A 57,671-nucleotide genomic window follows, 5' to 3' on the forward strand; every position below is an offset into this window, starting at 1 on the left:
AATAATTTCGAGGGGGTAAGAGCGCTATCTCAACAGCCAATGCGATACAAAACCAGTTGGCCACGACACTGCGATGTAGTATGAGGAGCTAGTGACAAGAACGATCTTTGAGGCGATTTATTGTAACTGGTGTGGATGCATCACAGTGGTGCAAAACTCAAAAATTATAGCTCGATTCGCGATTGAGTCATAGGTAGGCAATATGTCGGAGCATTCCTCGCTCTGCGAGAAGGTGGCCATTTTTAAACTTAAGGGTGAGAAGGTACGCTAGAGTGGGTCGTACCTTCCCAAGAAAGGTAATTCTAACTCCTTATGCAGATTGACTCATTTCAACCACCGCATTGGCATTCACCTTACGAATCACCCCAAATAACTCGACCACTTTGCCTTCATCAAAAAAGCCGTAGGCGCTTTCGCCGTGGTTGTCGGTAAACGGTGGCTCGAAGATTTGCGCCATGTCTAGCACGCCGTTGTGCACAAGGTAATCAATCACTTGATCAACAAAGTTGATTTGTTCGGCGTTGTAAGCGCCCTCATCAAGAAAGGCGCTAAAAGCCTCTTTGGCTGCGTTCAGGTCAAGGCCCACCAATTCTCGAATAAAGGTGCCTAATGGCTTGTCTTGCAAGATCTGCTCACGGTATGTCGCCACATCACTCATGCCACTGGCATCGAGCAACAACCCTTCTAGCACGTCCAAATCGGCTTGAGTGATGGGTTTGTTTCTTTTCAGTTTTTGAATGGTGAGTTGGTCTTGGTGATCTTGAATATACAACTCAATCTTTTTACGGTATTGGACCAAGTCGACTGCCGGGCTGGTATACACTGTCGTCACATCGTGTACCCCTTGAATCTCATCTTCAAAGTTGGTGTACACCCTCTCTTTTTGCTCTTTGTCTAAGGCGAACATCAAATTCCGTAAACGCTGGCGAATGTCTTCAAGTGTAACCAAATGAATGTGCTGCCAAAACTCAACGGTTTGCAGGTCTTGCAACAACAGCAACTGCGCTTGTATCGCCGGAATAACCGACTTCCCTTCCAATTGCTGGGCGATTTCCATCACGCGAATCCGACTTGGCTCAGGCACTATGCCCTTTTCCAGCAAAGCTAACTGCATTGTCAACAGTAAGTTATCAAAGCGGTTGGCCAAGTTATTCACTTGCTCCACAGGGTTGAAGGGCTCAGCCTCTGTAGGCAGAGCTGCAATATGGCTTTCTAGCTCAGTGTGCTTGGTGTCGTCGATGCAGTCCCAGTGCTCGCGAACTAGAAATGGTTCAACAGCTTGGCGTTTCGGACGGACAATAAAGTTATCTAAGTTCATCCCTGTGACTTGATGATGTAGCATGTCTAACTGGTAATGCTTTAATTCCCGTAACCGCTCCGCATCTTCAGGGTGTTGCTTGATATAGCCTTCATCAGCCAAGCGTTTACTGAGCAAGATGCTTAAATTAACCCTTTTTTCAAATACCTGTTGCATCAATGGTTTAGCAATGCCAACAGGTAAACCTTCTGGATTAGCATCGAAGTACTCAAAATTTTGGCAATAATCAAACACCTTAAAGGTTGTCTTATGCTGTCCAGGGCCAAATAAATCATCACACAGACGCGTGCCGCGACCGATCATTTGTGTAAATTTCACTTTAGATCTGATCACTTTAAAAAATACCAAGTTCACCACTTCAGGCACGTCGATACCGGTATCGAGCATGTCTACCGAGATCGCAATACGGCAGGTGGGGTTGTTCGGGTCGAAGTCTTTGCGCTCGTTTTCATCCCCCCCAAATTCATCAATCAGGCTTTGAGCGTAGGTTTCTTTAAAAGTGATCACTCGCGCTAACTTGCCTGCCCATTTAGGGTAGTTTTTGTTAAACATTTTTTCGAGGAATACAGCATGGTCGTTGTTAGCGGCAAAGATTATTGTTTTTCCAATCACATCACCGCCTTCTACATGAATTCCCCCCAGCTCAGTTTTACTCATTAATTGGGCAAACATCTTCTCGGCGGTGTCTTCATTGAATAAGAATTTATTCACCTCAGAAGGTAACACCTCCTCGCGATCGGTCAGCTCAGCCTTGTTTTCCCACTCTTGTTTTTCTTCATCAGACAACTCTTGATACTTGATTCCTTCACGAATGAACTTAGTAGCAACTGATATTTTTGTTGGCGGCACCAAATATTTTTCTGCATAGGCACTGGCGTCTTCATAAGCATAAGTAGGCATGCCTTTTTGCAAATCGAAAATGCTGTAGGTATCTTTTTCTACTTCGTCTTTTGGAGTGGCTGTGAGCCCCAGAAGGTAACCATCAAAATACTCAAAAATCTGCCGATACTTCGAATACACCGAGCGGTGTGCTTCATCTACCACGATTATATCGAAATGCCCCACCCCAAACGGGCGCTCGTCAGCCCCCCGGTCCAGCAAGTTTTTCATGGTCGGGTAAGTCGAAAAATACAAGCGGCTGTCGATACTGTCTTTGCTTTGTCCTGAGCTCAATAGTGAGCAACTCACCCGAGGCAATAACTTAACAAAATGCTTTTTTGCTTGAGTTAACAGGGCATTGCGGTCAGCCAAAAATAACACGTTTTTCACCCAGTTATTTTTGACCAGCAAATCGACCAAACTTATCACGGTTCGGGTTTTACCTGTGCCGGTGGCCATCACTAGCAGAGCTTTTCGCTGATGGTCTAACTCAAAATGCTGTAAAATATGGGTAATGGCGGCTTTTTGATAATGGCGATTAGTAATGTTTTCATCAATTTGAGCGGTGAGCTTGTTAGCTTCCCCAGAATCACAGTTAAAAAACGATATCCTGTCGTGGCGCCGACTTATCATTAGTGCCAGTTCATCTTTGGTATAAAAGCCTTGTACGGTACGAGGCGGGTAGAAGGCATCATCCCACAGGCGAGTTTCGTAACCGTTAGTGTAAAAAATAATGGGCCGCACACCGCATTGCTTTTCTAGACAATCGGCATAGAGTTTGGCTTGCTGTTGGCCATCTTCTGGGCGGCGACTGGTGCGTTTCGCTTCCACTACCGCCAGCGCTGTGCCGTCATCTCCCCACAGCACATAATCGACCAAGCCATTGCCCTGCGGGTTTGCCGGTGAAATCGGCATGTTGGTTACAGGGTATTCGCGATCCCGCTTATCCTTAAGTGGCCAACCCGCTTCATTGAGCAGCGCATCGATAAGGTAATTACGAGTTTCGGTTTCGTTATAGTCGTGGCTATCTTGCGAGCTATCGGACGCTTGCTTGGCTTTTGCAATTTGCTCAAGCAAGGCTTCGTTCTCTGCCTTTAGCGCCGCATTTTCATTGAGCTGTTGCTGATATGCTTCACGCTTGATGCCGTCGCTCTCGGCCAGCTGTTTTTCAAGCTCTTGTACCCGCTTGATGCTGCTGATAGCTTTGGTCACTAGACCAGCATCAATGGCGAGCTTTTGCGGAACTAACGCTTCATCAAAGGGCTCGACGCTAAAGTGGTTTTTATCAAGTTGCGGAGTATAAGTACGGATAAACCAATAGAGCACATGGTGCAACTCTTTCACCGCTTGCAGTGCATCGCGCTCTGGGAGCGCACTCTTGCCATGTACGGCCTCGTTACCAATCTTGATAACGAGTTTCAGCTTGGGAAACAGGTTACTGGCCAGATTCTCTTTAAAGCCTTTATCGTGGATCAGCGACATCAAGGTCACATCATGACGTGGCCGCGTCAGCCAGTTGTCGATGTCAAAGACGGTTTCAACCATCAGCTCCAAGGCATTGCGGGCATAAAACCCCGCAATCCTCGGGTCGCTTTTAATATTGGCCTCAGCGCTTTGGGCGCGAGCCAGTATCTCGGTGCAGCGCAAGCTAAACTGATTGTCCGCACCGCCTTGTCCAGCAAGTGTGGCGCGGATAAAGGTAAAGTTGCTGCTACTGAGCGCCACGCTTGATGTGCTAGCTGTTGCTAGCTTTGTGACCGTATCTGACATGTAACTTCCTTTTACATCTGATTGTTTTTTAACGTATTAAGGTCATGTTCGCCGTTAAAGGTTTTTTGCATGAGAGCATTAAACATCAGTTCAGTTTCAAATACTTGCTGTTCTTGCTCTTTTACTATTTTTTGTAACTTGCAATAAATGTCAGAAAACTCACACTGCTTTATATAGTTAGGAAATGGTAATCGAATCGCCTCAAGCTTACTTTTACTTATCATTCCTTTCATGGAGTTAGTTGAGGCTGCTTGAATAATTTTCTTCCCAACCTTCAAAAGAACATATAAAAATTCGGTGTTTAGAATATTTTTTTTGGGGACCAACGCATTGATTTGCTGATTAAATGCAACATTACGATCTGTAATCGCTATATTCCCTATACATTCAGGACTACCTGCAATGCAAGTCATCAAGACTGAACCTGCACCAACAGTTCTTCCAACAGCCTTCCCTTTTTCTGATAAGTACTCTTCTGCCATAGTAAGGTAATCTGAAGGCGTATTAATATTCCCAGATTTAATCCATTCTATATCAGAACCATAATATTCAGATTTAGCTCGTGATGGCGTATTACCAGTAATGACATTTGCCACATCAGAAATACATTTTAACTCCAACCCTTTTGGATTGGTAATAGGATCGCCAAACATCTCAATAAACACTGATTGGGCGAGACTGTTAAGATCTTGCTTCATTTGCAGGCAGTCTTTGCGAAGTTGGTCAGCTTTCTCTAATACCGCAGCTATTTTCTTTTGGGTTTCGAGTTGTGGTAGTGGTATTTGAATGGACTCTATAACCTTTTTATTTATCTGAGGAAAAGTAGAGCCTGTAGAGTTAAGATACAATTCATTTTCTATTGAACGAATGAAGTACCATAAATATTTAGCATCAAGTTTCTCATCATGAGCTCTCAATCCAGCAACACCTCGACCTAAACAATACGTTTTGTCAGCCCAATTCAAGTCCCCTATTGTGGCACGGACACATAATATAATATCGCCTTTTTCACATAACTTTGTGGGCTCTAAAGTTGATTTTTTAGGTTGTGGAAATACCTCACCATAATCCGCAGCCCCTGCAATTAATGGCACACCTTCACCAAGCTCAACATATGTTGAGCCTTTTGGTGCTGACCCCATATCAATGTTGCAAACGGTTGATAGCTTGACTACATTCCAACTCATTTCAGTAACCCTTCTAGCTCACTTACACCCTTTGTCATCTTCTCTTGCAGGGTTTTAATTCGCGCTAAAATTATTTTTGGCGAGTCGTACTGCACGTCTTCGTACACCACTTTTTTATATTTATTGAGACTTAAATCGTACTGACTGGCAATAATATCGGCAACAGGCACCATAAAGCTTTGGTCGGTCCGGCTGCGCTTGTATTCCGGGCTGCCGAGGTAAGGGGCCCCATCGGGGTGGGTCAAGCTGGTAAAGCGGGTAATGATATCGGCAATGTTACTTTGTTCATGAGTTGGTTGTTCACCCGCTTTTGCCAACCGGGTTCGCTTATCATCAAGGGAAAAACCATCGGCCTGCATGTCGTAATACCACACCTTGTCCGTGCCACCGGAGTTGGTTTTGGTAAAGATTAAAATCGCAGTGCTAACGCCAGCGTAAGGTTTAAAGACCCCGGATGGCAGAGAAATAACGGCCTCTAGCTTTTGCTCATTAACGATTTTTTCGCGAATACTTTTATGGGACTTGGTTGAGCCAAACAATACTCCGTCTGGCACGATCACAGCGGCGCGGCCACCGACTTTGAGCATGCGTAAAATCAACGCTAAAAACAGCAGTTCAGACTTTTCGGTAGGCCCTTTGGTTTTCACTTCAACCTGGATCTCATTACCATTTTCATCGATTTCGGTTTTATACTTTGGCGCAACTTTTTTGGCAGCAGGGTTTTTACCCAAGGCACGCAATAGATCGGGGGCTACGATGTCGAAGTCCACCGAGCCTTTAAACGGTGGGTTGGCCAAGATCAGGCTGTAGGCCTCGCGAATATTGGCATCGCCTTGGTCTTGTAAGCTATCACGATAGAAGACACTAGGGTTTTCAATACCATGTAACAACATGTTCATCGCGCCTATGCGCAGCATACTTTTGTCAAAGTCAAAACCGGTGAACATTGCATTATTAAAATGTTTGCGGTTTTCGGGCTTGTTGACTTCTTGCTTATAGTGCTTTTCAACGTATTCTAGCGCTGCCATCAAAAATCCGCATGTACCTGACGCTGGATCACAGATGGTATCCCCCAGTTTTGGTTCCATAAGCTCAACTATCATTTGAATAATGTGGCGTGGCGTTCGGAACTGGCCGTTGACACCCGACTGCTGCAATTTGCTAAGCAGATATTCGTACAAGTCACCCTTGGTATCTTTGTCGTCCATGTTGATGGCGTTGAGCAAATCGACCACTTGTGACAGCAACTTGGCGGAAGGGATAATGAAGATGGCGTCTTTCATGTGTTCTGCAAAGCTGCCTTCATGGTGCAAGGTTTTGATTTTGGGAAACACCTTGTCACGCACGATTTCCATCATCACGTCGGGGTCTTTATCTTTAAAATTACTCCAGCGCAGCGCTTGCTCATGAGCGCCAAAGGTTGGGTTAGCCACAGCAATGCCGGTGGCTTGTGCGCGACGCTCGGCAGTGCGTTGCAGCTCGTCTAAGCGGCGAATAAACAGCAGATAAGAGATTTGCTCAATGACCGAGATGGGATTGGTAACCCCGCCAGTCCAGAACATGGTCCACACTTGGTCGATTTGATTGCGTATTTTGCCTGTTAACATGAAAAAATCTCTTTGTACCAAAAGGATAGAGAGCAAACTCTCACAATGGAGCCACTTTACCATGGGGGATGTTACTGCTCAAACGGATGTGGCTCGTATAGAGCCCTATCTTCTTCAAATCAGTATCATGGTTACAACCCGTCACACTAAGGTGTTAACGGGTTTCTGATTAACTGTCTTTCTATCACCTTCTAAGTTGATACCGCTGTGATGCCCCCTGTTCTCACATTGCTATCATTGGCCTCTGGCAGCTCTACACCGGCCAGACCCTTTACAGCTTCATGTTGCTCATGGGTAATTTCTCATCAGGTGCTGCAAACAACCAAGGAACCATTCGCCCCCCTGGTTATTAATGGGCACCTGAGAATGGCGCCCTTTTACTTTGATATCAAATATTACATCGCGAATTTAATTAGCGATGTGATATAAATAACCTACAGCATCACTAACTTCATTTTCGAAACTTGTAGGCAAACACAGCACATCATCCAAGATAGGAGCTATAACATTTTTATTGATATCTTCACGAATACCACTTCTTGCATTTTCAGAGTATCCATTAATAAGAGCTAGCAAACTACACTCACCAGGATCGCTTACCCCTCTCCCCATAATGGAGATTAACATATGAACCCCATCTTCATACTTCTCATTATCATTCAAATACATTTTTGCAAGTTTATATGTTGCACCTAAATGAACACCATTACGAGAAGCCAACTCAAACGATTTAATTGCATCGTCCTTGTTCTTATCATGATGTAGTGCGATATAACCACGTCGATAGTTTATATCATCATCATAAAGACTTGGGAATTGACTAATGTAGGAATCCATAATTTCTTTACATTTATGTATATCTGCATTTACTCCATCACCAATGTGATAGATATATGCTAGACGACATAGGATTTCTGTATCTCCAGAACCAATACATTGGTTATACCAAAATTCAGCTTTTTCAAGATCCTGAGAAACTATGCTCCCTTTTGCATAGTGAGTCCCCAGTACAAATTGAGCCTTGCTATCACCTGATTTAGCAAGCGAAATAAGCTCATCTAGAGATATGTCATCTAAATAAGTGCAATAAGGAACTTCTGTGTACTTCAATAAATTATAGTCGCTAACCCAAGAATACAGCAGGCTAGATATCTCACAAAGTTCAATGTCTATTTTACCAGCCCGGTAGCAACTCCAATACAATTTTGCCAATTGCAGATTGGCATTTTTTATTCCATGTTTAGACGCATAATCAAGCTGACTTCTTATATCTTCAATATCATTGAAAAATCTATCTTTATACAATTCAAAATCTTCATGGTCATTCAGCAATGGCCAAAGATCACAAATCTCTTTCACAGACAGTAAATATTTAGCGGCAGGATAGTTTCCATATGCAGCAGACGCTAGCATCTCTAATCCATCGCTACAGCTCGCATCTTTATTTAACAGTATGATGCCGGCCTTATATTTAGCTTCCATGTTGTCTTTTTTTTCTGCTTCGAGATAATGCTCCCAACCGGGCCCTATTTCATATTCACGCCCACCAATCATAATCTTTTCACACTGAGTATTATCAAGGTCGTATCCTAGCCAACAGTACATGTCTCCAATTTTTACTTGCGCCTGGATATGTCCGGCATCTTTTGCTTTATTTAAAAACTCAAATGCCATATTGATGTCATGCTCAACATTATTTTTTTTGTAGCTTTTTAGATGCATTAACCCTAATTGATATAACGCATCAATATTCCCCTGTTCGGCTGAGAGTGTAAATAGCTGATTTGCATGTACATCAACCTCTGGCCCTTCATTTTTATTGACTAAATGAATGCCCGTTTTCAATTGGGCCAGTGGATGGCCATTTTTCACTGCCAACTCAAGCCATTCAATTGACTTTTTTTCATAGCTTTTCTTGGCCGTTTTTTCACTTATTTTCAAACACAGCTGAGATAAATTATACTGTGCATTGCTATTGCCATTTTCAGCTGATTTTGTATACCAGTATTCGGCTTTATCATCATCCTTAGATATTAAAATCCCTTCATCATAAATCCATCCTAGTGTAAAGCAGGACAGGGCACACCCACTCTCCCCTGCTTTCCTAAAATTCTTAATTGCTTTATTTATATTTTGAGTCACTCCACACCCATGAAAATAGCACATACCAAGTTTTAAATTTGATTGAGGATGGCCGCGTGACGCCGCGATCTCATATATTTCAATCGCTTTTAGAAAGTCAGCATCTACGCCGATCCCAAATTCGTAAGAAACTGCCTCTTGATATTTCTGCTTCATGAACTGTTCTTTATTTATCATATCATGTGCAGCATCATCGCCAGTGTATTCACTATATGTCATGACAACCTCCACGTATCCATTTAGTCAACTTGATCTCAATCTATCATCTTCAGAATTTTGTTTAATTACATTTAAGCATAAGTATGAGCTCTGTAACACTTATCGTAGATTTATACCAGATCATCCACGCAACACATGCTTAATGAACCTGGCAAGGCAGGGTTTCGCATCAAAGCCTTGCGCACATACTCATCACTATCAAAAAATAACTCGTTCATCTGTTCAGGTTTTAGTAGCGGATTACTCGCCGCTGACATACGGATTAAAGGACGGTCATCAGAAACAAATTGAATCAACATCCTTGATGGCAAGGCTCGATTACCGGCTGCCGCAACCAAAACTCTTATATCATCGTGGTTTGTCCGCTCAAGCAATTGTATCAATAACGCTTGAGAAACCTTCGGATTACCAGCAATACCGACACGGACATCTTCTGCTTCATCCAGAGATAACACGTTTAATAAGGATAAGGGGGTTGTGGGATTACGAGCCACATTTGCACGGACATGTCTATCCGCATCTGTAGATAATGAAATGAGCACTATTGTGGGGGTTAACGGATTTCTAGCTACGGCAGCTCTCTGTACAACATTAGTATGATTCGATAATTCGCTGAGAGTGCTAGGTTGAATGACAGCACTGCTGATAGCTAATTCACTCACATCCTCGTCATCATCGTGAGCTAGTCGAGTAATTGCTTCAATAGGAGTTGCAGGATTTCCAGCGACATAGTAACGAACACATGAATCATCGTCCATGGATAGCTTGTTTAACTGCTCCGGCGTAGTCAATGGATCTCGAGCTGCCCCTATCCGCTCTTCATCTGTTAGTGGTTCCATTTCTAATGAATCATTTTTGAGGTATACATTCATATCAACTATTCCATAGTTGTATTATTGTTTTCAGAAAAATCATCCTGATAGACCTCTACCAACTCATGTTTACTAATAGCAGGGACTTGCATATTACTAAATACGATTTCTCCTGAGTCAGCATCGCGTATGAATTTCCAATCGTTAAACCCTATTGTTGAGTCATCAATATAATATGGCCATTGTTCACCGATATTATCACCAAGCCAGATTAGTGCTGATACCCGATCAGCCATACTTTCTAATGAGAACCCCAACATACACATAGTTCTCTGAATTAACGAATGCAGTGAAATTCTTTCCATTGTTACTTCCATGCTACAGATAGGTCTTTGTTGTGGAGCTACGGCTATAAGACCTTATGAAATGGAAACGAATGAAGCTAGTACAGTTTTCGTCAGCCAGTGTTGAGGTTGTTCCTATGCAGGTGCGCACAGCCATGATAGTGCTCGACATGTGCCAGGTAGTCCGGGGATTACAACAAGTGGAATACCCCATTTGACAAGTTCCTGGTGGAATACTTGGCCAGATAACTAACTGGATGAGATGCACCACGCCAGTGGTGCAACATAGAAAATTGCTATCGAGCTATCCTGTCTACCAGGGAGAGCAAGCGCCGACAGCTCTATGGACAATCCTCGCTATGCGAGAATGATGTAGCCACATCGTTACCTGTTAGGTGAGAGGGGTGCGCTTTATCTATATATATAAAAACAATCCCTCTCAGCTGTGCACCTCAGCTCTAGTGCCACCAAAACACCTTCAACGAATGGTCCAATGGAAACCACGGGTAGATAACTGGATCACATGCACCACGACCAGTGGTGCAACCTAGAAAAAATGGCTACTGAGCTATCCTGCCTGGGGGGCGAGTCCGACAGATCTATGAACAATCCTCGCTACGCGAGAATGATAGCCATAGCTATTCACCTTTTCAGGTGAGAGGGATACGCTTTATCTATATATATAAAAACAATCCCTCTCAGCTACGCAACTCAGTTACCCTGCTGGACCTCAGAGTTTCTCTCGCTCCTGAGCGGTTGGCTGCTCACGTTCGGCCATGAAGTCGGTGCTCATACAAGGCTCATCAAACCACCTATCCCAGGACTCACCTACAGGTGTGATTATGCGAGTACGACCAACCACGACGATCTCAACATGCGTGACCTCATCTGGCAGGGCCACTGCCTCGGGCAGGTAAACCCCCTGGCCACGGCCACACTTAAAAACTGTTGATTCCATCACGCGTCCTATGAACCCAAATAACATGTGAACCGAACATAGCTAATGGGGCCGGTATGTCAACTGACACCGGATGCACACGTTATGCAATACGGCTATACTGTATATAAAAACAGTAGCCAGTGAGCCACCATGTTCGCCATCCCACATCCAACCCCGGACGCTCTAGAGCTGCCGCTTTTTCTGTCCCCTGTGATTTGCGGCTTTCCTAGCCCAGCACAGGACTATATTGAGCAAACCATAGATCTGAACCAGATCTGTATTGAGCATCCCGCTGCCACCTTCTATGTCAGGGCCAGTGGCCACAGCATGGTGGAAAAGGGCATCAATGACGGGGATCTTTTGATCGTAGATAGGGCGCTCAAGGCCCGCCACGGCGCTATCGTTCTAGCCTGCCTTGATGGAGAATTCACTGTCAAACAGCTGCAAGAACGCCCGTTCCCTGCCCTGCTACCCGCCAATCCGGATTTCCAAACCATCCATCTATTGGACGGGCAGGAACTAGAAATTTTTGGCGTCGTAACCTATGTGCTCCACAAGACCAAACTGGGGTAAACCATGCCCAACGCCATTGCCCTCGTCGATGTGAACAACTTCTATGCGTCCTGCGAGCGCCTGTTTAGGCCAGACCTCAAGGGGCGCCCGATCGTGGTGCTATCGAACAACGATGGCTGCGTTGTGGCTCGCTCGGCAGAAGCCAAGGCGCTTGGCATCAAGATGGGTGTTCCCTACTTCCAGATCCGTCAGTTCTTCGAGGCCGTAGGCGGTGTTTGGTTCTCGAGCAACTACGCCCTCTATGGTGATATGTCACAGCGCGTAATGACCACGCTGGAAGGCATGGTGCCGACTGTCGAGGTGTACAGTGTTGATGAGGCGTTTATTGAACTGAACGAATCATGGGCGGGAGACCTGACAGCATATGGTCGTCAGATCCGTGAACGAATACAGCAATGGACTGGACTCACAGTCGGCGTCGGGATCGGGCCAACCAAAACACTCGCCAAGCTGGCAAACTACGCCGCGAAGAAGTGGCCTGCTACTGGTGGAGTGGTTGATTTGCGTGATGAGGCACGTCGAGCGCGTTTGATGGCTATAACTCCGGTCGGGGAAATATGGGGAATAGGTAGAAAACTGACCGCCAGGCTCGAAGCGCAAGGGATCAATAGTGTGGCGGACCTAGTCTCTGTCGATGGTAAAAACCTACGGCATCGTTATGGGGTCGTTGTTGAGCGAACCGTGCTAGAGCTACGCGGCTACCCATGCGCCAGCCTGGAGCAGGACACACAAGCCAAACAGCAGATCATCTGCTCCCGATCATTCGGTGAACGGATCACACACATGAATTCCATGCATCAAGCACTCGCAGGATATATGGAACGTGCAGCTGAAAAACTCCGGGCAGAGGGAATGTGCTGTCGCCATGTCACCCTATTCATTCGTACCAGCCCCTTCAATGACAAAGAGCCCTACTACGGCAACCAAGTGAGCACCACGCTGGCTGTGCCTACAAACGATACCAAGGAGCTGCTGGGAGTGATCCACTCACTGCTCTCTCGTATCTGGCGGGATGGGCGCCGCTACCAAAAAGGGGGCGTGATGCTAGCCGACTTCACTCCTATCGGCAGCCAGCAGGGAGATTTGTTCGACCATCATCAACATAAGCCCCGCAGCCAGGACCTAATGCAGATGATCGACCGAATCAACCAGGGACGATTAGGAAAAATTCATTTTGGATCTTGTGGGAGAGACAACAGTGATTGGATGATGAAGCGTGAAAAACTCAGTCCCCGCTATACAACCGCATTGGATGAATTACCCATTGCAAAGTGACAACCCGGATTTGCACTCAGCAAGGCGCTCTTGCGCCAACATCAATTCGCAACCGGTGATTCGGTCAACGCCTTTCACATCACGCATTGGTGGTTTAATCTCATGTCCGTTGAGCATTCCAGTTAGCATCCACTGCCGCAGTTGGCCCAATGAGAGCCCCAATTGCCTGGCAGCATCCAGCATTCGCCATGACAGCTTAAATTGCAGATCGTCGGACACAGGGTCAAAGTTTCCAGCCTGCAATTTTAACAAAGCCCGGTGAGCAAGGGTCTCTGCCATTGCTCCAAACCGCGCTTCGCTATAGGTGACTTTCTGCCCTAAGTAGCTTGCCTGCCACAGGCCACGAGATGGTTGAACTGTAACGCTGCCGGAACCAAATGGTTTACTCATTACACACTCTATCCTCTATAAAGGCCCAGTATGAGGCGGGGATTACCTCAAAATACAACCCGAGTCGCTCAGTATATACATTCCAAATCCTGCATAATACACACGCTAGTGCATGAAAAATTCTGTGTACCCACTGAGCTTCCACTACTCAAACATTATTTCAAGGCTTCTAAACCTTCCTTACACGAGTGTGCTTTGCGCTAAATAATGTGTGAGTAAGCAATCATGATTTCCACAAGAAAAGTCCTGCAAATCCATCGTTTCGTCAGTCGTGCCATTGATCAAACACCCTCGATGACCACCCAGGGTATGGTTCAAATCTTGGACTGGACCATCATGCGCGTGCAGCAAAACCAAATCAGGGAGGAGGCCTATCCCTGTATCTTTGCCAGAGGGGCTGAACTGTTTTATCTGATTAGTTCAATCCGACCGTTTAGGCGATACAACCAGTTAACCGCTTTGTGTGTTGTCGACTGGTGTGTCCAACAACATGGCTTTGGCCTCAAAGATCTGCATCTGGATGAACAGCGGGTCATAACAGAGCGCATAAGACGCGATTACCGGGAACCGGTTTTGCAGGCAAGTGACCATTTTGCTCAGGAGTACCGCTACTGGTTTTTCATGCATAGCGAGCCCATCAGTAAACAAAGTGCCAGGTCTGCTAGTGCAATTACATCCATTAGTCGCAGCTTGTTTGATCTCAACTGGTAACTGCCGCTCCTCCTCATTCTTACCTCGATGAGGTGAGCAGAAACATAGCAATGAGGTGTGACCCCAACCCCCCAGGTTCAGAAACAAATCAATCGGGTGGGCCGGTCGTGCCATAACGAAAGGTGGTCGTATGCGACCAATATCTTCCAGAGCACGTAGACATCAGCGCCGTCATAGAGAAAAACGAGCACAAGCCGCGATAACGGGCCAGCCCTACCATCCCACAATCCTCTTCTTTACCGAGGCGGGCTTGTCAGCGGAAAGCGGTGTGCCCACGTTTAGAAGTGAGGGCATTTGGAGTAATCATGAGAACTGGTGCTATTCCCACGCTAATAGCATGAGTACGGATCTGGCTGGCTTCTTGGCCTTTCACAACAAACGGCGTCAAACCATGTTAGAAGCCGCCCCCTCACAGGCGCATTATCTGATAGCCCTGCTACAACAGAAATGTACTGTTAGGGTCATCACCCAAAATATTGATGACTTACATGAGAGAGCAGGTAGCCGTGAACTCCTTCATCTGCATGGTTCAATCCAGTTTTTGGTCCCCATAGGTTTTCGTAGCAAAAAATATCGGCAGCCTTGGCATGAGGATGTGGCGATCGGTGATCGCTGCCCATCCACTGGCTCACAATTGCGTCCAGATATCGTGCTGTTTGGCGAAAAAGTTTATGAGTATCAACAAGCTCGTCGCTGGCTCTGCGAGGCTGATATCGTAGTAGTTGTCGGCACCAGTTTGCTTGTTGAGCCTGCGAGCTCTCTGTTAAAAAACATCAACCCTGGCGCATGTGTCTACTACATCGATCCCGATCTTGGTTTGTCATCCAGACTACCGTTTCCCGGTGAGCTGATTGTGGATGGGGCCAATCGCGGGATTGCTCACGTATTGGAACTGAACCTGGAAAAAATGGTATGAAATTGTATCTGGACGATGAAAGAAAAACTCCGGTAGGGTGGATTCGTGTCTTTTGGCCGGACGAGGCGATTGCATGGCTAAAAACAGAGATGGTGACTGAAATTAGTCTTGATCATGACCTCGGTGATGATGATAGAGGAACCGGATACGACGTGATTCTCTGGATAGAAAATGAGGTAATGACAAATCACTTCATCCCTCCCAAAATTCATATTCATTCAGCAAATGTCTCCGCAAGAATAAAAATGGAACTGGGCATTATGGCCATAAATAACTTTTTAGCGAAGGCAACATGACAAGTCCAAGGCTGTGACTAAACTCCAGAGATAGTAAATCATGTCACTATGTATAAAGCCCTCTGGGGCTTGGGAAATAATTGATATCTGCAATGAACTTTCAACAGTTAAAAGTCACCCCCTGAAAATAAAAAGGCTTCTAAAATCGACAAGTACGAGTAATGAAGTTTTCCTTTTTAAAAATAAATGGTAAAAACGCTATCTTGTTGACTTTCATTTAATTCAGAATAACAATCTAACTTCTACTTTGACGATGTAATGGACAATGTATGAGTACGGATATCAATTTCTTGTGTAAAGAGAGTCTGTTTGCGTTCATCCAAAACAAATATGATAACTTAAAGAATGATATGGGGTGGGACCTGCTTTTCTGTAGGTATGAGAACATGCTATCCCCTCAGTATCCTGTCGCATTCTTTGGTATAAATCCAGGTGGTGGACCATGTGATACCAATGCAATTTCAGTAGAGTCAGAATGCGCATATTACAACGAACGATGGAAGGGCTGTAAGAAAGGAAACGCTCCACTACAACAGCAGATGAAACACTTATATACAATGATTGGTGATGAACTGGGTGTATCATACAAACAGCTCATGGATGGCTCTCTGATGACAAACTATATTCCCGCCCGCTCACGAAATTGGCATACATTAAAAGGAAAGGATGAGTGGCTTGAACATGCTCGTGAAATATGGAATGAGCGTATAAAGCAGGTTCACTGTAAACTCTATATCGCGATTTCGAAAATCGTATTTGATGAACTGGATAGCCATTTAACCAAGCAGGGTTTCCAGATGGTTGAAAAAATCAATGAACAGATTGGCTGGGGGAAAGTCAGATACCAAATTCAGCGTTACGAAAGGGGGGATCAAGTTTCCTTGCTTGTACGCCTCCCTCATTTGTCAACATACAAAATATTTAGTCGTCCAGCATGTCAACCTGCAATGGATATAATTAAGCGTGAGATCTCTAAAGCTCTTATATGACGACTTGCTTCATTAGAGAATCGAAGCCAAAAATGACACCGGTCAAACCGGTGTCATATCTATACTTCCTTTTTTCGTACATGGAAGTTTTTTAGCTCGTGTAAAATTTTTATATTTATCTTTAGCTTTATTTCGAGAGGCACTTTCTAACTCACTCTGTTTCATATCCATCCCTTCAGTGCAAAAGTAAAAAAGAACTCTCTCAGCACAATATAGGTCACATTTCTCATTTTCTGAGAAAGGTACTTTTTCATTGCTTCTTTTCAGGGCATATAATAGCAGATCAAGTATCTCAGATAGACATCCTTTCTTACGAAAACGATCCACTTTCTCATACTCTCTTTCATACTCATCCTTCTCTACGCTACATTCCTCAACCATAGGAATAGCATCAATAATCACACCAATAAACTCACCGACTTTCCGACCCGGTATAAAACCATAGCAATCACTATACTGCTCATCATCGCCTTTACTACGCTTAATCACAGGAGAACCACCAAGGAACCCACGCCTCATATTTTCCATATAAGCATGCTGGACAAGACGTTGCTGCTCCTGAACCCATAGCTTTGCATTTTTTGCGTCAGCCTCGGTTAACTCTTTTATAAGAGAAAAATCAGAGTTTACATCAACAGTGCCCAGGTGAACGTTTACAGCCTTATACCTACGCACAGATATACCAGAACTGAGCTCCAGTTCTTCCTGTACACTCACGGTTTTACTAAATGACACTGTTCTAAGATTTGCATTCAACCTCATATTAGCCATGCCACACCTCTCATTATTATTGTTATTTTATGTTTTTTTCTTTGGTTTGTTCGTGTGATATGGGGTCCCCATACCAATCAGCAATCCATTCATTGTTCGTCAAAATTTCATTCTTAAGCTTGTCTCTGTCTAAGAAAAACATGTTTGGCTTATCAATAGTATCTTTTTCTGAGTTAATATCTTGGATATATCCATCAGGAACCAATGCGTTTGATCCTGCATGAACGCTATCCAGCCCTTTCCTAAAAATTGTAGCCAAAACGGCTTTCAACAGTGCTAATGCATTTGATATAAAACTGTCTGTCGGTTCCTCGACTGATAGCAAAACAAAATCCAATCTTAGAAGCCGGAAAGAGAATGACGATGTGCCATATGTTTTTTTATCCACAAATGACGGCACTGAATTTTTAAATTTGGAATATTGTTTTTTAGTACAACGAATCAATGCAGTAAACGGTATCACTCTAAGATCGCTTAATTCATTTAATTCATTTGAAACACCCAAGTTAAGACTGTAATCATCTCGTCTAGGTGAATATTCAATACCTTGCTCGATCAGCTTAAACCAAGTAGCCCGTGACTTTTTAACTTTCGTCCCTGATATCCATCGCTGACCATCTATACTGTAACAAATCCCCTGTGGCTCACGATTATCAGCTCTCCACGGCTTGACCATTACATTATGCTCACGCAACCCAATTACAAATTCAGTCATGTTGTTCGGCTGGTTTTTAAAAACCTCGTCCATTGCATCCCTGATAATACAAGCGGAATCATGCATAGCATGAAAGCTCCCTCTACCACGGCCATTTTTAATATTGACTATGCTATACTCATGACCGAAATTCGCCTCAGGACTTTTACAGTTCGCCAATCCCAATTCAATTTCTATTTTTCGAGCAGCGTCAACTCCCCGAGCGTAGTCATTACTATCATCAACTAAGGTTCTGTCAAGTTTTACTCTACATGCCACAACATGTACATGTAGAGAGCTTGTATCGCGGTGTATAACAGATGTCCATCGAGTATCGCTACCATATCCCAATTCACTCATTAGCAGCCTAGCTGCAACTAGACATTGATATGGCGTTAATGATTCATCAGGGCTCAATGATAGTGAATAATGTGCACATAGTTGGTTTCCTGTGCCTGCATACAATGATGCCTGCATATTCAACTCCATGAGTAGTGGCCCGATGTCATAATCAGAGACCTCACCTCTTTCATTCAATGTAATATTTGGTCTATTAATTACACCACCACCGAGATGATAAACCTGTGATGGCATGGATTTTCGTTTCCTACCAATATGTATAGCTCGGTAAATATAAGACAGTCTGTACTGGAAGTTTGGGCCGAACCTGTGTTTTTCAAAATTCATTTCAACTTCACTCCAATCAGAGCTTTTTCAATTCCTATAAACAGAGAATTTATAGATGATAAAGCCTGCATCACTGGAGAGTTATCACTACTGTCAGTAATAAATTTATAAACGTCACTACCGACTTCAGCTTGTCTAATCAACAACATGATTTGATTTAAATTCGATGATATATTGTATAACCCCTCGAGCAATCTCACACGATCATCATATGAAAAATCTGGTGAGATATTACTGTCTGGTTCCCGGAGAGCCAAAAAACGAATCAGGCTAGACTTTTTGGGAATACCATAGGTTTTACTATGCTTAGTTAAAATACGTTGCTCAGCTGCATTAAATGAGATTCGGAGCATTAAACTGCGTTTTTCATCAGCTGATTTTTTGGGTCTACCAGATCGTGGTTTTCTGTTCAATTGCGTGCACCTTTATAATAATTATTAGTAGTGTTATGCATTTTTTTCAAACCAACCAATTTAATAGACATTAAAACATAGCTGGTTTAGAGTTTTTTTCAAAAAAATATACAATAGATTTATACGAAGTCACATTAAGAAATGAGCTAAATTATTCGGTGATATTTAATGCTCACTCTAATTATAGTATTGCAAACACTAAATATAATATCAACAATTTTTTGAGCTAAATTATTAATTTAACGACTAACGTTATCAATGGCATTGGCGAAAGTTAATATTTAAAATATGAAATTAACTAGACTTACATGGTGAATTTAATTTTCTTCCGTGAAATTAAAACTATGACATAGGCTGATTAAAGTTATATAAAAAGGCATGCTCTCATCCTATGACAGACATACCTTTTCTAGATCTGGTCGAACCAATGATGTCATATAAGCTCAAGGCTATGAGATAAAAGCTTCCCAAATGATTGATCGTCAACATAATCCGCATGATCATTTATACGCATATTTTTTATCTGACTCAGCACAGTAAAAAAGCACTCCTCACATAGATGTACCTCATATGCCGTACCATCATGTTTCGAACCATAACCCCATTTTGCAGTCAGGGCTCCAAACTGAGGATTATACAAATTTGGGTTCATATTTTGAGTTGTACTTTTATGGCATACGTCACACTGAATATCAGCTATAACCTCAACCTCTTTTGTGGTCATTATTTTCATTGAACACTCTCTATACATGTAGAGTAATGGATGGATAGCATGAACAAAATGGTTCATGCCGCCATAAGCAAAATGTATTATAGTAGAATGAATAAAAAAAGCAGCCTTGCGGCTGCTTTCAATACCACGATAATTGTGGATTAGATCAGATAATCCTCTAAGGACTTTCCGCTAGCAACGCCCTCAGCGATGGCTTTCGGCATACGGCCCTGACCAGTCCAGGTTTTTTCCTGGCCATCTTCGTGATACTTGTACTTTGCGGGACGCGGCGCACGCTTGGCCTTTTCCTTTCCTTCAGCTTTCGACGGAGCTGCACTACCAACCAGTTCGCTGGGGTCAATCCCTGCGTTTTTCAGCATCTCGCTGAATTCCTCGAGCTTACGCAGACGCTCGGCATTTTCCTCCTGATATCGGAGCTCAGCAGCCTCACGCTCTGTAAACACCTCATCAAATTTGGCCTTAATCTCGACCAACTGTTCGAATGGCAGTTCACGCAGAGCGGCCCGGAGACTACGAATGTTCAACAGTGTTTTGATAAAATCGTTCATGGATATAACGCCTAAATAGTTATTTGTTTATCGCCTAGCATTATCACCTAGCTGTAGTTTGGTGCCAATATTTATCATCAAAATAATTGATATTTATATAGCCACATAGTGAGGTTATGCGTAACCGCTCAACGCCGATCCAAACTTGAGCTCAGACCCCACAGGTTTCATTAGTTACTGCTAGACTGGTTTATTCATACTGACAGCAGAGATCTTGTGATGACTCAACTCATTCTACTAATCGTTGCCCTCAGTACTCATGGGAGATCCCATGAGATTGCATATGAGGTTTGTGACGCATTTATTGAGGATGCAGTTCGGTATTCAGAAATGGACACTATGCATCTAACAGCACTGCGCTCACAGGTTATGGCTGCAAAAGATCTAGCTTTTTTTGAACGGTTGTTTTCAACGACATCAGACAAATTGCTCCGCGCCTATTCTGCCCATAGCATCGAACAGGCTCGTGAAATGGCTTTTCGCGATACACGGCAGTGGGAGCTGTTGTTACTGGATATCGGTATTAAAATGCATGGACGACCCGCTAGCGAGTTGTGGAGCACGTATTATCTGGCTTGCCGAGAGACACTGCTGTAACACCAAGTTTGATCTCAACTCCATTATCCGTAGTGTACAAATGGACAAAGCACCCCACCACTACTGGGCAACTGCTGGCGGCAGAGCCGCTGCAAACACGGGAAAAGAGCTCCATAAGAAACCCAACCTAAACGATTCTGCACGTACTGGTTATATTGGTCATAAATGTAGCAGTCAAAGCAGAGTATGAGATGAATCAACATAACGATGGAGGGTGCGCGGTAAAAACTGGAAGTTGAGCCAACTTCTGCCTGAAAATGTGACATGTGAATTTATACACCCATTCAAGTTGTCATGGTTTAACTGTATATTGGCTCCACTAGAATCTTGCTTCCAGATTAACAATAAGTAGTTGACTTGAGGTAGGCCCCTGGTGAACCAGAGTAGTTGGGTTTATGCATCTATCGTCGATGGTCCAGTTCGAACAGAAACAAACTGCATTTAATCAAGCGAACAATAAACGAGCTGTTTTTGGCGTGAGTGCACGCTGCAACTGTTGCTCGCTTTAAAATGTCTTATTGAGAGCGCTTTAACTCACATGAATGAATCACCCACTCAGCACAGTCAATCCCCGGCATCATTATTCCAAATCCGTAAGCCACGACTGACCCTTGATAAGGATGTGATTTTGACATCCCTGACAAGACGTAAGTTAGATGAAGCGATTGGTGCAATGAAGTTTCACACAACCATCTACCATGACTGGGGGTTCGGTGCCGTTGACCCGATGGGGCGAAACATGGTGCTCAACCTTTATGGTCCCCCAGGGACAGGCAAGACACTTGCCGCAGAGGCGCTGGCTGGAACGCTAGGACGTGAATTCATACATATTGGCATTGCAGAGCTAGAAAGCAAATACGTTGGAGACACGGCAAAGAACATCGCCGCTGCTTTTGAGACTGCTCGTACCGAATCAGCAGTACTCTTCTTTGATGAGGCTGATACCTTGTTAGGTGCTCGTCTTTCTTCAGTAACCCAAGGCATCGACAACGAAATTAATGCCATGCGTTCTACTCTACTGATGGAGTTGGAGCGTTTCGATGGTGTGACCATTTTTGCCACCAATTTCGCCAAAAACTATGACCATGCATTTGTCAGTCGTATTCGCTATCACATTGAATTCCAACTCCCAGACCTCGATTGCCGTAGACAACTGTGGCAGCGATTGCTGGTACCGGGTGTTCCGTTAGCAGAAGACCGAGATACCCTTGTCAAACGTTGTGCCGAAGAATCCCAGGGTCTCTCAGGGCGCGAAATCCGAAATGTTTTGCGTACGGCGTTTCCTAAAGCACTGATGAGCGGCGATGCCGAACCCAAAGTGTTATGGGAGCATTTAGCGTCCGCCATCCAGGAGGTCCATGTTGCAAAGCTGAATGTTGGAAAACATCAGCAGCATGAGACGCAGTATGGATCCGAAGAGTCAGTAAAGGCTGGCGTCAAGATGCTTGGACTAGCCAATTAACACACTAAACACTAAAGAGTAACGAAGGAAGCGATATGGGATTTTTTAGTTTTTGCCGCTCTGTCGGAAGTGCGATTTCTCGTGGTGCCAGCGCATTGTATAACAAAGCTAAAGAAGTAGCGGGAGAAGCAATAGGCTGGATGGCAGAAAAAGCAGAAGGATTTGTCCAATCGACTAAAGCGGCATGGCAAGTCGTTAAGCCTTATGTGCAGAAAGCCCAAGAATTCATACGGGCAGCCGCAGCTGTAGCCCCCCTTCCCTGGCTTAAATCTGCCCTGTTAGCGTTGGACCGAGGGATCACAGCCCTCTTTGCATTTGAAAACTCACCAATTGCTAAAAAAATTGATTCTGCCATCAAATGGGCCATTGAACTTGCCAAACGTTGGCAAGCTTCTCGGCAAAAGGCTCAGTCAGCACAACAGCATAGTGCTGAGCAGGAAGATGAGTTGACGGATGAAGAATTAGCTATCGCCCAAAAACATCAAGCGACCTTCCGGAGTATCGAGATTGAATTAGACGACGCTCAAGCGCGAGAGACCTGCGAGTTGGCGGCATCTATCAACGACTTTAAAATCGCCAAAACCCTCTTAGCTAAAGCTCTAGAGGGGGATCCTGCTGATTTTGAACATTACCTTCGGCTTCGCGCGACACAAAAACTGCTGAAAATGGCAGATACGACCTTCCAAAATGCGAAGACTATCGATGATATAGGCACGGACGTTCTTTTCTTGGTGAGGACAGCATCCAACTTGGTAAAGGTTAATCCTGAACTAAGCATGGCTGCGGCCAAAAAGCTTGATGTTGTCCTTAAAGAGCAATTTGGGACAACCCTAGCTCCCTTTGTGTTTGAGGAAATGGTGGGCTCTTGGGGAGCAATGGCAAAAGATCTAAATGCTCAATGGACTGAGAGCAATAAAAAGCTTGCCCAGATGAATGTGGCATTTAAAAGCCTCACGCTGAACAAGCAGTTGCAGGGTCAGCTCGCACCTGAAGAAGAGGCTGAGTTGGCAAGGCTACAAGGTGAGATCCCCCTGGCTAAAGACAAATTGCACCATCTGGACACCCAACGGTCGGATATAGCTCGTTATGTGGGGGCAATTGAAGGGTTCCTGCAACTACTAGAAAAATCGCAAGAGGAGATTGAAGCCAATGGCCATAGCTATCTGTTTAAGGATGGGGCTAAAGTCGGCATGATCCTGATGCGTTGCGCACAAGATGGGCTTGTATTTAAGGACTTGGAGCTTGAAGAACAAGACTTGATAACTGACTACGCCAATATCTTCAGTGCCGACGCAGATGTACGAATGGAGAGAGTATTGGAGGTCGTAGCATGATCGCCAAGGAAATCACCGACTTCCTTTTGCCAGACATTGCCGACCCAATTCAGGTCACCTTTATGTGCATTTTGCTGCTGATGATCTTCTCGACCATCATCAGCACCCTGTTAGTGGCAAAGCCATCATCATGGGAAAAGAAATGGCGTCAGGGAACCCCAGATGATGACAGCGACGACCTGGATATCGAGCATGGTTCCGTAACCGACCTGTGGCATGCGGTGGCGACTACCCCGGAGAAAGTTGCCGAAATCATGCCAAGTATGTTGTTGGTTGTCGGTCTTCTGGGAACTTTCCTCGGGCTTGGTTTAGCCCTGAATCATGCATCCAACATCTTGGGACAGCCGGATGCAATGAGTGCCAGCGGTGCAGCTAATAGCATGCATGATCTGCTTGGTCTACTTCAGGGCTTGGGGACCAAGTTCAAAACCTCTACGTGGGGCATTTGTGGTTTCGTGCTCCTCAAAATCACATCAGAGTTTACCCGTCTTGATGAGAAACGACTTACTTGGGTTATTCAACGAGTAAAAGTGCAGCTTAATCAGCGTAAGCAACATTGTGTCGACAACGAGCGATACAAGCAGCAACAGCTCTTTGACCAGATGCAAAACATTACCAATGGAGTAGTAGATGGTCTTACCAAGAATGTGGCACTGCTGCTCGAACAAAGCAAAAACCAACATATTCTGTATGAAAAGGAATTCCAATCATTTAACACCCATATAATGGAGCTGAATAGCAGCAATCAGGAGATTGGGGCATCGCTCAATCGAGCCATTAATGCGCAGTCCCTGACTCTCGGCAAGAATCTGCAAGACATTCACAATGGCGTGAAGGGGCATCAAGATATCCTACAACAGACCCTGCAAGCACAGACATCCACGCTTAGCGAATACTTACAGAGTATTCAAACCAGTACGAACGATACGATGGATGCTATGAAGCACTTTACTAAAGGCACTGAAGTCATAGTAAATAACATGGCGAGTACCGCGGACAAGATGGCAACGGGAGCAGATCGGGTTGGCGGCGCAGCTGTGGAGTTAGTAGATGCAGTTGGTCTCTTTAAGACTCAGTTTACCGATGTCTTGAATAATGTGCGCCATGACTTGGGGGCTGCTATTACAAATATGAGTGCCCAGGCGTCTAATACCTTGGAAAGAGGTAGTCAACAACTTGGTGACGCTACAAGGGAAATCTCTTCGGCCCTAGCTCAGTTGTCGGACGATGTGAAAGGAACGATGGATGCGGTCCAAGACTCGATCACCAAGGCTTTGGAGATTCAGCAAAAATCACAGGCGGCCTTCACCGTTTCAACAATGACCTTAACCGAAAAAATTGATGCCTCGACAGGTGTTGTACAAGCCATGGCTACGCCCATCGAAGCAGGTCTGCGAGCAATTTCTGCCTCTAACCGGCATTTGACCACTGTCGGTGAGACAATTGATGAATCAAATAGCAACCTAAAAAGTGTGATTGAAGCGCTCATGGAATTGCCTGACAGCTTTGCACCACTGAAAAAAATTGCTGATGGCTTAAGTAAGATTGAAAACGCCACTGTGTTGCTGAAACACATAGAGGAAAATGTGGGACAATTGCCGCACAACCTCAAACCTATCAAACAGCTCGATTCTGTGTTACCTCAATTCAAGGCTATCTTGTCCTCATTGAACGATCTTCGTACTGACCTTGAGCCCATACATTTGTTGGCTGACAACACAGGTAAAGCTGCATCTAACACGCAAATCATTGCAACTGTGTCAGATAACACTAATGCCATGCTGCATGTACTGAAAGAACTGCGGAACGATATCCATGTCGCGACTCGTCATGAGGCAGCCCCAGAGATGGCCAACTAACGAGAAGGCACGACCATGAAGGATAAACCAAGTGAATGGATCGCTATCTCTGACTTGATGGCAGGCGTCACTGCTGTCGTGATGTTGCTACTGGTGGTCGCCGTTCTGCAAAAGAGTGTCAGTGAACTGCATTACCAGGAGTTGGCGAAAGCGGCAGAACTGGAGCGCAGTCAAAGGAAGGATCCGACGGCGCAGCTCAAGCAAGCCCTCAAGGCAATGATGAACGATGAAAGCACATCAAGCCTGATGGTGCTGGATTCTAAGTCTAATCGTCTAACCCTAGCGGACAGTGTGTTTGAGCGAGGGAGTGCATGTTTGCATGATGAGGTAAAAACCGCTGTCGGCTCGGTGCAGGCAAAGTTGGTGAGTTTTTTGAAGGAAAACCCCAAAGCTCAGATCTTTGTGGAGGGGTACACCGATAATCTCCCCGTCAACCGGCCCGTGACAGACTTCCAGCGATTTTGCACCGTCTATGACGACAATTTTACGTTGTCAGCGGCAAGAGCCAGGGAGGTGAGGAAAGCCATTATTGGTGAGCTTGATGATACCTCGGCTAAGCGGATTGTTGTGGCCGGTTACGGCGACTCAAGACCCCTCAGCAACATCGACCCTGCGGACCCGAGAAATCGCAGAGTGGAAGTGAGGTTTCTGGTCGAAACCTTAGATGATAAGAACAGCCCCTCCATCTAATTAGCCTAGTCATTTGTTCAATATCAGCGGCATATACATGCCAAGTGATCTGTTCGCACCTTCTGTAGAGAAGGTGCGAATATATAAGCCCGACGATACCCCCTCAGAAGGCTTACAGCTCTGTACCTTGAAACAGCACTGTTCGACGCTCAACCCAACTTGACATCATAAATCGCCCCAAGTTTGCCACTGAACTTGCAGCTCGCGAAGCTGAGTTGGTTCACAATTATACCGAGCCTAGCGTGGAGCTTCGATACAGGTGTTTTGCACATGTAGTATTTTCAGCCGAATGTAGATATTGCAGAAAGTCTGTGATCGATGCTGCGCCCATCAATATCGAACCATGATAGGCTAAGCCAAAAGGGACCTTTTTGGGAAACATCATGCCTGTACCACCACATCCATTTACCTTTCATTGCCCCCACTGCGGCTGGCACAAGACAGTTGCTCCCAAGAGCGACGTTATGGTGCGTGGCCACACCTGGTTTGAGGCCTGTCCCGAGTGCAACCATGCCCCACTGGAAAAATCGTCGGCCACCATGGTGGAGCTGACCATCGCTAAGCTGAAGGATGTCATCCGAAAGTAAGCGTAGTTATTACCCCTTGCTAATCCAGCCAGTTCGTCACAAACCTGTTGAGATCGTAGTAATACTGTGTGCAGTGGTCCTGGTTACAGAAGCTGGCTATTCATCTGATTGAGAAGGAGATCGTCGTTGAATTTTGAACAGTTGAAAAACCGTCACCGGACGCTGCGTGAACACTCTCCCAGCAACCTCAACCTACGAGTTCATCGTGCATTAAGCTGGCTGCAACGCGCCGAAATGGCCGAGGATGAAGATGGCCGCTTTATCTTTCTTTGGATTGCGTTCAATGCGGCCTATGCCACTGAAATCGATGACGATCGTCGCCTCTCGGAACAGGAGACCTTCAAAGGCTTTCTGGAGAAACTGTGTGACCTAGATGAGCATAAGCAGATCGAGCAACTCGTCTGGCAAGAATTCTCTGGCAGTATCCGCATGCTGCTGGACACCCCATTTGTGCTGCAAGGCTTCTGGGATTATCAGAGCGGCAAGATCAGCGAAGCTCAGTGGAAGGAGCGGCTGGCACAAGGCAAGAAGATGGCAACCCAGGCCCTCGCCAGCAGCAACACCCCACAGTTGCTGGGCGTGGTGTTTAACCGCCTCTATACCCTGCGCAACCAGTTAATTCATGGCGGTGCGACCTGGAACAGCTCGGTCAATCGCAAACAACTGAAGGATTGCGCCAACCTGCTCGGCAAACTGGTGCCGGTGATCATCGAGTTGATGATGACCCATCCCGATACCCTGTGGGGAGATGCCTGTTATCCGGTGGTTGAGCTGGCTGGTTAATCAGTCGCAAGATGGCGCGCTGCGATGGCCCAGCGGCTTCAATCCGTCCGATCTGACAGATAGAAAGCCCCGGTTAACAGACCATAGACCAACCGCACCCGCTCATCCCTGCCCAGCAGCACACCGAGTAGCACTTCGCCGCTTGCCAAATCGTCACCATGCCAGAAGCACCAGAGGGCTGCCTCCACTACATCCAGCCAGCTGGCATGGCCCAGCTGATTGCGTGACTTGCGCCGCCAGCTGCCGCGCACCACGGCGCCGCTATTCGGAGATGTGGCTGCCAGCGCCCGCTGCTCCATGACGCTTACCGTTAGTCCATCCAGCTTGGCCTGGCGACTGCCACGCACTCCTCGCAGCAATTTGTCGAGTAGCAGCGCCAACAGACGAAACGCATCCTGATCTTCAAAGCAGGCATCCTCCCCCAGCAAATCAGCAGCACCGACCATCAGTTGCTCACGCCCCAGATAGATGGGCTGTGACGTGCAATCCAGCCTATGTTGTTCGACATGGATAGCCAATGCCACCACCACCGCCAGTGGTGAAGTCTCACCCTCTTGGTGACACGTGCCTTTGGCAAGCAGAACGGTCAGCTCCCTAGCTCGCTCGGCTGGCAGTAGGCAATATATCCCCTTGATCAGGGGCATGGCCGCCTGACCTGATAACAGACTTGAGTTCATAGCGCCTCAGTGACGATCGCGTTTGAAGTGGGTGGTTTTATGACCGACGGTGACAATCTCACCGCCTTGCAGTACCAGATAGTGAACGCGCAGCCGCTGGCAGCATTCCGCTGGCACTCCGTACTCGGCTTGCAGCATCGTCACGCCTTTGCGATCGAGATAAACCAGTTCGCGTCCCTGGTGATAAGAAGAACGTCCGATGCTCAGCAGCAGCTCTACCAGCTCGGGAGCAATACCGCGCTGCTGCATCCGGCACGCGGCGTGATGGCTGTACGCACTATCCAGCTTCCCGTTCATGGCATTCCCCTTTGGCGCTCATTTCGATGGACTCATTATATGTAGCCTGTATACTCATGCCGATACTGGTTACATAAACATGTCGCATTTTGGAGCACGTATGGCACCCAAAGAGCTCACTTGGGATCAAACCCTTCGTTTTCGTCTGCTGGAGATCGTCTTGCAGTGGGAGGGACGGCTGACCACCAACCATCTGATGACCGCCTTCAATATCGGCCGCCAACAGGCGTCGCGGGATATCAACCACTACCTGACCCACTACTCACCGGAAGGGCTGGTCTATGACAGAAGCCTGAAGGGATACAAACCCACAGAGCACTTTGTCCCGCGCTTTAGTGAGGGAAAAGTGGATGAGTACCTGATGCTGCTACACCGTGAAAAGCAGCACCAGCGCCAACATGAAGCGGGCCTGTTGACACTGCCGCTGATGGATCTGCGCTACGGCCACATCGAGATCCTGGATGTGCCAAACCGCCATATCGACCCGAAAATCGTGCGTGGCTTGGTGCAAGCGGCGCGCGGCCAACTGCGGGTCGATGTCGATTACGTATCCCTCAGTTCAGAGGAGCAGAGTGGCCGCAATATCGTGCCTCACACTTTGGTCTATGACGGGATCCGCTGGCACGTACGTGCCTACTGCGAGAAGAAAGGGGAATATCTGGACTTTGTGATGAGTCGTTTTCGGGGCGAACCGGATCTGCTGGATGCCTCCCCTCACGGCCGGGATCAAGATCTGGAGTGGAACACCCAAGTGACCGCTGTAGTCGTTCCGAATCCAGGCCTCAGCGAGGGACAGCAGGCCATCATTGCCAGAGACTATGCCATGACCGGGAACCAGCTATTGCTCAGCCAACGGATCCCCTTAGTACATTACGCATTGGAACGGATGCAGGTGAGCTATAACGGTGAACACCAACAACATCCCTTGCTCTACCCGCTGGTACTGGCCAACCGGGAGGAACTCATCGAGCAAGGCTGTACCTTCAAGCTCAAGAGTGCAGATTTGTTTAATGTCGTGGTCAACTAAAATCGCAACCAAGTTCTAGGACAAGGTGGAGTTTCCACTGTCTATGTCGTTAACAAAGAAAAGAGCTATACGATAACCTAATGTCAGTCAGCTCAGCTTGGCTGACATTGTTTTACTGACTGTTTTCACCGCCCCACTTCTGTGATCCAACCGTAACAATTCATCGATAGCTTCAAGATTCAACAGCAATACCTGATTCCGCGACCATACACCTATCACCACATCAATCTCACTCCATTATCGGTAGTGAGAAATGGAACAACGCAGCTCTCCTACAACTGGTACAGCTGCTGGCGGCATAGCCGCAGCAAACACAAAAAAGCTCCATTGGAGCCCGTGCATAGACACCTCAGCCCACACAGGTGATACTGATCATATTTATATTGCTCGGAACTTAGCCACTTACGTTCAGCGCAAAATGACTTTGTCAGGACCCAGTCCATCGAGTGTTCTTTTGAGGTAGCCATGGCACGCACGCTTGACGAAATATTGACCACAGAAATGCCCGACGTTGTCACTCAGGCCAGGGAAAAAGCAGAGCAAATGCGACTAGAGATTCATATAAATCAACTCCGTGAAGTACTGACCCAGTCTGGCACCGAACCCATGATTTGCGATCAAGATCCATCAATTCAGGACATTACACTGATGGAGCTTAAACGCTGGGTCGAGGCTGCTGGGGGAAAACTACAGCTCAATGTTGAAATGCCAAACGGATCTCAGATCTCGTTTGCCGTTTAACTAGAAATCCATCTCTGCACACCGTAGCAATTGTCAGCTGACAACGGAGCGATCTGCACCTCAGTGGCCGCTGGCAACCGCATTATCGGTATCGTGAAATGGAAATCTCACTGCTGACTGGCTGCGATTGTCGGCTGACAACGGGGGATCTGCGCCTCAGTAGCCGCTGGAAATCGCATTATCGGTATCGTGAAATAGAACTCTGCTCATCCAGTGACAGCGATTGTCAGCTGACAACGGGGTGATCTGCACCTCAGTGGCCGCTGGCAACCGCATTATCGGTATCGTGAAATGGAAATCTCGCTGCTGACTGGCAGCGATTGTCAGCTGACAACGGGGGATCTGCGCCTCAGTGGCCGCTGGCAACCGCATTATCGGTATCGTGAAATGGAAATCTCGCTGCTGACTGGCAGCGATTGTCAGCTGACAACGGAGCGATCTGCACCTCAGTGGCCGCTGGCAACCGCATTATCGGTATCGTGAAATGGAAATCTCGCTGCTGACTGGCAGCGATTGTCAGCTGACAACGGGGGATCTGCGCCTCAGTGGCCGCTGGCAACCGCATTATCGGTATCGTGAAATGGAAATCTCGCTGCTGACTGGCAGCGATTGTCAGCTGACAACGGAGCGACCTGCACCTCAGTGGCCGCTGGCAACCGCATTATCTGTATCGTGAAATGGAAATCTCGCTGCTGATTCACTGTGATTGTCGGCTGACAACGGGGGATCTGCGCCTCAGTAGCCGCTGGCAATCGCATTATCGGTATCGTGAAATGGAAATCTCGCTGCTGACTGGCAGCGATTGTCAGCTGACAACGAGTCGATCTTCACCTCAGTGGCAGCAAGGGATCAGATTATCGGTATTGTGAAATAGAACTCTGACCCTGGCCAACTGCGACTACGTTGGCGGGTGCCGAAAACCTATACGCTAAACGGGCTAAATGTTGACTAGTGGCTTAAACTTGCCCTAGAATCAAGGGATAGGGAGAGTCGCTACCCTGAGTGCGAAGTTGAAATAATACAATGCTGAAACCCTGCCTCGTTGCGGGGTTTTTGCTTTCTGGAAACATGGATGTGTAGTGGGCTAATCATCCCGGACACCATTTTGGGTGGTACAGTTGCCACCATAACCTGAGGTGTTCAATGACAAGATTACGTCGCTCATTTACTGCCCAATTCAAACTCGACGCAGTCACATTATCGGTATCGTGAAATGGAACCCTCGCTGCTGACTGGCGGCGATTGTCAGCTGACAACGGAGTGATTTGCACCTCAGCCCCGCTGGCAACCACATTATCGGTATCGTGAAATGGAATTTTGACCCAGGCAAACATCGATTGTCGGCTGACAACGGGCCGACCAGCACCTGATTACCCGTTGGCCCACATTGCTACAGGTATCGTGAAATGGAATTTTGCCTCTGGCAGGCACCTATTGTCGGATGACAACGAGCCTATCCGCACCGAAGTCTTCAATGGCCTGATCTGCTACAGGTATCGTGAAATGGAATTCTGACACAGACAGGCAGCGATTGTCGGCTGACAACGAGCTGATCTACTCATCAGTGGCCACTGGCGATCCCATTATCGATATTGTGAAATGGATACCCTGCTCATCAGTAAGTGCGATTGTCGGCTGAAAATGGGACGAACTGCACTTCAGTGGTCGCTGGCGATGACATTAGCTGTTTATTTTTATTAGTATTTTTATATAATGCGCGCACGTCCCAGTGGCACAGCTGGATAGCGCGCGCCCCTCCTAAGGGCGAGGTCGCAGGTTCGAATCCTGCCTGGGACGCCATCTCGTAACCTCATTTCACCACCCAATAATGCATTTGCGCATGCGTTGCAAGCATTATTTTGCGCTATTTCAGCGCTATTCAAATCCAAAAATGCACTTAACCCATTGTTTTTTAACGATATTTTTTATTTAAAAGCTCTTATAACCATCCCCTCCTAAGGGACAGGCCACTGGTTCAACTCCAGTCGGGAGCGCCATATAAAACAAGGGGTTAGCATCTTCATGGTGCTAACCCCTTGGTCGTTTTTGGCCTGGGGTACCACACGGGGTACCACAGCGCGCATTCCATAGCTATAAACCAGAGAGGCAAATAAGTCTCATTTCAATTAATTTCAGATATATATTATCTCCATGAACCTACCCAAGGGACTGCTCTGTGCAGTCCCTTTTTCATTGGAGATTTCTCATGGCTCACCTGATCGATACGATGGCCTACACCGGTCAAACACCCTGGCATGGCCTTGGCAATATTTTGCCCCCGCAACAATCTCTCGATATCTGGCTACAGGCAGCCGGGATGGATTGGACCATCGAGCAGAGCGACGTGATGTTTAACGTCGCCTCCGATGCACTACATATCCGCCCCTACAGCGACAGCAAGGTACTTTATCGCTCCGATACCCTTGCCCCCCTGTCGGTGGTCTCAAGCCGCTACAACGTGGTACAGCCTCACGAGGTGCTGCACTTCTATCAAGATCTGGTGGAAGCCGGTGGCTTTGAGCTGGAGACCGCAGGCTCACTCAAAGGCGGCCGCAAACTGTGGGCACTGGCTAAAACCGGCCAGGATCTAAAACTCAAAGGCAATGACTTGGTAAAGTCCTATCTACTGCTGGCGACAAGTTGCGACGGCACGCTCTGCACCACGGCGCAGTTCACCTCTTTGCGGGTGGTTTGCAACAACACCCTGCAGATGGCACTGCGCGGCGCTACTGGTGCCATCAAGGTGCCCCACTCCACTCAGTTCGATGCGGCGACCGTCAAAGAGTCGCTCGGGCTGGGGCTCTCCCATTGGGATGAGTTCAAGGCACAGACCAAGGCACTGGCACAACGACCCGTCGCCCCCGAAGAGGCGCTGCGCTTTTTCAGCGACTTGCTGGCGCAACCACTCGATGAGGAGAACATCATTCTCACCAAGCCGGTACAACGGCTGCAAGAGCTCTATCAGGGCGCAGGCATGGGCTCAGAGCTTGCCAGTTCCCGTAATACCGCCTGGGGGCTGGTCAATGCGGTCACAGAATACGTGGATCACCACCGCCGTGCTCGCAGCCAGGAGCACCGGCTCAATTCCGCCTGGTTTGGTCAGGGCGCCCAGCTCAAATCCCAAGCCCTGAATCAGGCACTCACTCTGCTGCAGTAATTCCGCTTCCCCATTCAAACCGCATAACGAGCTCACCCGGACTGGCACAAGCCAATCCGGGCGCCGCCATTTATGCCGTCAACAAGGAGTCGTCATGAAAGCAAAAGCCAAATATGGCCAAGCCCTGCGGCTGGCCTCTACTACCCAGTTAACCCGCGAGCAATGGCTCGCTATCCGCAAGCTTGGCATTGGCTCCTCCGATGCCGCCGTGGCAGTGGGGCTATCCCCCTACAAATGCCCGCTCAGCCTTTGGCTGGAGAAGACCGATCGCAAGGAGCCGGAGGATATCTCCCACAAGGAGGCGGTGCTGTGGGGCATTGAGCTGGAACCTGTGCTGGCGCAGGTCTATGCCAAACGCACCGGCTATAAGGTGCGCCGGGTCAATGCTGTGCTGCAACACCCCGAGCAACCCTTCATGCTCGCCAACCTCGACCGAGAGGTGGTCGGCCATCCCGATGGGCCGGGCATTCTGGAGATCAAGACCGCCAGCTATCACAGCGCCCCCCAGTGGGAGGAAGGGGTGCCGGTGGCTTACCAGTGTCAGGTACTCCATCAACTGGCCGTCACCGGCCATGCCTGGGCCGAAGTGGCTGTGCTGATCGGTGGCCAGGATTTTCGGATTTACCGCATCGAGCGCGATGAGGAGAAGATCCAAGATCTCACCGAGCGGGAAGCGCAATTCTGGCAGATGGTGCAACAAGACCAGCAGCCCGAGCCTGACGGCTCCAGTGATGCTGCCAATGCCCTGAGCTGGCTCTTCCCCCGTGACGATGGCCAGACGCTGGATCTCTCCGATTCTCCCGAGTTCAACCAGCTGTTTGGGGAGCTACTGCGATTGCGTCAGCAAAAGGAAGCCGTCGAGCAGCAGGAGTCACAACTCAAACAGCGGTTGCAAGCCACTTTGGGTGAAGCGACAGCCGGGCTGTTTGCCGATGGCAAGATCACTTGGAAGCGCAGTAAAGACCGGATGGCACCGGACCTGGATAAGCTCGGTCAGGATCATCCCGACCTGCTCACCCGTTATGTCAAACCGGTGCCCGGCGTGCGCCGTTTCACCATTCAACCATTGAGGCAAACACCATGATCAAAGGACTGGCGATTACCCCGCCCGTGATCGGGCGGATCTGCATCGGCAAGCTGGTGCAAAAACAAGATAAGTGGGTGCCGGAGAAGGACGACAGTTTCACCCTCACCACCCAGATACAGCAAAAGGGGGGATGGTTGCTCCATCCCCTGCATCAACACTACTCATCGCAAAAGAGTAGCCAAGGGCAGGAGCAGACCAAGATCCGCGCCATTCCGGTGCGAGTGCTGTTCAACGACAGCGACTTGAATCTGCGGGCGGAATACAGCGCGTTTGACCGGCAAACCGGCAGGCCACTCTGTGTCGGGAATGGGGAGGTGGCAAGACGTGTGGGGGCACAAGGCATGGAGGAGGTCAGCTGCCCTGGACCAGAGCGCTGCGCCTTTGCCGGGCAACAGGGCTGCAAGCTGTGCGGGCGACTGAACCTGTTTGTGGAGGGGCAAGGGGATGAGCTGGGCAGTTTTATCTTCCGCACCACCGGCTACAACTCGGTACGCACCCTGGCGGCGCGACTGAAGTACCTGGAGGCAGTAAGCGGGGGCCATACCCGCTATCTGCCGCTCACCCTGCGGTTGCGGGCCAAGAGCACTACCCAGTCCTACCGCACACCGATCTATTACGTGGATTTAACCTTACGGGAAGAAACCAACCTGACTGAGGCAGTCAGGCAAGCACAGGAGGCGGCACAGCGTGACCAAGGAGCGGGGCTCGCCATCGACCAGATGGAGCAGGCCGCTCGTGACTTGCTGCGTAATGGCCAGTTTGAGGATATCGATGAAGAGGTGCCGATGCTGCTGGAGGAGTTCTATCCCGAAGCCAACAGCGACGCGACGGCGAACGGTAACGCAGAAGCAGTGGCGACTACCTCGCTTAACGCACCGCAAAGCCAAGCAACCAGAACGCCGCAGAGGCCGCAACCAAGAAGGAGCCCGCTCACCAATAAATTGGGGAAAGGGAACCCGTCCCCTCCCCAGTGAATAGCGGATGATCAGCGGGGACGTGCCAACCGCTCCACCAACCGCTCTACCGTTTCCAGCAACAAGGTTCGGTCGGCATCATCAAGCCGAGCCAGTTGCTGGCTCAGCACAATGCCCTGTTCGGTCGGGCGGTTACTGGTCTCGCGCAGAAAGTCCGCCAGCTCACAACCAAACAATTGAGCGAGCTCCGCCAACCGCACCACAGTCGGCACCACTATTCCCCGCTCCATCCGGGAGACAGCTTCCATCCCGATATTGAGGTGTTCAGCCACCTGCTCCTGGGTAAACCCGGCCTGGTTACGCTGACGCCCAATCGCTTTACCCACACTCTTGGCTAACTGCTCAAAGTTGATATCTGTCATAAGTCCTCCAATCAACTTACATGGTTGGGTATAGACCTGTTGACATGAAGAACTCTGAAAGGCGAGGATCAACCAAATAGGTTGACAGTAGTGCTTTGGCGTGGAATTTCAGAGCGAAAGGAAATCCATCACCCAATACTCAACACCCCTCATTTCCCGCTGTTCAACCGCCGCATGGCCACGGGAAATGAAAAGTCATTTTTTATCCATAAGGAGACATCATGAAACGTTACTTTGTTATCGCTGGCCTGCTTTTTCTGGCTCTGACCATTAACATTGCCTGGACCGGCAAAGCTCCTTGGCTCGGCTTCTGGGGGCTGACCGCCACCTTCGTGTTCGGCACGCTTTTTACCGGGGTTGGCATGTGTATCGGGGAGTGGTTTCGCCGTTTTACTCACCCGGACTGGATCTCGACCAGCGGTGCAGTCGAGACCTTCAAAGCCAAGATATTTTGGCTGATGGGGCCGCAGGCCATCGGGGCACTGATCGGCTTTTTCGCCTTTCAAGGCTTTATGAACAATATCCTCGGCTATGCCGTGTAAGGAGTGTGGGATGCATCAATGGATAATAGCCCTTCTGGGCTTGCTACTGACGCCTGCCGTGCTGGCATTCGGTGATCATGGCCGCTGGAACGATGGCTGGGGCCAGGGGGTAACGGAGTATTCGGCAACGGTTGATGATGAGACCTATCTCTATCTCTCGTGCCAGATGGGCCAGCTTAATGGCATCACGCTCAATCAGGCGGGACAAGCAGCTACGAACAACGTCAGTTTGCGCATCAATGGTCATACCTACCCCCCGCTACCGAGCATGGTGGCAGGGAATGACAGCAAGGCGTTCTATGACATGTGGGCCGCGCTGCGCACAGCCAAGTCGCTGCAAGCCATCACCCAGGATGACCGAACTGTTGAGCTGCCGGTAGCGGGTGTACAAGAGGTCCTGCCCGCTGCGACAGACGCTGCCTTTGGCTGCGCCTTTCCAGCTCCGGAGCCTGAGCCAGCCGCCGCCCCCTTGAACTTTGAACTTCGCGCACAACAGGGCGTACTGCAGGTTGTGTCTCGTAATGACCCCGTAACGATTAAAGACATCACCATCAACCGTGGCCAGTGTCAGTTGGTTCGGGAAGTGCCGAGTGATGATTGTGTCAGCGGTCGTGTGAAATGGAGCACCTGTCTCGCCAGTAAAGACCGGTTAAAACCAGAGTACATCAAGCAGGTGTTCCCTGTTGCGATGAACTTTGGAGTGCAAGCTCGGTTCACCCTCAAGTCAACACCGCTGTGCCGAGTACTGGAGGTAGTTATTCATACCGACCGAGGGGATGCCGGTTACACCTTCGAGTGAGCCACGCCCCACCTTGTTACGCCCGGTCTTGTACCGGGCTTTTTGTTTTCTAAAAGGAGCAGACATGCAACCTGGTGACCATCTGGTCGTAAGCCGATGGGGCTATGACCATCACGGCCTCTACGCAGGCAATAACCAAGTCATTCACTATACCGGCCCTTTCTCGAGTGAAGGCCCGGTGACGGGACGGATTATTGTTTCATCGTTGGAGATATTTACAGGCAATGGCGACTGCTACCTGCGTGAATACAGCCACCGTTACTACAGCCCCAGCGAAAGTCTGGCGCGAGCGCATCAACGGCTGGGAGAGCGGGCCTACAACCTGCAGTTCAACAACTGCGAGCACTTCGTGACCAGGTGTATCCAGGGTGTGCACCACAGTGAGCAGGTAGACCAGGCGTGGAGTACCGTCTTGCTAGCCATCACGCTTGCACAAACGCCCCTGCCGCCGATCCGCACCACCGAGCCTACGTTCCCCGCACTACTAACACCGCTGACGAACAAGCTACCAACCTGGCGACTTCCCTGGCGACTGCGCTAGTCCCAACCCTTTATTCGGAGAACTCCATGACCATTCCCTTTTTCCGGGACGGCTTTGCCCTGCCCGTAGCCCAAGCATTGCTGGTTCTGCTCGACCAGGAAGTCGCTAAAACCGAGCTCAATATCGAGCGCTTAACCCAACTGACCTTCAACTTTCGTAACCCCGGTTATAGCGCCGAGCAAGGCGGCGTGCACCCAGTCGAGATCCGTCTGATACGTGGTCTCGATGGCTGGCTGTTCGATTACGTCACCGACTTCATCTACCAGGGGCTGGGCCAAGATGCTGAGCTCTGCAAGGAGCTCGATTTCAACTTCCTCGATGGGGAACACACCATGTTGGGCTGGGGACCGCAGCGGCTGGCTGAGGCGCGAGAGTTGTTCGGCATCTGGCAGAGCAACTTCATTGCCTATTGCTGGTTGGAATGCTTCAGCGTCACGGTCGCAGGAGATTAGGAGGTAACGATGAGCCAAGAATTAGCGCTCTCCCACTACACACGTCAGTGGCTGGGGCGAGTCGCCACCAGCGCCAAGCTAACCCCCACCCACAGTGGTCAGCGTTGGCTGCTTCACCTGACACCGGATAGCCCATACTTCCGCACAGTCACCCTGCAAGTCCGTTGGTCCGGGTCGCAGTGGCAACTGCTCTCCCTCACCAATGCTGAGGACTGGCACACCATGAGTCAGCCGAGAGATGAGATCTGCATCGACCCCAAGCGCAATTGCTTCTGGCATTGCCAAGCAGGGCCGGTGCCGCTCACCGAGCAGCCTTGTGTACTGGCAAGCTTTTTGACCGACCTGCAACGCATCTGCATTCATCGCGGCTATGCCGTGGCGAGTGACCCCATCCCCGACAAGGAGACCGAAGATGATTAACGCCATGATCGCCATCGAGCTGGAGGCTTACCTTGAGCACAATGGTCAGATTGAAGTGGTCCATGACCAAGGCCAGCCGGTGGCCGGTTACGCCGTCTACCTACGCTATGAAAACGAACGGGGTGACAGACTGGCGCAATGGCTGTGCGATCATCCGGATCACCGCTGGCTAACCCAGTTAGGCACCATGCTCGCCACCAGTTACCACATTCCGCTACACGACTACACCCCGCACACCTTGGCGGCCTGAACACAGCCAGCCAAGCCTGCGGTCACACCCCATTCAGTAACCCATTAACCAACTACTTCGCCTAGCCTGCCGCGTCCAATGCGGTGGGGCGATGGCGTATGGAGCCTAATCATGTTGCATCAAAAACTCACCGCCGGGGAGCAACCCGGCACCTACCGGGTGACTGACCTTGTCACCGACGATGACCTGCTCACCATCGCCCAAGCTGTTGCCCGGCAGAAACTGGCCAAGGGAGAAGCTATTACCGATAAACACGTGGCCCATCAAGCCCTGCAAGGGCTGCTGCAAACACGGGATCGCGAAGTTTTTGCGGCACTGTTCCTCGATAACCAACACCGGATCCTGGCCTACGAGGAGCTGTTCCTTGGTACCCTGTCCGCTGCGACTGTCTACCCCCGCGATGTCGTCAAGCGGGCACTGCACCACAATACCACCGCCCTGATGCTGGTGCATAACCACCCATCGGGATACCCGGAACCCAGCCGGGCTGATATCGAGATCACCCTGCGCTTACAGGATGCCCTGGCACTGGCGGATATCCGGATTTTGGATCATCTGGTCGTCGGTACTGAGGGAGTGGTGTCGCTGGCAGAACGAGGGAGTTTGTAACTACCACGCTGGTCAGGGGGGCCCGTTCATGGAGGAAGAAGGTATGGCCAGCAGTGAGCTCGACAACGACTTACCATCATTAGGAGTACACAGAAAATGGGAACCATAGGGAGTTGGGGATTACACACCCAAGTTCAACCACGTTTTGGCGCACGTGCTATTGTTGAACGAAGCAGGGTTTCCCTGCTTTGGGATCGCTGCGGCGTCTATGGCGATGCTGACGAGCAATGGCTCACCGACATTGATACCGTTATACCGAGTTTTATTGAGCGCCTTAGCAAGCTCTTTCAACAAGGAGAACTACTGAGTGACCAAGATAAATTGGTGACGTTGCAGCAAGGGGAATGGGTGTGTCTGGCTAATCCCAAAGCCAGCTACGGATATCTCTATCTGGATGTCTACCGGCAGGAATGCAGTAGAGTTCAAACCACGAAAATATGAATCTGAGGCAGAGGGTGAGCATGTAGCTCACCCTACCTGATACTTCTTTTTTTGGCTGACTACTGAACCCCTAATGCCTTGTAGACGGCATCCACCGGATCAGCATAAAAGCTGATTTGAAACTTGGAGAAGATCTCCGCCGGTACGGTTGGAATATCCGAGGCAGACGCCATCGGCAGCAATACACGTTTTCCGCCGCTGTCCATCGCCAGTTGCAGACTACCGGCCAAATCCTCAACCGGATTGACCACACCTCCTAGCGTCATGTCACCCAGTACCACCATCTGCTCTTGTACCGGCTTGCCCATCAGAATGGAACAAAACGCCACCAGCGCAGCCAGACTGGTTTTGGTGCTGGGGCCGGAGTTATGTAGCTCGAGCACATGCAAATGGTACTCATGCTCGGAGAACTTGGCCGTTGCGCTGACCCGATTCAGATTGCCTTTGAAGTAATCGAAACCGACCCGTATCGCCTCCTTCGCTGGCGTATTGGAACCCAACCAAGAGGTCGAATGCCTGCCGTTATCTGGCGCCATCCGTGCCCACAAACGATACGCTGTCACTGATATTAACCTTTGGCGTCGATTAGGCCAAGGCTGGAAATCACTGAGCTGTGCACCCAGAACATATTACAACTGTAATGCGTATAGGAATAAGTCTGAGGAGTAGGGAATATACGATATTAGCATGGTGTATCACGATGAATTAGAAGAACGTCATCTGCTATTGCATAATGTGCTGAACTATTTGCTCAAATTTGATGAAATGCTACTGACTGTGATGTATGGGCTCTTCAGAAGTATAGGTAAAATGGAAGTGCCCCGCAGAAGAGGGAAAGGTGGTAAACCACGTATTCTGCCGTGATATCAAGGCGGTAAGATAGCGCATATTTATAACATATGCGTACCCCCTCTTGAAATACAGAACCCGCGATATGGTGCATCACGGGTTCTGAGTAGTTAGAAGTTAGCTAAGAATGTTTAAGTCTAGTATGGGACTTAAAAGAATCGACTCCCGCTCAGAGTATATGCACGGAGGCGGTGTTAGTTGTGCCGCTCGGTACCAGAGCACCGGAGACCATCACAACCACGTCACCTTTCAGACCCATGCCGATTTCCAGCGCGGCTTCTTTACCGATGCGATAGAAATCGTCGGTAGAGGCGATGCTGTCAACCACGTGAGCAACCACACCCTTGGTCAGAACCAGCTGGGCAGCAGTTTTCTTGTTGGTGGTGATAGCCAGGATCCAAGCTTTCGGGAAGTACTTGCGAATGGCCTTGGCAGACTTGCCGCCTTCGGTAGCAACCACGATCAGCGGGGCGTCCAGCTTCTCGGAGGTCTCTACGGCGCCTTTACATACAGCTTCGGTGATGCGCAGCTTGTTGCTGTCGTTGGCAGCAGACAGGTTGGACGGCATCACGGCATCGGTACGCTCGCAGATGGTGGCCATGATGGTCACGGCTTCCAGCGGGTACTTACCCTTGGCGGATTCACCGGACAGCATCACTGCGTCGGTACCGTCCAGGATGGCGTTGGCCACGTCACCAGCTTCGGCGCGGGTCGGACGCGGGTTCTTGATCATGGAGTCCAGCATCTGGGTGGCAGTGATAACCACTTTGCGGGCTTTGTTGCACTTGGCGATGATCATCTTCTGGGCGAAGATAACTTCTTCAACCGGGATCTCTACACCCATGTCGCCACGAGCAACCATGATGCCGTCGGAAACAGCCAGGATCTCGTCGAAGTTGTCCAGACCTTCCTGGTTTTCGATCTTGGAGATGATCTGGATGTTCTCGCCACCGTGGGCTTTCAGGTGCTCACGGATTTCCAGAACGTCTTCTTTCTTACGGATGAAAGAAGCAGCAACGAAATCAACGCCTTGCTCGCAACCGAAGATCAGGTCGCGCTTGTCTTTCTCGGCCAGGGCCGGCAGCTTGATGGAGACGCCCGGCAGGTTAACGCCTTTGTTCTCGCCCAAATCACCGTTGTTCAGCACTTTACAGATAACTTCGCGCTCGGTGATTTCGATAACGTCCAGACCGATCAGGCCGTCATCAACCAGGATGCGGTTGCCGACGCGCAGATCGTTGGCGAAACCTGCATAGGTCACGGCCACTTTGTCTTTGTTGCCAACCACGGTCTGGTCGGTGGTGAAGGTGAAAGTCTGGCCAGCGACCAGCGCGACGTCGTTGCCGCCTTCCAGCTTCATGGTACGGATTTCCGGACCCTTGGTGTCCAGCAGGATGGCTGCGTGCTTGCCGGTCTCGGCCATCACAGCGCGCAGGTTGCTGATGCGGCTGCCGTGCTCGGCGTAGTCACCGTGGGAGAAGTTCAGGCGCATGACGTTCATGCCAGCATCCAGCATTTTAGCCAGCATTTCTTTGGATTCGGTCTTCGGACCGATGGTGCAGACGATTTTGGTCTTTTTCATGTCAGTCTTCATGGTGCTGTTGTCATCTCTTCAATGTGAAATAGTCAGCGGGTCTGGGCGAAGGCGGCCAACGCCGGCAGTCCTCTGCCCTCCCGATCAAACAGGGCCTGGTTCTCCCAGCCATTGCCGAGGGGCTCATCTATCCCGAGGAACGCCATGCCGGCGCGACTGGCCCAACTGTCGCCGGGGACCCGGATCCAGCCCGGTTCCCAATAGACAAACCCGAGCCCGAGCTGATCCGGCACTGCGGCAATAGCAGCGCGCAGTGCATCGAGAAACGCTAGTTGCCCCTCGGGCGTCGCAGCAAACCCGCCGCGTACGGCCTCCTGCTCACCGAAGGCATTACGAACCTCGTCCAGGTTGACGGTGTCATGCCCATAGGCGGTCTCAACGACCAGCAGCGGACGCCTGATTTGGGTGGCAAGGCTGTTCATGGTGCGCGAGAGGTCGCCCAGAGATCCGTGCCAATATGGGTAGAAGGAGATACCCACCAGATCGAACGGCACATCACGTACCTGCATCGCCTTGAACCAGCGTAGGCACTGAGCCTCATCCCCTCCTTCAGCAAGATGCAGCATCAGTCGTGGGGTGATCCCCCCCTCGCTGCCAGCACGGATCCCGGCGATGGCCGCCTTGAGCAACTGGGCTAATCGATCGAACCCCTCCTCTTCTTCTTGCCGGTGTAGTTGCCCCTGCGGCCACAGCATGCCGTTATTGAGTTCGTTGCCGACCTGCACCATTTGCGGTGGCACCCCGGCCTCGCGCAGGCGTTGTATCACGGCGGCGCTGTAATCGTGCAGCATTGCCGCCAGCTCTGCATCCGACTTGCCTCGCCAGGTCCGTGGCGTGTGCTGCTTTCCAGGGTCGGCCCAGAAGTCGCTGTAATGAAGATCGAGCAACCAGGGCAGGTTTAGGGACCGGCTTCGCTGCGCCAGTGCAATCACCTTTTCCAAGTCATTGTTGCCACCACCAAAGGGTTCCCCCTTGGCCGAACGGGGATCGACCCACAGCCGCAGGCGTACCAGGTTGAGGCCACGCTTGCGCATCAGGGTTAGCAAATCCCCCTGTCGCATTTCGTCCTGATAGTGAACGCCCAGGTGCTCGAGTTCGGCTAGGGTGGAGACATCCGCCCCTCGGATGACCAGGTTATGAGGAGCGGCACCAACCCCTGCACTGATGGCTCCCAGCATGACCAACAGTGGCCAGCTCAGCGGGGGGGACATGCTAGTGTTGCTCCGGCTCGTGCAACTCGAACCACTGACCGAGCTCGCGGCGCAGGTTGTCCGAGCGCTTGCCGAAAATGGCCTGCACCTCGTCACCGATGATGATGACGCCGATGGCACCGAGACCTTGCAGCGCCTCGCTGTCGACCAGCTGCAAGGCATTGACCCTGACCCGCAGCCGGGTCAGGCAGGCGTCAAAGCCCACTATGTTGTCGCGCCCCCCAAAGGCAGCGATGAGCGCGGTGATGGCCGCCTCGTCCAGCCCGGAAAGCGGCGTCTCGGTCGATTTTTCCTCCTTGTGGCCGAGGGCAGCGGCGAACAGCCGCTTGAAGTCCTGCATCTTGACCATTTGAACCTCCTAAACGTGAAAAAAGAGGGCGAAGCCACAGGCTCCGCCCCGCAATCAACGGGCGCGACGCAGCACCCGGCAGCCGAATGGAGGCAGCACCAGCGAATCGCTCAGCGCCTCACCGCTCACCATGTCACTGTGACCACCCGGCAGAGTGACTAGGCGCTCGGCGTTGGCGAAGTTTTGCACGAACACGAACGCCTGCTCACCATCGCTGCGGCACTGGGCTGTGACCCCCTCCGGCAAGGCTGGCAAGGCACGCGGCAGGGCCAGGGTCTCGATGAGATGGCCAAAGAAATCGCGTTGGAACGCCAGATCATTTCGCGAGGCGACATAATAGGCGCGACCTGTCCCGTGCTCGTTGACCGTCACCGCCGGACGTCCGGCATAAAAGTCACCGTCATAGCTGGCCAGGGCCCTCGCGCCTTCCAGGTGGATGAGATCGCAAAGGTGAGTGACTTCGTAAGGGCCGCAGAGTCCGGCTTCATTGCCAGCAAGACCCGAGACGGCGTTACGCTCTTCGTCATAGAGACCGTCTATCTCCTCTGCCCAGATCCCGAGGACCGGGCGCAGCGGCCCAGGGAAGCCCCCCAGGTGACAGAGATCGGTCTCGTTGACGATGCCGCTCCAGTAAGTGGTAACGAACTGCCCGCCTCGTTTGACAAAGGCGTCGACCCGTTCGGCAAAGCCATTGCGCACCATGTAGAGCATCGGGGCGATAACTAGGTCATAGCCATCAAGCACGCAGTCGGCATTGATGACATCCACCGCCACCCCTGCCTCCCAGAAGGGGCGGTAGTGCTCGGCTACCGTCTTCTCGTAGAAGAGGCCAGCATTGCGCGGTCCTTGGGCATTATCCATGGCCCAACGGCTCTCCCAGTCGAAAATGATGGCCACTTTGGCCTCGACGCGGCTGCCCGCGACCTCTGGCAACTTGGCTAGGATCTCGCCTAGCGCCTGCACCTCGCGGCCCACCCGGGTATCAATGTGACCGACGTGATCGACCACGGCACCGTGGAACTTCTCGACCGAACCACGGCTCTTGCGCCACTGGAAGTACTGCACCGAGTCGGAGCCGTGGGCTACCGCCTGCAAGGAGGAGAGGATATGCATTCCCGGCTTCTTGAGCTTGCTGATGGGCTGCCAGTTGGTCAGGCTCGGGGTCGACTCCATCAGGAAGAAGGGCTGGCCTCCCTTGAGAGTGCGCATTAGGTCGTGATACATGGCGGTGTAAGCTGCCAGGGTCGAGTCATCGCCACTGTTGTGCCAGAGGGGGTAGCTATCCCAGGAGATAAAATCGATCTCCTTTGCCAACTGCCAGTAGTCATAGTCGTAGAAGTACTCCATGAAGTTGGTGGTGGCCGGTAGGCTCGGGTTGGCCGCCTTCAAGGGCTTGATCTCCTCGGCACAGAAATCGCTCACCTGGGCGGTATTGAAACGCTTCCAGTCGAGGTTGAGGCCGTGGATCGAACTCTCGCCGATGGGAGACGGGGATTCGATCTGTGACCAGTCGGTGTAGGTATGGCTCCAGAAGCTACTCCACCAGGCGTGATTGAGCGCTTCTATGCTGTCATAACGAGCCTTGAGCCAGTCGCGAAAGCGCTCCTGACAAAGCTCGCAGTGGCACTCGCCACCGTACTCGTTGGAGATGTGCCAGGCGATGACACCGGGATGACGGCCATAGCGTTCGGCCAGGGCTCCATTGATAGCTCGCACCTTGTCACGATAGACAGGCGAACTCATGCAGTGATTGTGACGGCCACCGTGCAGTGCCTTGACCCGTTCCTTGCTGACCCGCAGAACCTCGGGATAACGTTGGGAAAGCCAAGCCGGACGCGCACCGCTCGGGGTGGCGAGGAAGACCGACACGCCGTTTTCGTGTAAGCGATCAAGCACCGTATCGAGCCAGCCGAACTCATAGCGCCCCTCTTGTGGCTCCAGGGAAGACCAACTGAAGATGCCGACCGACATCACGTTGCAGCGGGTCTGCTTCATCATCTCGAGATCGCGCTCGAACACCTCAGGATCATCCAGCCACTGATCCGGGTTGTAATCAGCACCATGCAGCAGGGCGGGCACCCGTTCACTGAGCGGGGGAAACTTGAACATCACACATCTCCTAAAACGAGGGGCGCCGGCCATGGCCGGTCGCCCTATCGGTTGAAACCGGATCAGTTGAATACCTTGATCGAGGGGAGCACATGGCCGGAGCAGTCAAACAGCGCCTGGTTCTCCCGGGCATTACCCTCTTTCCAGTCGTCGTTGTTGTACTTCATCCCAGCCTTGGTAGCCCAGGTGGCACCAGGGGTTGGCAGCCACGCGGGCTCCCAGTAGAAGACGCCCTTGCCACGCCCGTCCGGTACCGCCACCACGCTCTTGATCAGATCGCGCAGGAAGTCGGCCTGCCCCTGTACGCTGGCCGGGTAACCACCGTCGCTCGCCTCCTTAGCGGTGAAGTTGTTCTCGGCGTTGTCGCAGTTCTCCGTGGTGTAGCCGTAGGCGGCCTCAACCACGATCACATCCTTGCCATAGCGCTTGCTGATGTCATCCATGTTGGCCTTGAGGGCACTGATGGGGCCATTCCAGTAGGTGTAGAAGGAGAGCCCGATGATATCGAAGGGCACCTCGCGCTTGGCGATTTCGTCAAACCACCAGACGAAGGTGTCGTTTTTGGTACCCTCAGCTAGGTGCAGCATCACCTTGATATCTTTGCCGTGCTCTTTGACCGCGCGCACGCCAGCCTTGAGCAGGGTGGCCAAGCGGTCAAACTCGCCACCGTTCTGGCCCCAGCTCTTGCCCTCTGGCCATAACATGCCACCGTTGATCTCGTTGCCAACCTGCACCATGTCAGGCATCACACCGGCCTTGGCCAGGGCGTCCATGCTCTCCTTGGTATGGGCGTAAACGGCATCCGCCAACTGCTCGACTGACATCGTACGCCACGCCTTGGGCTTGTTCTGACGACCCGGATCGGTCCAGAAGTCGCTGTAGTGGAAATCGAGCAGGAACTTCATGCCATGCGCCTTGGCACGTTTGGCAAGTTCTATCGTTGCAGCCAGATCGTTGTTACCGCCGCCGTAAGGCTTACCGTCTGCATCCTTGGGATCCACCCACAGGCGCAGGCGAATGTAGTTAAAACCGTTCTCCTTGAGGATGGCCATGGCGTCCTGTTGCTTGCCGCTGGCATCGAAGAACTTGCCGCCAAACTTCTCCACCTCGGCCAGCATGGATACATCGGCCCCCTTGATGAAGGCTTGCGGTACCGCCACTGGTTGCACCACTGCACTCTCGGCGGCCATGACTTGGGTCTGCATGCCCAACATGCCGGTGGCGAGCAGCGCCGCCATCACCAGCGTTTTCTTGATTTTCATGTCGAACGTCCTGTTTAACGGATTAACCTTTGGTCCCACCTGCGGTAAGACCTGAAACGAAGTACTTCTGCAAGGAGAGGTACAAGATGGCCACCGGCACCGCGATGAGCACAGCTCCCGCCGCATAGGTGGTGTAGCTGGCCCCCATCTTCTGGGCGACCAGGTTGTAGAGACCGATAGGCAGGGTGAACTGATCCGGGGTGCGCAATATGGTGCTGGCCAGAATGAAGTCGCCAAGCGGGCCGGTGAATGAGAACAGTGCAACCACCGCAATGATGGGCTTGGAGAGCGGCATGATGATCTCGATGAAGATTCGGAAGTTGCCCGCTCCGTCCATACGCGCCGACTCGTCAAGATCCTTGGGGATGGCGTCGAGGTAACCCTTCATCAGATAGGTGTTCATCGGGATCATACCGCCCACATAGACCAGCACCAGCGCCAGGTGGCTGTTGACCAGACCCAGCATCTGGGCCAGCACGAAGATGGCGATGAGGGCCGAGAACTGGGGCACCATCTGCAATAACAGGAACAACATCAGGCCGTTTTGCCGCCCACGGAAACGAAAGCGCGAGAAGGCATAAGCGGTGAAACTGACACTGATGAGGGTCAGCACCATAGTCAGGAAGCTGATCTTCATCGAGTTCCAGTACCAGGCGGCATAGTCGATGCGCCCGTCAAACAGTTCCTGATAGTGAATAAAGGAGAAGTTTTCCGGGATGATAGAGGTGTTAAGCAGGCTGCTGCCCGGGTTGAGGGATGCCCCCACCGTCCAGATGAGGGGGTAGATAATGACCACCGCAACCATAGCCAGCAGCAAATAGCTGAGGGTCAGGCGGATGGCATTACTCTTTTTCAGACTGTGTTTGGCACTCATGGCTGGATCTCCTTACACCATGTCGTCTTGCTTGAACGAATTGGTCGCACGGAACTGCCATAGGGCAATGCCGACCACGAAGAGGGAGAGCAGAATGGTGATGCTCGCCGCAATCGCATACTGGGATGACGACATGGTCAGCTTGTAGATCCAGGAGACCAGGATGTCGGTGCCGCCGGCATTGGAACCGGCCACCGCAGGTCCCCCGTTGTTGAACAGGTAAATAATGTTGAAGTTGTTGAAGTTGAAGGTGTACTGGGTGATGAGGATCGGAGCGATCGAATACAGCACCAAGGGCAGCGTAATGGTGGTCAACTTGTGCCATGTGCTGGCACCGTCGATGGTGGCCGCCTCGTAGAGATCATCCGGGATAGCCTGCAACACCCCAGTGGTCATGGCGAAGACGAACGGGAAGCCAAGCCAGGTCTGCATCAGGATGAGGGCTGTCTTGGTCCAGAAGGGATCAGTCATCCATGCCTTGGGGTCGATACCCAGAGAAGCCAGAATACCGTTGTTGATGACGCCAAAGGTCTCGTTGAACATGCCGGCGAACACCAGAATGGTGACAAAACCGGGCACTGCCCACGGCAGGATCAGGATGGTGCGGATGAGCGGCTTGAAGCGCAGATCCTTCTGATTGACCAGGATCGCCAGCAGCACCCCGACCGAGCATTGCAACGTGGTGGCGATCAGCGTCCAGATCACGGTCCACTGCAGCACGTCGAGCAAGGTCGAGCGCCATAGATCGAGCTTGAAGATGTTGATGAAGTTCTTCATCCCCACCCAGTCCACCAACTTGGCCGGCGGGGTGTGGTATAGATCGTAGTTGGTGAAGGCGATGGAGAAGCCGAAGATGATGGGGAACACCACCACGAACACCAGCAGGATGAAGCCCGGGGTGATCATCAGGTACGGGAACCCTTCGCTCAGCAGCAACTGGTATTGCTTGCGCACACTGGTCAGGGCCACGCCACGATCGCGGCGATCACCGTTGATATAGGCGTCGCGGATACTCCAGTAGTAGAAAGCACAACCAAAGATAGCCACCAGTACGCTGATGACCCCCTTGGCCAGAAGGAAGACGGAGTTGTCCCGCGGTAACTCGATACCGAGGGTGAACAGGCCCCAGAAGCCCTGCGACAGGAAGTCATGGAATACGCCGAAGAAGCAAACCATGACGATAAAAAACAGGGTGCCCTTGACCCATTGCCGGTTATACCACTGTCCGAGTCCCGGTATCAGCGAGAGCAGCGCGGCAACCTTGGCATGATGGGTTCTTGTACCAATCTGGGTGAACGATTCGGAATCGACAACCACAATTTACCTCCTTTCCATTAAGAGCCCGGGCGACCACTGATGCCGCCCGGCCCGAATCGAGCCGGAGCTCGACTGTTGTTATTGCTGTGCGTGATTGACTTCGATCTGCATGTTGATGTTCTTGACCGCGCCGTCCAAAGCCGCCTTGACATCCTGCTTGCCGGTCACACCGAGCTGCAGTGCGCTGTTGGCCGGGGTCCACACCTCCTGCATCTCGGGCACACTTGGCATCGGGATGGCGAAGCCAGCCTGAATGGCCACGGCCCGGGATTTCTCGTCGTCCTTGATGAGCGGATCGTCGATCAATGCCTTGAGCGGCGGGATCTCACCGGTCTTCTGGAAGCGGACCTTGGCGTACTCAGGCTGATTGATGAACTCGATGAACTGCTGTGCCAGCTCTTTCTGCTTGGAATAGGTTGAAATGCTGTACCCCTTCACGCCGAGGAAGGAGCGCATGTGTTCGCCATTGGGCAGTGTCGGCAGTGGGGCGACGCCATAATTCACACCGGCATCCTTGTAAGGTTGGAACGACCAAGGTCCCGTGATAACAGCCGCCGCCTTCTTCTCGGTAAACAAAGAGTCGATGGCGTTTGCGCCGGTCTCACCGACGATACCGGCTGGGAAAAGCCCTTCGCTATAGAAACGCTTGAGGAAGCTGACCGCGTCGACCGCCCCCTGGTTGGCCAAGCCCACGTCCTTGACGTTGAGCGAACCGTTGGGGTTCTGGCCGAAGATGTAGCCCCCCATGGCGGCCACTACGCCGTAGGAGTAATAGATCTCGTCAAACTTGGCGAGCAGGCCGTATTTGTTCTCCCCACGCAGGGTCTGGGAGGTCTTGATCAGCTCGTCGAAGCTCTCCGGCGCCTTGGGCAGCAGGTCTTTGTTGTAGACCATGACGATGGTCTCGACCGCCTTGGGCAGGCCATAGAGCTTGCCTTCATAAGTCTGGGCATCCACCGCCGGCTTGGTGAAGCCGGCCAGATAGTCGGCACCCGGCTTGATCTCGCTGATGAGCCCCTGCACCACGGCGGTGCCCACCTGATCATGGGGCAATACCAACACATCCGGGCCTATGCCGGCAGGGCCGTCCAGGCGCAGCTTCTCGATCTGCTGGGCATAGGGGGTTTCGAGGATCTTAACCTTGACGCTGTGTTTGGCTTCGAACGCCTTGACGGCCTCCTCTATGCCATTTGATTTCTTGATGTCTTCCCACACCAGCAGTTCACCGTCGGCAGCCCGGGCTACCTGCCCCAACCCCACCACGCCAAAAGAAAACAACATTGCAGCGGTCAATTTATTGATTTTCATATGATTTCCTTGTCCCTAACTCAGGTAAAAACAGGCCTTCGCCGACCACGTCGGTTAGGTGGGTGTTACGATGCCATCCAGCCGGTGTAACTTATGACGCTTGTTACCGATTAGTGTGTAAAGCAGAGCACAACCACATTGCACACTGTACTGGTCTGGCCTCTATGACGCGCACTCACCATCACCTAATATAATGATAAATAACCGGTTTAATCCTATACATCAGATCCGGAGCAACTCGCTCTCTCTCTTAATTTCTTGCCGCCTACGCCCTTCACTATGCTTTCATGCGGCAAAAAAGGTAACGATTACACCGAATGGCTCTACGGTAAGCGGTGCCTGCCCAGCCTGCCAGTAGCACGTACCAAGGCTGTGATCTCATGCACAAAAGAAACAGCATTTTGTGCAACCGCTTACACCTGACTGATATAGTCCCCCCAAAGCCACAGAGTGAAACGGTGTGAAACGCCTTCTCCCTCCCAGGGCAAAGAAGCCGCAGCAGGGGTATGGCCACCTCGGAGTTCTGCAGCTAATGCATTTATTATCAAGGAGTTAAAGCTCATGGCGAGTATCAGATTGAACAATGTGGTCAAGCGTTTTGGCAGCAACGTGACCTTGCATAACGTCAACCTGGACGTGGAAGACGGCGAGTTCACCGTCTTCGTCGGTCCTTCCGGTTGTGGCAAGTCCACCCTGCTGCGGATGATCGCCGGTCTAGAAGAGATATCGGAAGGCCAGATTGCCATCGATGAGCAGGTGGTCAACGATGTCGCACCGGCTCATCGCGGCGTGGCCATGGTGTTCCAGTCCTATGCCCTCTATCCACACATGACGGTGGCCGAGAACATGGGCTATGGCCTGCGGGTCAATGGCGTGCCGAAAGAGGAGATAACCCACCAGGTCAGCATGGTGGCCAAGACGCTGCAGCTCTCCCACCTGCTCGATCGCAAGCCCAAGCAGCTCTCCGGCGGCCAGCGCCAGCGGGTAGCCATCGGCCGTGCCATCGTGCGCAATCCCAAGGTGTTCCTGTTTGACGAGCCGCTCTCCAACCTCGATGCCGAGCTGCGTGTCGAGATGCGCTTGCACATCGCCAAGCTGCATCAGGAGCTCAAGACCACCATGATCTACGTGACCCACGATCAGGTAGAGGCCATGACCCTGGCCGACAAGATAGTGGTGATGAACTATGGCAAGGTGGAACAGGTCGGCTCGCCGATGGAGCTCTACTACAAACCCTGCAACCGCTTCGTGGCCGGTTTCATCGGCTCACCCAAGATGAACTTCCTACCGGCCCGCGTACTGGCCTGGAGCCCGGAGCAGATCCGGGTCAAGGTAGCCGGCCAGCAGGAGCTCACCCTGCCCATCCTCACCGAGCGACTCGAGCAGGGCAGCGAGATCTCCCTTGGCCTGCGTCCCGAGCATGTGGTGCCGGGCGCAGAGGGGATCCACCTCGCCTTTACCTGCGAGGTGGTGGAACGTCTTGGCAACAGCACCTACCTGTTCGGTCAGTGCTGCGGCACCGACGGCTTCAAGCTGCTGCTGGCAGGGGATGGGGAGTTTCATCCGTACCAGAAGATGGATGTCTTCTTTGCCCCGCAAAATTGCCTTGTGTTCAATGCCGAAGGGCTCAGGATCAGCCGCTGAACGCGGCTACTGCATGCCCCGATCTATTTTGCCCCCGCCGGTCGGGGGCTTTTTTTTATCCCCGGCTCGGGACACAAAATGAGAGCGGGCTCGCAACCCTGGACAAATCCCATACAAGGGTGCCGAGAAAGAGTGTAAAAGATCCACAAAATAATGAAAACGTTACACCAAAAATCAGATTCAGGGACCCTCCCTTATCGTGACCTTATCTTTTAAAAAGATAAGACACTGATAAAAGATGACTTATTACTTGTGCCATTAGGCTGGGTTGACTCAACACTACATGTAATCGATACCATGAGCTTGCGTACTCGTCACCTTTCCATCATCCAGCGCCTGGCGCTGGGCTTTGCCGTTATCCTGTTGCTGCTGCTGCTCTCGGTGACCCTCTCCCTCTACGCCGGCCAACGGCTGGCCGACCAAGTGGGGCTGCTCGCCAGCCATACCGCGCCGACTCTGGTGCAGAGCCGTGCCGTGGTCCGTGATCTCTTTACCCTCGACCGACATCTGGGCAACGCATTACTGCAGACCGGAGAGGAGGAACTGGGCTCCGCCCGCGAGCAGATGCAGCAATGGCAGGCCCGCTTCGACCAGGATCTGGCCACCCTAGCTCGACAGATAGCGGGGGAGCCGCAACAGAGTGCGCGCGTCGAGAGCCTGCGCGAGCAACAGGCCGCCTACTGGCAACTGGCCCAACGTCTGGTCGATGACTATGCCCACAACCGCCTCGAACAGAGCAAGCTGGCTGCCGACACCCGCCTCGGCAGCACGGCGCGCCAATTTGCCAGTGCCCTCGATGTTCTGCTTGCCCCTCTGGGTAGCCATCCTGCCGCATTGCTCAAGAATCGTCTGCTGGCAAACCTGGAACAGCAAGTCAGTACTACTCAGGAGATCCTCAAGCAGCAAGACCCGGCTCCTATTGCGGCACGCTTAGCGATCAATGAACGGGCCAATAAGCAGATGACAGAACTGCGCAAGGAGCTGGAGCGCCAGCTTGCAGGCCAAGAAGATGCTTTCGGCGCGCCCCTAAGCCTGGAACGTAGCACAGGGGCACGGCTCGATACCCTCGCAACCCTGCTAAGTGGTCCAGACAGCTTGCTGGCCCGCCACCTGTCACTGGTCGAGCAAAGCATCATGCTTCGCAACCAAAGCGCACAAGCCAGCCGTTTCATCGACAGTCTGCTCGGCGAGCTGAGCGAACTTGACGGAGCAATCGACGAGCAGCTTCACCAGAGCACCGCCGGCAGCGGCGCAATTCTGCTCTGGCTACGCCTCGGGCTGTGCGCCGGCCTGTTGCTCTCTCTCAGTCTCGGCGCCCTGGTGCTGTGGCACCTGGTGCACGCCATCCGCCAGCCGCTGCACCATATCCTCACCACCCTCAAGGCACTGAGCCAGGGAGACATGCGCCAACGCGTACCGCTGCTGCGCCACGACGAGTTTGGCCAGCTTGCCATCGGCATCAATGCTCTGGCCGACGAGATGAGCGGCATGCTCGGTCAGATAGTTCATGCGGCCGACGCGCTCGGCCGTATGGCCGGCCAGAACCAGCAAGCCCAGCATCACGCCCAGCTTGCCATCGGCGAACAGCGCAACGAGACCACAGGGGTCTGTAGCGCCATGGAGGAGATGGACTACTCGGTTCGCGAGGTTGCCGGCAGTATTGGCCAGACCGAACAGACACTCGGCAACATAGCAGCGGCAGCCCACGCCGCCAGCCTGCGTGGGGCTGCGACCGGCAAACGGCTGCAGCAACTGGCTGACGAGTTGGCGCAATCACGCCGCAGTGTGGAGCAGGTGCAGACATTGAGCGTCAGCATCGGTGACATCCTTGCCCTGATCGGGCGCATCACGGAGCAGACCAATCTGCTGGCCCTCAACGCCGCCATCGAGGCGGCCCGCGCCGGCGAGCAGGGGCGTGGCTTTGCCGTGGTGGCCGACGAGGTACGTCAGCTGGCACACCACACCGCAGACTCCACCACTCGTATCCAGGGGATCATCGACGATCTGCAGCAGAGCACCCGCGGCGCGGTCGCCACCATGCTGCGCTGCCACGACGCCATGGCCCAGAGCCGCACCGACAGCGATGCAGGTTGCGCCACCCTGGCCGAGCTATCCCAGGCGCTGCAGCAGGTGGCCGAGCAGAGCAGCCGTATCGCCAGCGCGACCCTGCAGCAACAGCAGACCAGCGCCGAGATCGCCCGCAACATTACCAACATCGCCCGGATTGCCGACGACAACCAAGTCGCCCTGGTCAAGGTGGCACAGACCAGCGACCAGTTGCAGCAGTTGTCGCAGCAGCAACTGTCGCTGACCCGCCGCTTCACCCTGCAGAGCGCCTGACCACACACCATAGAGAGGACTACCCATGTTCAAGAAGACACTGTTGCTGACTACCCTGATCGCCTGTCTCCAGCCCGCGCTGGCCAATGAAGAGAACCCCCTGGCACGCCCGCTGTTCCTGCGTGGCGAGATGAACAACTGGGAGGCACCGGCAGACCAGCAACTGGTGACCCAGCAAGGAGACTTTCTGTCGGTACAGGTGGCGTTGCAGGCCAGTCACGGCGCCTACAAGTTCAAGATTGCCGACGAGAAGTGGAAGGCCGACACCAGCTATGGTCAGTTCGACCCCGCCGTCAAGGTCGAGGCGGACAAACCGGTGGTAGTCAAGGCCGGCTGGCAGTGGAGCGACATGAAGTTCACCCCGCCCCGCGACGGCCAGTATCGCATCACCCTGGATCGCCGCGATCCCCAACACATCCAGGTCACCGTCTCCCCCGCCGGGTGATCCCAGGGCCGCCGCAAGGTGGCCCCAGCCTCAGCCGGGATGGCGTCGCACGGCGACGCCATCCCGGCGCGGGACTGAATCCCTGTCGCCACCCTACACACATCCAGACAGGAGATAACAACAATGAAGAGACATCTACTTACCACCCTACTGCTTGGCAGCGCCCTGCTGTTTCATGGCCAGGGAGAAGCCATGGTCAAGGGGGCTGACGTCAGTTGGTTGACCCAGATGGAGAACTCCGGATACAAGTTCTATAACGACGCTGGCCAGCAGCAGGATCTGTTCAAAACCCTGAAAGAGCACGGTATGAACACCATCCGACTCAGGGTATGGGTCAATCCTGCCGATGGCTGGAACAACATTAGTGACGTCATCACCAAGGCCAAGCGGGCCAAGGCAGCCGGTTTCGATCTGCTGATTGACTTCCACTACAGCGACAGTTGGGCCGACCCTGGCAAACAGACCAAGCCGGCAGCCTGGCAGAGCTACACCTTTGATCAGCTGATGTCGAACGTATGGTGGCACACCTACAACTCCCTGGTAGCCCTGAAAAACGCAGGCATCACACCCAAGTGGGTACAGGTGGGCAACGAGACCAACAATGGCATGCTCTGGGAAGAGGGGCGCGCCTCGGTCAACATGAAGAACTTTGCCTGGCTCATCAACAGCGGTTATGACGCCGTCAAGGCGGTCAACAGTAGCACCAAGGTCATCGTCCACCTGGCTAACTGCGAGAACAACAGCCTCTATCGTTGGATGTTTGATGGCCTAAAGAACAACGGTGCCAAGTGGGATGTCATTGGTGCCTCCATCTACCCAACCCAGAGTGGCAACGGCGACTGGTTCACCCTCAACAACCTCTGCTATGACAACCTCTCCGATATGGTGACCCGCTATGGCAAGGAGGTGATGATTGTCGAGGTGGGCATGCCATGGGATGACCCAAAGAACAGTTACGACACCATTGCTGATCTACTCAACAAGATGACGTGGATCCCCGATAGCAAGGGGCTCGGAGTGCTCTACTGGGAACCACAAAGCTACAAGAACTGGCAGGGTTACAGCCTGGGGCTGATGGACAACAGCGGCAAACCCACTTATGCGCTGGATGCCTTCCTGTTGCATTAAATATGTAACGTTACACAGAGGCGCAGTAGGTAGTGCGCCTCTTCAGGCTGCCACCTGGACATGACTTCACCCGTCTCTTCGCCCTTTCTCACCAACGCATATCATCCCACCACTTGCCTGCGCGTAATGACTCTGGATGCGGATGGCAGCTCCACTGAGCCGAGTCGCGCGGGGGCCTCCGCCACCATCACCGAAAACACGACCATCCTCTCCCCGAGACAAACAGACTCGCCGACTGCAGCCTCCTTCGCCGGGACTCGCAACATCGGTTTTCCTAGGACGACGTCAGCACGACATGGCGAGTCCTCAATGCAAAATAAAAAAGGGAGCCCAGCGGGCTCCCTGCGATGTAACGAGTCGGGATTTACCACCAGGCTTCGGCCTGCACGCCGAAGTTCCAGGTATTATCATCCTCACCGCCGTTGAAGGATTTGCCTTCGCCATCTTTCAGATAGCTGGCAAAAACACGGATCTCCGGGCGGGCAAACATGCTGGGACCAGCTGACCAAGCTTGAGCCAAGGTATATTTTTGACCACTCGATTTTTCTTCAGAGCCGCTTGTCCAAGTCTTGGTGCTCTCATAAGTACCGGCTTCAACCAGCGTCTTCATGATGTCAGTCCACGCATAACCGCCTCGCGCGACAGCGCTAAACAGTTCGGTGTTGTCATGCCATGCTTCAAGTTTCTCACCCTTACCGTAAGTGAATACATGGTTCACACTGAATTTCTCTCCCATGGGAATGTCACCAGTTAGAATCACCCGGTATCCCTTGGCATCATCGGTCAGATGCCAAACATCATACCAACCGCCCCCTTGGGAGATCATGTTCTGGGCCAGCCCTTTGTCAGCATATTGCAGCACCAACTTCTCGTAGATGCGGCTATCGGCAAAGTATTGACTCATTTCTGCGGTCAGCATGACACCATTTTGGGGATCATAGAGATTACCGACCTTCTCCTGCTCATCGGTCGGATTGGGCATGGCATAGCTGACACCCGCTTCAGTCCAGGCCCCTTCCCAGGGAGCCCAGCCGGCATAGCGCAGGTCCAGGAAGTTAACGTTGAGGTCATTGTTGACAATCGAGTTATCGATATCGTTACCATCAGACCGGATCCACGCCAGTGAGAAGGCGCCTGGACCTGCCTTGAGGTTCTCAATACCGGCACCGGCTCCCGAGATATTCCAGTATTTGGTATCGATGATGTGAAGGTCGTGACGCTGATAGAAGCGCTTGCCAGCCCAAACCACGGCATCGGGCGCAGCGGAAATCAGCCCCTTGGCCTTAACATTGAATTGGCGCAGAGCAAATGTTGCATCGTCCTTGCACTCCTTTTGATC

Annotated in this window: 56 protein-coding genes and 2 tRNA genes (1 of these 58 running past the window's edge); 32 read left to right on the top strand and 26 right to left on the bottom strand. The window is 51.2% G+C overall.

Going from position 1 to position 57,671, the window contains the following annotated elements:
- Positions 1–310 precede the first annotated feature (310 nt).
- The 7 genes from ACTG1P_RS08365 to vapB all read right to left on the bottom strand — a co-directional run bounded on the left by ACTG1P_RS08365 (position 311) and on the right by vapB (position 11,263).
- Positions 311–3,967 carry a DEAD/DEAH box helicase family protein gene (locus tag ACTG1P_RS08365; protein WP_440000993.1) on the bottom strand — a complete coding sequence of 1,219 codons (3,657 nt, stop codon included), beginning with the start codon at positions 3,965–3,967 and terminating at the stop codon, positions 311–313.
- Positions 3,968–3,978: 11 nt separating this feature from the next.
- The gene (locus tag ACTG1P_RS08370) at positions 3,979–5,154 is read right to left on the bottom strand and encodes a restriction endonuclease subunit S (RefSeq protein ID WP_440000994.1); all 1,176 of its coding nucleotides are present in this window, start codon (positions 5,152–5,154) and stop codon (positions 3,979–3,981) included.
- Positions 5,151–6,761, bottom strand: a complete 1,611-nt coding sequence (locus tag ACTG1P_RS08375; protein WP_440000995.1) for a type I restriction-modification system subunit M — start codon at positions 6,759–6,761, stop codon at positions 5,151–5,153. Before ACTG1P_RS08375 ends, ACTG1P_RS08370 begins: the two co-directional genes overlap by 4 nt.
- 408 nt (positions 6,762–7,169) lie before the next feature.
- Positions 7,170–9,122 (bottom strand): hypothetical protein, encoded by a 1,953-nt coding sequence (locus ACTG1P_RS08380; RefSeq protein ID WP_440000996.1) that lies wholly within the window; start codon positions 9,120–9,122, stop codon positions 7,170–7,172.
- 110 nt (positions 9,123–9,232) lie between these two features.
- Entirely contained in the window at positions 9,233–9,994 is a 762-nt protein-coding gene (locus ACTG1P_RS08385) for a hypothetical protein (protein ID WP_440000997.1), read from the bottom strand.
- Between the two features lie 5 nt (positions 9,995–9,999).
- Positions 10,000–10,299: a hypothetical protein gene (locus ACTG1P_RS08390; RefSeq protein WP_421265625.1), complete on the bottom strand. Its 300-nt coding sequence runs from the start codon at positions 10,297–10,299 to the stop codon at positions 10,000–10,002.
- 709 nt (positions 10,300–11,008) lie between these two features.
- Entirely contained in the window at positions 11,009–11,263 is a 255-nt protein-coding gene (vapB, locus tag ACTG1P_RS08395; RefSeq protein WP_322132160.1) for a type II toxin-antitoxin system VapB family antitoxin, read from the bottom strand.
- Between the two features lie 105 nt (positions 11,264–11,368).
- Here vapB and umuD point away from each other — a divergent pair, with 105 nt between their 5' ends.
- Positions 11,369–11,791, top strand: a complete 423-nt coding sequence (gene umuD / locus ACTG1P_RS08400; protein ID WP_257712206.1) for a translesion error-prone DNA polymerase V autoproteolytic subunit — start codon at positions 11,369–11,371, stop codon at positions 11,789–11,791.
- A gap of 3 nt (positions 11,792–11,794) precedes the next feature.
- Positions 11,795–13,066, top strand: a complete 1,272-nt coding sequence (gene umuC, locus ACTG1P_RS08405) for a translesion error-prone DNA polymerase V subunit UmuC (protein WP_440000998.1) — start codon at positions 11,795–11,797, stop codon at positions 13,064–13,066.
- Here the strand turns inward: umuC and ACTG1P_RS08410 are convergent.
- Positions 13,049–13,456, bottom strand: a complete 408-nt coding sequence (locus tag ACTG1P_RS08410) for a hypothetical protein (RefSeq protein WP_362818507.1) — start codon at positions 13,454–13,456, stop codon at positions 13,049–13,051. The genes umuC and ACTG1P_RS08410 overlap by 18 nt on opposite strands.
- A 225-nt stretch (positions 13,457–13,681) precedes the next feature.
- On the opposite strand from ACTG1P_RS08410, the gene ACTG1P_RS08415 reads away from it, so the two are divergent.
- The 4 genes from ACTG1P_RS08415 (at position 13,682) to ACTG1P_RS08430 (ending at position 16,368) form a co-directional block, all read left to right on the top strand.
- Positions 13,682–14,167, top strand: coding sequence for a hypothetical protein (locus tag ACTG1P_RS08415; RefSeq protein WP_440000999.1), 486 nt, complete (start codon positions 13,682–13,684; stop codon positions 14,165–14,167).
- Positions 14,168–14,297: 130 nt separating this feature from the next.
- Positions 14,298–15,083, top strand: a complete 786-nt coding sequence (locus ACTG1P_RS08420; RefSeq protein WP_440001000.1) for an SIR2 family NAD-dependent protein deacylase — start codon at positions 14,298–14,300, stop codon at positions 15,081–15,083.
- A complete protein-coding gene (locus ACTG1P_RS08425; RefSeq protein ID WP_213388242.1) occupies positions 15,080–15,379 on the top strand; it encodes a cyclic-phosphate processing receiver domain-containing protein in 300 nt (99 codons plus the stop codon). The genes ACTG1P_RS08420 and ACTG1P_RS08425 overlap by 4 nt, the downstream gene beginning before the upstream one ends.
- A 269-nt stretch (positions 15,380–15,648) precedes the next feature.
- The gene (locus tag ACTG1P_RS08430; protein WP_440001001.1) at positions 15,649–16,368 is read left to right on the top strand and encodes a hypothetical protein; all 720 of its coding nucleotides are present in this window, start codon (positions 15,649–15,651) and stop codon (positions 16,366–16,368) included.
- Positions 16,369–16,410: 42 nt separating this feature from the next.
- Here ACTG1P_RS08430 and ACTG1P_RS08435 read toward each other — a convergent pair whose 3' ends face one another.
- The 5 genes from ACTG1P_RS08435 to ACTG1P_RS08455 all read right to left on the bottom strand — a co-directional run bounded on the left by ACTG1P_RS08435 (position 16,411) and on the right by ACTG1P_RS08455 (position 20,214).
- Positions 16,411–17,139 carry a hypothetical protein gene (locus tag ACTG1P_RS08435; protein ID WP_440001002.1) on the bottom strand — a complete coding sequence of 243 codons (729 nt, stop codon included), beginning with the start codon at positions 17,137–17,139 and terminating at the stop codon, positions 16,411–16,413.
- Between the two features lie 22 nt (positions 17,140–17,161).
- Positions 17,162–18,427, bottom strand: a complete 1,266-nt coding sequence (locus tag ACTG1P_RS08440; protein WP_440001003.1) for a relaxase/mobilization nuclease domain-containing protein — start codon at positions 18,425–18,427, stop codon at positions 17,162–17,164.
- Between the two features lie 89 nt (positions 18,428–18,516).
- Positions 18,517–18,933 (bottom strand): hypothetical protein, encoded by a 417-nt coding sequence (locus ACTG1P_RS08445; RefSeq protein WP_440001004.1) that lies wholly within the window; start codon positions 18,931–18,933, stop codon positions 18,517–18,519.
- Between the two features lie 433 nt (positions 18,934–19,366).
- Positions 19,367–19,666 (bottom strand): hypothetical protein, encoded by a 300-nt coding sequence (locus ACTG1P_RS08450; protein ID WP_440001005.1) that lies wholly within the window; start codon positions 19,664–19,666, stop codon positions 19,367–19,369.
- 140 nt (positions 19,667–19,806) lie between these two features.
- Positions 19,807–20,214: an H-NS family histone-like protein gene (locus ACTG1P_RS08455; RefSeq protein WP_059112990.1), complete on the bottom strand. Its 408-nt coding sequence runs from the start codon at positions 20,212–20,214 to the stop codon at positions 19,807–19,809.
- 219 nt (positions 20,215–20,433) lie between these two features.
- On the opposite strand from ACTG1P_RS08455, the gene ACTG1P_RS08460 reads away from it, so the two are divergent.
- From ACTG1P_RS08460 to ACTG1P_RS08490, 7 genes are all read left to right on the top strand, one after another.
- Entirely contained in the window at positions 20,434–20,811 is a 378-nt protein-coding gene (locus tag ACTG1P_RS08460) for a hypothetical protein (protein WP_440001006.1), read from the top strand.
- 538 nt (positions 20,812–21,349) lie between these two features.
- Positions 21,350–22,273, top strand: a complete 924-nt coding sequence (locus tag ACTG1P_RS08465) for an ATP-binding protein (protein WP_440001007.1) — start codon at positions 21,350–21,352, stop codon at positions 22,271–22,273.
- A gap of 35 nt (positions 22,274–22,308) precedes the next feature.
- Positions 22,309–23,607, top strand: a complete 1,299-nt coding sequence (locus tag ACTG1P_RS08470; protein WP_440001008.1) for a hypothetical protein — start codon at positions 22,309–22,311, stop codon at positions 23,605–23,607.
- Positions 23,604–25,466, top strand: a complete 1,863-nt coding sequence (locus ACTG1P_RS08475; protein WP_421291601.1) for a hypothetical protein — start codon at positions 23,604–23,606, stop codon at positions 25,464–25,466. The genes ACTG1P_RS08470 and ACTG1P_RS08475 overlap by 4 nt, the downstream gene beginning before the upstream one ends.
- A 15-nt stretch (positions 25,467–25,481) precedes the next feature.
- The gene (locus tag ACTG1P_RS08480) at positions 25,482–26,156 is read left to right on the top strand and encodes an OmpA/MotB family protein (RefSeq protein WP_010634847.1); all 675 of its coding nucleotides are present in this window, start codon (positions 25,482–25,484) and stop codon (positions 26,154–26,156) included.
- A 383-nt stretch (positions 26,157–26,539) separates the two neighbouring features.
- The gene (locus ACTG1P_RS08485) at positions 26,540–26,743 is read left to right on the top strand and encodes a hypothetical protein (RefSeq protein ID WP_421199847.1); all 204 of its coding nucleotides are present in this window, start codon (positions 26,540–26,542) and stop codon (positions 26,741–26,743) included.
- Between the two features lie 126 nt (positions 26,744–26,869).
- A complete protein-coding gene (locus ACTG1P_RS08490) occupies positions 26,870–27,526 on the top strand; it encodes a HEPN domain-containing protein (protein WP_193001433.1) in 657 nt (218 codons plus the stop codon).
- 38 nt (positions 27,527–27,564) lie between these two features.
- Here the strand turns inward: ACTG1P_RS08490 and ACTG1P_RS08495 are convergent, their stop codons facing one another.
- Both ACTG1P_RS08495 and ACTG1P_RS08500 read right to left on the bottom strand, forming a co-directional pair.
- On the bottom strand, positions 27,565–28,203 hold the full coding sequence (locus ACTG1P_RS08495) for an ADP-ribosylglycohydrolase (protein ID WP_225628386.1): 639 nt from the start codon (positions 28,201–28,203) through the stop codon (positions 27,565–27,567).
- Positions 28,204–28,209: 6 nt separating this feature from the next.
- Positions 28,210–28,500: a DUF4258 domain-containing protein gene (locus tag ACTG1P_RS08500; RefSeq protein ID WP_029303229.1), complete on the bottom strand. Its 291-nt coding sequence runs from the start codon at positions 28,498–28,500 to the stop codon at positions 28,210–28,212.
- A gap of 100 nt (positions 28,501–28,600) precedes the next feature.
- Here ACTG1P_RS08500 and ACTG1P_RS08505 point away from each other — a divergent pair, with 100 nt between their 5' ends.
- The 7 genes from ACTG1P_RS08505 to ACTG1P_RS08535 all read left to right on the top strand — a co-directional run bounded on the left by ACTG1P_RS08505 (position 28,601) and on the right by ACTG1P_RS08535 (position 35,486).
- Positions 28,601–29,527: a WYL domain-containing protein gene (locus tag ACTG1P_RS08505; protein WP_201980137.1), complete on the top strand. Its 927-nt coding sequence runs from the start codon at positions 28,601–28,603 to the stop codon at positions 29,525–29,527.
- Positions 29,528–29,992: 465 nt separating this feature from the next.
- The gene (locus tag ACTG1P_RS08510) at positions 29,993–30,268 is read left to right on the top strand and encodes a hypothetical protein (protein WP_440001009.1); all 276 of its coding nucleotides are present in this window, start codon (positions 29,993–29,995) and stop codon (positions 30,266–30,268) included.
- Between the two features lie 1,723 nt (positions 30,269–31,991).
- Positions 31,992–32,068 (top strand) — tRNA-Arg (locus ACTG1P_RS08515).
- A gap of 107 nt (positions 32,069–32,175) precedes the next feature.
- Positions 32,176–32,265 (top strand) — tRNA-Arg (locus tag ACTG1P_RS08520).
- Between the two features lie 209 nt (positions 32,266–32,474).
- Positions 32,475–33,425, top strand: coding sequence for a DUF932 domain-containing protein (locus tag ACTG1P_RS08525; protein ID WP_440001010.1), 951 nt, complete (start codon positions 32,475–32,477; stop codon positions 33,423–33,425).
- Between the two features lie 94 nt (positions 33,426–33,519).
- Positions 33,520–34,509: a YqaJ viral recombinase family nuclease gene (locus tag ACTG1P_RS08530; RefSeq protein WP_268030202.1), complete on the top strand. Its 990-nt coding sequence runs from the start codon at positions 33,520–33,522 to the stop codon at positions 34,507–34,509.
- Positions 34,506–35,486, top strand: coding sequence for a recombination directionality factor (locus ACTG1P_RS08535; protein WP_440001011.1), 981 nt, complete (start codon positions 34,506–34,508; stop codon positions 35,484–35,486). Before ACTG1P_RS08530 ends, ACTG1P_RS08535 begins: the two co-directional genes overlap by 4 nt.
- 11 nt (positions 35,487–35,497) lie before the next feature.
- Here the strand turns inward: ACTG1P_RS08535 and ACTG1P_RS08540 are convergent, their stop codons facing one another.
- On the bottom strand, positions 35,498–35,848 hold the full coding sequence (locus ACTG1P_RS08540; RefSeq protein WP_069554320.1) for a helix-turn-helix domain-containing protein: 351 nt from the start codon (positions 35,846–35,848) through the stop codon (positions 35,498–35,500).
- 221 nt (positions 35,849–36,069) lie between these two features.
- On the opposite strand from ACTG1P_RS08540, the gene ACTG1P_RS08545 reads away from it, so the two are divergent.
- The 8 genes from ACTG1P_RS08545 to ACTG1P_RS08580 all read left to right on the top strand — a co-directional run bounded on the left by ACTG1P_RS08545 (position 36,070) and on the right by ACTG1P_RS08580 (position 39,902).
- Positions 36,070–36,390 carry a hypothetical protein gene (locus ACTG1P_RS08545; protein WP_069554321.1) on the top strand — a complete coding sequence of 107 codons (321 nt, stop codon included), beginning with the start codon at positions 36,070–36,072 and terminating at the stop codon, positions 36,388–36,390.
- Positions 36,391–36,400: 10 nt separating this feature from the next.
- The gene (locus ACTG1P_RS08550) at positions 36,401–37,189 is read left to right on the top strand and encodes a hypothetical protein (protein ID WP_440001012.1); all 789 of its coding nucleotides are present in this window, start codon (positions 36,401–36,403) and stop codon (positions 37,187–37,189) included.
- A gap of 64 nt (positions 37,190–37,253) precedes the next feature.
- A complete protein-coding gene (locus ACTG1P_RS08555) occupies positions 37,254–37,730 on the top strand; it encodes a lecithin retinol acyltransferase family protein (RefSeq protein WP_440001013.1) in 477 nt (158 codons plus the stop codon).
- Between the two features lie 26 nt (positions 37,731–37,756).
- Complete coding sequence (locus ACTG1P_RS08560; protein ID WP_440001014.1) at positions 37,757–38,182, top strand: DUF2787 domain-containing protein; 426 nt, start codon at positions 37,757–37,759, stop codon at positions 38,180–38,182.
- Between the two features lie 9 nt (positions 38,183–38,191).
- The gene (locus ACTG1P_RS08565) at positions 38,192–38,602 is read left to right on the top strand and encodes a hypothetical protein (protein ID WP_421187784.1); all 411 of its coding nucleotides are present in this window, start codon (positions 38,192–38,194) and stop codon (positions 38,600–38,602) included.
- Positions 38,595–38,852, top strand: coding sequence for a hypothetical protein (locus ACTG1P_RS08570; RefSeq protein ID WP_421187782.1), 258 nt, complete (start codon positions 38,595–38,597; stop codon positions 38,850–38,852). Before ACTG1P_RS08565 ends, ACTG1P_RS08570 begins: the two co-directional genes overlap by 8 nt.
- Before the next feature lie 111 nt (positions 38,853–38,963).
- Entirely contained in the window at positions 38,964–39,461 is a 498-nt protein-coding gene (gene radC, locus ACTG1P_RS08575; RefSeq protein WP_440001015.1) for a RadC family protein, read from the top strand.
- Positions 39,462–39,557: 96 nt separating this feature from the next.
- Entirely contained in the window at positions 39,558–39,902 is a 345-nt protein-coding gene (locus ACTG1P_RS08580; RefSeq protein WP_440001016.1) for a type IV toxin-antitoxin system YeeU family antitoxin, read from the top strand.
- Positions 39,903–39,961: 59 nt separating this feature from the next.
- Here ACTG1P_RS08580 and ACTG1P_RS08585 read toward each other — a convergent pair whose 3' ends face one another.
- From ACTG1P_RS08585 to ACTG1P_RS08625, 9 genes are all read right to left on the bottom strand, one after another.
- The gene (locus tag ACTG1P_RS08585; protein ID WP_440001017.1) at positions 39,962–40,465 is read right to left on the bottom strand and encodes a S16 family serine protease; all 504 of its coding nucleotides are present in this window, start codon (positions 40,463–40,465) and stop codon (positions 39,962–39,964) included.
- A 455-nt stretch (positions 40,466–40,920) separates the two neighbouring features.
- Positions 40,921–42,333, bottom strand: a complete 1,413-nt coding sequence (gene pykF / locus ACTG1P_RS08590) for a pyruvate kinase PykF (RefSeq protein ID WP_421257775.1) — start codon at positions 42,331–42,333, stop codon at positions 40,921–40,923.
- Between the two features lie 44 nt (positions 42,334–42,377).
- Positions 42,378–43,556, bottom strand: coding sequence for a glycoside hydrolase family 53 protein (locus ACTG1P_RS08595; protein ID WP_440001018.1), 1,179 nt, complete (start codon positions 43,554–43,556; stop codon positions 42,378–42,380).
- A 1-nt stretch (position 43,557) separates the two neighbouring features.
- Positions 43,558–43,905: a glucose PTS transporter subunit EIIB gene (locus ACTG1P_RS08600; RefSeq protein WP_440001019.1), complete on the bottom strand. Its 348-nt coding sequence runs from the start codon at positions 43,903–43,905 to the stop codon at positions 43,558–43,560.
- A gap of 54 nt (positions 43,906–43,959) precedes the next feature.
- Positions 43,960–46,014: a beta-galactosidase gene (locus ACTG1P_RS08605; protein ID WP_440001020.1), complete on the bottom strand. Its 2,055-nt coding sequence runs from the start codon at positions 46,012–46,014 to the stop codon at positions 43,960–43,962.
- A 62-nt stretch (positions 46,015–46,076) separates the two neighbouring features.
- Positions 46,077–47,276 (bottom strand): glycoside hydrolase family 53 protein, encoded by a 1,200-nt coding sequence (locus tag ACTG1P_RS08610; protein WP_440001021.1) that lies wholly within the window; start codon positions 47,274–47,276, stop codon positions 46,077–46,079.
- A 22-nt stretch (positions 47,277–47,298) separates the two neighbouring features.
- Positions 47,299–48,150 (bottom strand): sugar ABC transporter permease, encoded by an 852-nt coding sequence (locus ACTG1P_RS08615; RefSeq protein ID WP_068982263.1) that lies wholly within the window; start codon positions 48,148–48,150, stop codon positions 47,299–47,301.
- A 12-nt stretch (positions 48,151–48,162) separates the two neighbouring features.
- Complete coding sequence (locus tag ACTG1P_RS08620) at positions 48,163–49,467, bottom strand: ABC transporter permease subunit (protein ID WP_440001022.1); 1,305 nt, start codon at positions 49,465–49,467, stop codon at positions 48,163–48,165.
- A 78-nt stretch (positions 49,468–49,545) separates the two neighbouring features.
- Positions 49,546–50,775, bottom strand: a complete 1,230-nt coding sequence (locus ACTG1P_RS08625; RefSeq protein WP_255912801.1) for an extracellular solute-binding protein — start codon at positions 50,773–50,775, stop codon at positions 49,546–49,548.
- Positions 50,776–51,336: 561 nt separating this feature from the next.
- Here ACTG1P_RS08625 and ACTG1P_RS08630 point away from each other — a divergent pair.
- The 4 genes from ACTG1P_RS08630 to ACTG1P_RS08645 all read left to right on the top strand — a co-directional run bounded on the left by ACTG1P_RS08630 (position 51,337) and on the right by ACTG1P_RS08645 (position 56,332).
- On the top strand, positions 51,337–52,419 hold the full coding sequence (locus ACTG1P_RS08630; protein WP_255912802.1) for an ABC transporter ATP-binding protein: 1,083 nt from the start codon (positions 51,337–51,339) through the stop codon (positions 52,417–52,419).
- A 297-nt stretch (positions 52,420–52,716) separates the two neighbouring features.
- Positions 52,717–54,759: a methyl-accepting chemotaxis protein gene (locus ACTG1P_RS08635; protein WP_440001023.1), complete on the top strand. Its 2,043-nt coding sequence runs from the start codon at positions 52,717–52,719 to the stop codon at positions 54,757–54,759.
- 25 nt (positions 54,760–54,784) lie between these two features.
- Complete coding sequence (locus ACTG1P_RS08640) at positions 54,785–55,204, top strand: hypothetical protein (RefSeq protein WP_440001024.1); 420 nt, start codon at positions 54,785–54,787, stop codon at positions 55,202–55,204.
- Positions 55,205–55,327: 123 nt separating this feature from the next.
- Positions 55,328–56,332: a glycoside hydrolase family 53 protein gene (locus tag ACTG1P_RS08645; protein WP_265784291.1), complete on the top strand. Its 1,005-nt coding sequence runs from the start codon at positions 55,328–55,330 to the stop codon at positions 56,330–56,332.
- 364 nt (positions 56,333–56,696) lie between these two features.
- On the opposite strand, the gene ACTG1P_RS08650 is transcribed toward ACTG1P_RS08645, so the two are convergent.
- Positions 56,697–57,671, bottom strand: the 3' portion of a protein-coding gene (locus ACTG1P_RS08650; RefSeq protein ID WP_440002291.1) for a maltoporin. 312 nt of this gene lie beyond the right edge of the window; 975 of the gene's 1,287 nt are visible here — the last part of the coding sequence; its start codon lies off the right edge, out of view — the gene reads right to left on this strand; it ends in the stop codon at positions 56,697–56,699.

This window comes from Aeromonas sp. 11P, from assembly GCF_051920165.1.
GTDB lineage: Bacteria > Pseudomonadota > Gammaproteobacteria > Enterobacterales > Aeromonadaceae > Aeromonas > Aeromonas veronii.

Excerpts from the sequence above, each read along its gene's own strand:
- ACTG1P_RS08440 (WP_440001003.1), bottom strand. The coding sequence starts at position 18,427 with ATGCCATCACAGGTTTATCATCTCGGTGGTGGTGTAATTAATAGACCA.
- ACTG1P_RS08615 (WP_068982263.1), bottom strand. The coding sequence starts at position 48,150 with ATGAGTGCCAAACACAGTCTGAAAAAGAGTAATGCCATCCGCCTGACC.
- ACTG1P_RS08505 (WP_201980137.1), top strand. The coding sequence starts at position 28,601 with ATGGCACCCAAAGAGCTCACTTGGGATCAAACCCTTCGTTTTCGTCTG.
- ACTG1P_RS08560 (WP_440001014.1), top strand. The coding sequence starts at position 37,757 with ATGACCATTCCCTTTTTCCGGGACGGCTTTGCCCTGCCCGTAGCCCAA.
- ACTG1P_RS08370 (WP_440000994.1), bottom strand. The coding sequence starts at position 5,154 with ATGAGTTGGAATGTAGTCAAGCTATCAACCGTTTGCAACATTGATATG.
- ACTG1P_RS08410 (WP_362818507.1), bottom strand. The coding sequence starts at position 13,456 with ATGAGTAAACCATTTGGTTCCGGCAGCGTTACAGTTCAACCATCTCGT.
- ACTG1P_RS08435 (WP_440001002.1), bottom strand. The coding sequence starts at position 17,139 with ATGGCTAATATGAGGTTGAATGCAAATCTTAGAACAGTGTCATTTAGT.
- ACTG1P_RS08600 (WP_440001019.1), bottom strand. The coding sequence starts at position 43,905 with ATGGTCAAGATGCAGGACTTCAAGCGGCTGTTCGCCGCTGCCCTCGGC.
- ACTG1P_RS08375 (WP_440000995.1), bottom strand. The coding sequence starts at position 6,761 with ATGTTAACAGGCAAAATACGCAATCAAATCGACCAAGTGTGGACCATG.
- ACTG1P_RS08480 (WP_010634847.1), top strand. The coding sequence starts at position 25,482 with ATGAAGGATAAACCAAGTGAATGGATCGCTATCTCTGACTTGATGGCA.
- ACTG1P_RS08540 (WP_069554320.1), bottom strand. The coding sequence starts at position 35,848 with ATGACAGATATCAACTTTGAGCAGTTAGCCAAGAGTGTGGGTAAAGCG.
- ACTG1P_RS08495 (WP_225628386.1), bottom strand. The coding sequence starts at position 28,203 with ATGAACTCAAGTCTGTTATCAGGTCAGGCGGCCATGCCCCTGATCAAG.
- ACTG1P_RS08645 (WP_265784291.1), top strand. The coding sequence starts at position 55,328 with ATGAAGAGACATCTACTTACCACCCTACTGCTTGGCAGCGCCCTGCTG.
- ACTG1P_RS08475 (WP_421291601.1), top strand. The coding sequence starts at position 23,604 with ATGATCGCCAAGGAAATCACCGACTTCCTTTTGCCAGACATTGCCGAC.
- ACTG1P_RS08595 (WP_440001018.1), bottom strand. The coding sequence starts at position 43,556 with ATGTCCCCCCCGCTGAGCTGGCCACTGTTGGTCATGCTGGGAGCCATC.
- vapB (WP_322132160.1), bottom strand. The coding sequence starts at position 11,263 with ATGTTATTTGGGTTCATAGGACGCGTGATGGAATCAACAGTTTTTAAG.
- ACTG1P_RS08465 (WP_440001007.1), top strand. The coding sequence starts at position 21,350 with ATGAATGAATCACCCACTCAGCACAGTCAATCCCCGGCATCATTATTC.
- radC (WP_440001015.1), top strand. The coding sequence starts at position 38,964 with ATGTTGCATCAAAAACTCACCGCCGGGGAGCAACCCGGCACCTACCGG.
- ACTG1P_RS08485 (WP_421199847.1), top strand. The coding sequence starts at position 26,540 with ATGCCTGTACCACCACATCCATTTACCTTTCATTGCCCCCACTGCGGC.
- ACTG1P_RS08610 (WP_440001021.1), bottom strand. The coding sequence starts at position 47,276 with ATGAAAATCAAGAAAACGCTGGTGATGGCGGCGCTGCTCGCCACCGGC.
- ACTG1P_RS08425 (WP_213388242.1), top strand. The coding sequence starts at position 15,080 with ATGAAATTGTATCTGGACGATGAAAGAAAAACTCCGGTAGGGTGGATT.
- ACTG1P_RS08455 (WP_059112990.1), bottom strand. The coding sequence starts at position 20,214 with ATGAACGATTTTATCAAAACACTGTTGAACATTCGTAGTCTCCGGGCC.
- ACTG1P_RS08420 (WP_440001000.1), top strand. The coding sequence starts at position 14,298 with ATGCGACCAATATCTTCCAGAGCACGTAGACATCAGCGCCGTCATAGA.
- ACTG1P_RS08530 (WP_268030202.1), top strand. The coding sequence starts at position 33,520 with ATGAAAGCAAAAGCCAAATATGGCCAAGCCCTGCGGCTGGCCTCTACT.
- ACTG1P_RS08580 (WP_440001016.1), top strand. The coding sequence starts at position 39,558 with ATGGGAACCATAGGGAGTTGGGGATTACACACCCAAGTTCAACCACGT.
- ACTG1P_RS08510 (WP_440001009.1), top strand. The coding sequence starts at position 29,993 with ATGGCACGCACGCTTGACGAAATATTGACCACAGAAATGCCCGACGTT.
- ACTG1P_RS08550 (WP_440001012.1), top strand. The coding sequence starts at position 36,401 with ATGCATCAATGGATAATAGCCCTTCTGGGCTTGCTACTGACGCCTGCC.
- ACTG1P_RS08625 (WP_255912801.1), bottom strand. The coding sequence starts at position 50,775 with ATGAAAATCAATAAATTGACCGCTGCAATGTTGTTTTCTTTTGGCGTG.
- ACTG1P_RS08470 (WP_440001008.1), top strand. The coding sequence starts at position 22,309 with ATGGGATTTTTTAGTTTTTGCCGCTCTGTCGGAAGTGCGATTTCTCGT.
- ACTG1P_RS08430 (WP_440001001.1), top strand. The coding sequence starts at position 15,649 with ATGAGTACGGATATCAATTTCTTGTGTAAAGAGAGTCTGTTTGCGTTC.
- ACTG1P_RS08640 (WP_440001024.1), top strand. The coding sequence starts at position 54,785 with ATGTTCAAGAAGACACTGTTGCTGACTACCCTGATCGCCTGTCTCCAG.
- ACTG1P_RS08390 (WP_421265625.1), bottom strand. The coding sequence starts at position 10,299 with ATGGAAAGAATTTCACTGCATTCGTTAATTCAGAGAACTATGTGTATG.
- ACTG1P_RS08365 (WP_440000993.1), bottom strand. The coding sequence starts at position 3,967 with ATGTCAGATACGGTCACAAAGCTAGCAACAGCTAGCACATCAAGCGTG.
- ACTG1P_RS08605 (WP_440001020.1), bottom strand. The coding sequence starts at position 46,014 with ATGTTCAAGTTTCCCCCGCTCAGTGAACGGGTGCCCGCCCTGCTGCAT.
- ACTG1P_RS08535 (WP_440001011.1), top strand. The coding sequence starts at position 34,506 with ATGATCAAAGGACTGGCGATTACCCCGCCCGTGATCGGGCGGATCTGC.
- ACTG1P_RS08545 (WP_069554321.1), top strand. The coding sequence starts at position 36,070 with ATGAAACGTTACTTTGTTATCGCTGGCCTGCTTTTTCTGGCTCTGACC.
- ACTG1P_RS08415 (WP_440000999.1), top strand. The coding sequence starts at position 13,682 with ATGATTTCCACAAGAAAAGTCCTGCAAATCCATCGTTTCGTCAGTCGT.
- ACTG1P_RS08565 (WP_421187784.1), top strand. The coding sequence starts at position 38,192 with ATGAGCCAAGAATTAGCGCTCTCCCACTACACACGTCAGTGGCTGGGG.
- ACTG1P_RS08555 (WP_440001013.1), top strand. The coding sequence starts at position 37,254 with ATGCAACCTGGTGACCATCTGGTCGTAAGCCGATGGGGCTATGACCAT.
- ACTG1P_RS08500 (WP_029303229.1), bottom strand. The coding sequence starts at position 28,500 with ATGAACGGGAAGCTGGATAGTGCGTACAGCCATCACGCCGCGTGCCGG.
- ACTG1P_RS08450 (WP_440001005.1), bottom strand. The coding sequence starts at position 19,666 with ATGAAAATAATGACCACAAAAGAGGTTGAGGTTATAGCTGATATTCAG.
- ACTG1P_RS08525 (WP_440001010.1), top strand. The coding sequence starts at position 32,475 with ATGGCTCACCTGATCGATACGATGGCCTACACCGGTCAAACACCCTGG.
- ACTG1P_RS08630 (WP_255912802.1), top strand. The coding sequence starts at position 51,337 with ATGGCGAGTATCAGATTGAACAATGTGGTCAAGCGTTTTGGCAGCAAC.
- ACTG1P_RS08385 (WP_440000997.1), bottom strand. The coding sequence starts at position 9,994 with ATGAATGTATACCTCAAAAATGATTCATTAGAAATGGAACCACTAACA.
- ACTG1P_RS08460 (WP_440001006.1), top strand. The coding sequence starts at position 20,434 with ATGACTCAACTCATTCTACTAATCGTTGCCCTCAGTACTCATGGGAGA.
- ACTG1P_RS08380 (WP_440000996.1), bottom strand. The coding sequence starts at position 9,122 with ATGACATATAGTGAATACACTGGCGATGATGCTGCACATGATATGATA.
- pykF (WP_421257775.1), bottom strand. The coding sequence starts at position 42,333 with ATGAAAAAGACCAAAATCGTCTGCACCATCGGTCCGAAGACCGAATCC.
- ACTG1P_RS08570 (WP_421187782.1), top strand. The coding sequence starts at position 38,595 with ATGATTAACGCCATGATCGCCATCGAGCTGGAGGCTTACCTTGAGCAC.
- umuD (WP_257712206.1), top strand. The coding sequence starts at position 11,369 with ATGTTCGCCATCCCACATCCAACCCCGGACGCTCTAGAGCTGCCGCTT.
- ACTG1P_RS08635 (WP_440001023.1), top strand. The coding sequence starts at position 52,717 with ATGAGCTTGCGTACTCGTCACCTTTCCATCATCCAGCGCCTGGCGCTG.
- umuC (WP_440000998.1), top strand. The coding sequence starts at position 11,795 with ATGCCCAACGCCATTGCCCTCGTCGATGTGAACAACTTCTATGCGTCC.